Here is a 57,671-nt window from a genome sequence, read left to right as displayed (position 1 = left end):
CTGTAGCCCAACGCGGACAGCTCGCCCAGGCAGGTCGCAGCGTCGTCGCCGATCTCCGCCAAGAATTTGGGCGAGAACTCCATCACGATCGCGGTCTCGGCGTGGGCGCGCAAGGTCGCGGCCGCGCCCGCGAGGATCTTGCACTCGGCGCCTTGCGTGTCGATCTTGATGAAGTCGACGGGGCCGGCGTGATCGACCAGGAAATCGTCGAGGCGGATCATCTGAATGTCCACGGACTCGCGCTTGCCGGAGGGATCGTAGATTCGGTGGTCGCCCCGGTTGGTGCGGTGCAGGTAGAGCTGAAGGGTGCCGTCTGTGGCCCCGAGCGCCTTGGGCACGAGCGTCACGTTTTCATAGCCGTTGAGCTTCACGTTGCGCTCGAGGATCGCAAACGCCTCGGGATCGGGCTCGAACGCGAACACGTGGCCGGCGTCGCCGACCGTGCGCGCCGCTAGCAGCGTGTAGTAGCCAATGTTGGCGCCGACATCGATGACGACGTCGCCCGGACCGATCGCCGCGCGAAACAACATGGTCTCGCGCGGCTCCCAGATGTGATCGCGGGCGATGATCTTGCTGATGATCGCGTCATCGGGGTTGAGGTACATGCGGCTGCCCTGGACCTCGACGGGCGTGTTTGGATCGACCTCGACCGTCGCCATGGGGCTGGGATCGGGCGCTGCGGCGGGGGTGGCCTCGGCCGATTTGGGCTTCGAGGTGTCGGGGCTGGAGCAGGCAGCCACGGTCCACGCAGCGATCAGCGCGAGGGCGCGCGCGTGTGTGGTCGGAGCAGGCACTGCGCCGAGTATAGGGACTGCGCCAGGCCGATGCACCTCAGGGCGCGGAGCATGGTTTTGGAAAATGCTAAGTTTTCGCCCGCCGTGAGCACCACCGACACCACCCCCACCAACCCCCACGACGTGGCCCGCTGCATCCTTCGCCGCGCCCAGATCGACGCGATGCCGGGCGTCGCCAAGGTCCACTTCCTCAACGACAACGCCCGCCGCACCAACAAGTCGCTGGGTGACGCGACCGGGCTGACCGGCCTGGGCGTTCACCACGTCGAGATCCCCGTGGGCGCCGAGTCAACGGAGTACCACCTGCATCACCACGAAGATGAGTGCGTCTACGTGCTCAGCGGTCGCGCGCTGCTGACCCTCGACGAGCAGACCTTCGAGCTCGAGTCGGGTGACTTCGTTGGGATGCCTGCGGGCGGGCCGGCCCACGTGCTGCACAACCCCGGCCCGGAGCCGCTGCGCTGCTTGGTCATTGGTCAACGTCTGACCCACGATGTCGGCGACTACCCGCGACTTGGCAAGCGGCTGTATCGCAACGCTGGGCAGTGGAACCTCGTCGACCTCGTCCATGTTGTTGATCCGAAGGCGACGCCCGGCTCCACAGTGGGCAACAAGTGAGCGCGCGAGAGCGATACGCCACCGTCGCGGCCGTTGCGCTTGGCGATCTTCCGCTCCCGTCGTTTCGCCCTGTTCGCTCGAACCTCGGCAGGTAGGATGGGCCGATGCAGCGCAAATCTGTGTGCCTTGTCCACGCCGCGGTGTTCCTTCACATGCTCACCGGTTGTGGCGACGACGGCCGCTCGACGACGACGACGGCGGACAACGGGTCGACGGGCTCCGAGACGGCGACCGATGGCGCGACCATGGGCGACGGGGACGGGGACGGCGACGGCGACGGGGACGGAGACGGAGACGGGGACGGGGACGGGGACGGGGACGGGGACGGGGACGGCGACGGCGACGGCGACGGAGACGGAGACGGGGACGGGGACGGCGACGAGCTGTGTGGCAACAGCGTGATCGACCCGGGCGAGGCCTGCGACGACGGAAACGGCGAGCCCTCCGATGGCTGCGCCTCGAATTGCGTGATCGAGTGCGGCTTCCTATGCCTCGAGGCGGGCGAAGCTTGCATCTCCGGGTTCAACGCGGTCCAGTGCGCGTCCCCGGGTGCGCCCTTCGGCCAGCCCAGCCCGGTCGCCAACGTCTGCCGGCTCGCGACTTTGTCGGTTGACGGAACCCACATCGCGCTCAGCCCCGAGACGACAATGAACGGCGAGCCGCGTCACCTCGACGCCATGTACACCGATCCAAACAACGCCCTGCTCGGGTTCGCGGGCAACACCGAGGATCTGGGCGCGGGCAGCCAGCTCGTGTCGGTGAACGCCACCACGGGCGAGCTCTCGCCAGTGGGACCCAGCCTCGGCGTCTGGGTCATGGGCGCGGCCATGAACGACGGCGGAGATCTGTGGGTCACCGTGTTCGACACCTACGAGCTGAACGCGACCACCCAGGTCAGCATTGCGCAGATCAACCCCATGTCGGGTGAGATCATCGATGGACCCACGGTGCTCACCGAGAACGGCGAGCCGGTCATGGTGTGGTCGATCCACGTCAGCGACGTGGCGTTCCGCTTCGATGGGGCCATGTTCATCTCGGCCAACGAGCCCGGTCCGCCGCCGCCGGAGCCGCTCAGCCGCTACCTCGAGGTGAACCCCGCCACGGCAACCGTCATCTCCTCGGTCGAGGGCCCCGACAACATCTACGCGGCTGGCATCGTGTTCGTGGGTGAGGCGAGTCAGATCGTGGCAATGGACATTCGCGGCGAGGACGACATCTTCATGCTCGATCTCGCGGCGCCGCCGCTGCTCGACGAGACCCTGCTGTACGCCGACCCGATCCCGACCAACAGCGGCACCGCCGACCTCGCTGGCTGCGCCAAGCTCGAGCCCCAGTAGCGCTACTTCGCTGCTTGCAGCTCCTGACCGCAGTAGTAGCACCGCCCCGGTCGCGGCGGCCCCGGCCGCCCACAGCCAGCGCAGCTCCACTTGCGCCCCCCGCTGTCCGTGACCTGCTCGAGCTCGTTGCCGAACGACACCCCGATCAGCGCGCGCAGCCGCTCGACATAGTTGCGCGAGAGCTGCTCTTGAGCGCCCTCGAAGTCGGCCGAGAAGCTGAAGTAGCGAGAGCTGCCCTCACCCCGGAAGCTAAATAATGGAACATGCTCTTCATGCACATGTGCGTGGGTAGCCGGGACGTCCTCGCGCGCACAGATCACGAGCCCCACATCAAATCGCTCGATCTCGTCGCCGACCAAGGTCCCTTGCATGGTGCGATGTGCAGATGTCACCGTGCTGTCATAGTCATAGGTGATTCGCTTGATCATACGAAATGGAATGACCCGCCGACGCCGAAATAGCCACAGCACGCGCTGGCTGATGATCACATAGCGCGAGCGACGATCCACGATGACCTCACGGACGGCCGCGCCCAGCGTCAGCAACTGAAGCAGGAGCGAGGTCCGAGCGCGCAGCACTCCGTCCCGCTCTGACACGAGCGGCGCCACGGTCAGGATCCGAAGCCCGGGCATGGCGGGATCATAGCCAATCGCGGGGCCGGCTGTCAGCGTGGCCGCGTGTGGCGTCGCAGGCACCGCTGCGGCGACAAATTCCCATACCTGGCGTCGGGTCGGGACGCCCGCCTGCCCGCCAGCGCGCGAGCAAGCTCGCCAACCGCGAGGGGAGGGCGAACTCGTGGTCATCGCCAAATGCCCAATCGCTAGTCGAGTGTGCCGAGTGACATTGCAATAAACATTTGCGAGTCCAGAGGTTGGCGTGGCAAAAAAGTCATGAGGTTTCGCGGAGATGGCGGTTCGTGCCACGTGCAATTGACCGAGTCAAAGCGTAGTCTCAATCGTCTAATATTGATTCACGCGTTGGCTTGGTGCGTTGGTGAACAGCACCTGTCAGCGGCGGGCGAGGTTTGGTCGAGACCAGACCGCACAAACGGTAATCGGAGGTCGCGCATGAGTGGCAAGACAATTGGCGAGGCATGGCGAGAGATCGCGGGTGAGCGTGCTTGGCAGCTGCGCCCAGCGTGGCCGCCTGATGTGTTCGCGTTTACCTCTGTTGTGCTGGCGGACAGCGGCGCGTACCGGCTGGTGATCTCTCCGCACAGCGAAGCCAGCGAGCACCAGTGGCCGCCCGACTTGGGCCCCCAGCAGCTCGATGGCGCCTATGACGACGTCCCGCGGCGCCGACGTCGGGGCGCCAGCACCCACGATCACGCGGAGCTCCGTCGCGCCCGCTGGCAAGCCCACCTCGAGTACACCTCGCGAGCTTGGCGAGGCTTCGCCGAGACCCAAGAGAGGCGCCGAACCCCGAGCGGCGGGCGGCCCTCCCCGGGTATTGAGGCCGACCGCGAGAATGGCCCACCCAGCGGACCGGGGAGCACAATCGAGGCGCTGTGTCGGTTGCTCGAAGCCAACTTTGACGCGCCGGTCGCGGGCCTGGCCGAACCTGAAGCGTGGCCGCTGTGTCAAGCCATGCTCGAACTCCACGCCCACGCGGACGTGGCCAGCGCCGGGTTTGGTGTGCCGGGCTCGTGCGCCGAGCCCGGCATTGGTATGCGGGCGCGGCAGGCGTTGCTGTATCGTGGGACGGTCAGCGACTTTGGCACGGACCGCATTCGGGTATTACCCAAGCTCCGCACGCCACAGACGGGCCTGACGATTCGCTCGCTCTCGCACAACCTCGCAATTGATCGGTCGGAGGTGAAGGTCAATTGGCAGACCAGCACGATGTTGCTACCGGGCGAGCGCGCGCATGAACTCAACCTGCTGATCATCCCGTGGCCGTACACCGTCGAGGCCGAAGACTTTCGTGCCTCGAGCATCGCCGACACGGTCGTGGATCCGCGCGCGTTCGGGTTCTTCGAGTATGAGCCCACGCAGCGCTTCGACCCAGCCCGCAACCTGCTGGCGGTCGTCTCCGCGGCGGAGCGACAGGTCGGCCGGATGAGCGCGGTGGTCCTGCCCGAGAGCTCGATCAACGAAGAGGAGGTCGACGCGGCCGAGGCCGCGCTTGGTGATCGGGTTGGCTTCTTCCTGGCTGGCGTGCGTGCGCACCGGCGCAACTATGCATATTTGGGCGTGCGTCACCCGTCACACCTCGCGCGCTATGATCAAGACAAACACCATCGCTGGCGCCTCGACGCGGCCCAGATCGCCCAATATGGTCTAGGCCAGAGCCTGGACGCGGGCCGACTGTGGTGGGAGCCGATGCGGGTCCGCCCCCGCGAGATCAACTTTGTCTGCGCGAACCCTTGGCTGTGCATGGCTCCGCTGATCTGCGAGGACCTCGCCCGGCCGGATCCGGTCGCCGACGTGATTCGTGCGGTCGGGCCGAACCTGGTGATCGCGCTGCTGATGGACGGACCCCAGCTGAGCGCGCGCTGGCCGGGGCGATATGCCAGCGTGCTGGCCGATGATCCAGGCAGCTCGATCTTGACGGTGACCTCGCTGGGTATGGCGCTGCGCTCGGTACCGCCCGGGATGACGCCCCGTCGCACGGTCGCGCTGTGGAAGGATCCAGCCGAAGGGGCGCGCGAGATCGACCTAGAGCCTGGCGCCGACGCGGTGGTGGTCACGATCGCGGCAGAGTTTGTAGAGGAGTTCACGGCCGATGGGCGCTCGGATCACGGGGCCGCCGTGCGCTTGGTGCTGACCGGTGTGCAGCAAGTTGTGGTCCCTGAGTCGGAGCAAGCATCGGAGCAGGCAAACCTCGCGATGGGCAGTTGAGCTAATATATTGATTGGGTCTGAACCAGTCACAGCTTTACACGTGTCAAAGCGTACAATCATCGCGTGGACATTGGTCTGGTGCGCCCGGGTGAAGCCTGCCATAGTGCGGCCATGGTACTCGACGAGACGGGATTGAGCGCGCTGGCGAATTTCGCCGACGCTGCGGTGAGCGCTCCAGGTGAGTTCGAGACGCTCGCCGCCGCGGCGATCGATGATGCGCGCCGGTTCGACTCTGCGGGTAACTCCAACGCGCTCGCGGTGGCGCTGGATGTGATGGGGTCCGCGCTGGGTTCGGTCGAGCCGCAGGCGGAGGCGCGGACGGTGCAGACCATGATGCAGGCCGCTCGGATCCTGCGTGAGCACCAAGATCAGCTGGCGCGCGAGGCGGGTCGCGCGTTGCTGTGGGCGGTGGAGAATCAGCTGTTGATCGCCGCCCGCCGCGACGCGCTGCCGCTGCCGTCGGGCCTGCATCCGCTAGATACTGATGACCGTGAGCGGAGCAGGCCAATCTCAATTCGCGGGTTCGAGGGCGGATTCAAGTCGTGACGTCAGCCACGCCGCGCGATTTGGGCATGGCCGGCTGGCGACAATGATGGTGTCACTTCACAACGCCGCGCCCGTGATGAGCAGGTAATGTTTTCCGGTCACGTAGACCCGCCGCCGATGTTGTTGCAGATAGCGCTTGTATCCGGCCACGCTCTTGATCATCAATGAGAGCTCGGGCTGGCTGAAGTTCTTGGTGCGGGCGCCGTGGAGCAGCTCGCCATCGACATAGCGGCAATTGGGCACGCCAATGATGACCGCGCCGCTGGGCTCGAGCAGATCTTTGACGATGTGGCGCAGGACCGCGCGGTCGTCGACCCCGGGGCTGTGCAGGGTGCTCAGCGCGAGCACGAGATCAAACCGGCCCAACCCAGGCTCGAGCTGGGCGAGGTTGTTGACGTTGGCCTCGACGAGGCGGTGCGCGGGGTCGGGCAGCCGCTCGCGGGCGCGGGCGATCGCCGAGCGACTGTGATCGACACCGACCATGCGTGTCGGCTTGGGTCGCAGCAGTCGCGCGATCAGGGTGAGCACGTCTGCGTCGTTGCAGCCAATGTCGAGGATCCGGGGCGTTGGGCCCAGCTTGGCCCGGGCCAGGGCATCGGCGAGGTCGAGCACGAACCCAGGATCCTCGAGCTTCGAGACCCGGCTGAACCCAGAGCCCACGCCGTACTTCTCGGTTTTCTGGTCACGGGGATGGTCGGCGTTGTGCCAGCTCGCGGCGGGATCCAGCCGTTCGAAGCGCAGCTCGAGGTGGCCATCCGCGGTCGGCCGGGGCGTCATCAAGCGCAGGTTCAGCCGGTCGGCCAGGTCGATCCACACACGCAGCGGCCTGTGGACGTAGCGCTGGCCCTGGAACTCGACCTGCTCACCCGGAAACCGGCCGCGGCCGTGATCGGGATCGAGCACCCGCAAGCTGACGCGCGCGGCCCCAGCGGCGAGCTGTGCTTGCAGGTCCTCGATGATGTCGAGCAGAGAGTCCGGCATGATCAGGCTACTGCTTGCGGTAGTCCCACTTGGTGCGCGTGGGCGTGTGCAAGAACGCCGCCTCATCAGACACGATCGCGGACTGCTGGTGCTCGATCGCGTCGATGAAGTACACGAAGTCCAATTGTGCGTCGGGCTGGCCGTGCTCGGCCACGAATTGCTTGGCGAGCTCGTTGGCGGGCAGGGTTGGCCGCCCGGCGAGCTCGACGAGGTGCAGATCGAGACCGTCTTTGCCCGCCGCCGGCCGATACGCGCGCCAGACCAGCTCGGTGCAGACCAGCGCGTTGTCGGTCGCAAAGTCAAAGTCGAAGTCGTAGGGGCGATCGAGCATCGAGAACGCGTCGACGATCGCCTGCGCCTTGGCCTTCTTGCTCAAGCGCGGGCGCAGGGCGACGAGGTAGTCGCCGCTGGCGTGGGCCATGGTGTTGAACACGACGCCTTCACTGATCGCTTCGATCACGCGATAGGGCTGGCCGTGGTCCTCGAACCCAAACCGGAGCCAGCGCGAAGGCCAGCGCTGACTCAAGTAGGTGGGCAGGTCGATGTCCTCGCCGCTTAGCTCGCGGACCCACGCGCGCACGGCCGGGTCGTTGAAGTACGTGGCGAACTGCGCGGGATCACCGGTGTACAAGATTGCGTGGGGCCAAAACCCCGGCAGCCCGACGTTGCTGACGTACCAGTTCTTGCGCGACAGCAAGATGTCGCCGGGCTCGAGGTGCTCGACCAATTCGGCCTGCATTTGCTCGTTGATCAAGTACCAATTGACCCGGCGCACGCGGGTGTCACCCATCCACTCGGCGACACCCTTTTGCGCGGGGTACCAGACCCGGCGAAACCCACGCTTGAGCAGCTCGGCGTCGCTGCCGATCGTCTTGACCCCAGCCGAGAGCACGCCAAACCCCTCGATCAGGATCAGGTGCCGCTCAACGCGATCCCACAGCCACGCGTAGCCGATCGCCCGGGCCTCGGCGCGGCCCTTCATGGCTTGCTCGAGCCAGCGCAGGTACTGCTTGCCCGCGATCACGCGGGTGGCGTCGCGGGCTCCCTGCAGCTCTTGGCGAAAGCTGGAGAACGAGTTGTCGCCCAGGCTGCGATCGGCGTGGGGGGCGTCGAGGTATTTGACGACGTTGCGGTTGTTGCCCAGCAGCGTGACGGCGCGGGTGGCCTTTTCGTAGAGCGCCAGCTCGGAGGCGAAGGTCAGCAAGAAGCTGCGCAGGTGTTGGCTGCGTTCGGCGCGGGAGGGATCGAAGCGGTACCAGTCCTCGTAGAAGATGCGGATCTGGTCGAGCGCAAACGAGTAGGCGTAGATCGCCTCCCAGGCGTCGAGCACCAGGCGCTCGTCGTCGGGGCCCAGCAGGGCGTCGGACGCGAACAGCTCGGGCCGGGCTTCGAGCAACACCAGATAGTGCTCGAGGCCCGCGTCGAGCTCGCTGTAGCTCTTGCTGTCGAGGATGAAGGTTTCGTCGAAGTCGTCGTGCGAGAGGTCGGTCAGCGGGCTGGGTTGTTGAACCCAGATCAAGACCAGGCGGCCGAACCCGGCTGCGAACGCCAGGCCGGTCGCCATCAACACCCGGCGCCGGACCACGCGGCCCTCGGGCGTGCGGCGAAACGCCTTGCCTTGCAGCGCGCGACCGCCAGAGATCGCCAGCAAGCACAGCGCGCCCAAGATCAGCAGCAACGCGAGCATTGAAGGCAGCCACGGCGTGCCGCGGTCGGCCATGTAAAAGCCGAACGCGGCGCCGACACACGCCGGCAGGCCCCAGACGCCAAGCCGGTGGAACACGAGGCCGATCTTCGCGTGGCGGGGATCGACGCCGTCTGCTTCGAGGTTTGGCACTGGCGGTCATCATCGCCAAAGCGATCCCACCGGGCAAGCGCGCGGCGTGGGGACGTGAATTGCTTGCGGTCTGAACCCTCGCGAGCAGCGACGACTGCGCTCGTTGCCGTGCTTGGCCTCCATTACGTTTCCACGCATGACGACGTCGAACCAAGACACCCAAGCCACGAGCGGTAAGCGGGCGCACGAGCTCGATCTCGCTTCGATGTATCTGTCGTCGGCGGTCGCGGGAGCACACAGCATTGGCGTGCAGCTGACCGCCGAGCGCGAGGGCCATCGCGAGGGCGCGCTGTCTCTGGATCCGAACCACTGCGGGCTCAACCCCTGGGGTGACCGGACGTGGTGCTCGCAGCTGGCCGTGCGGGCGCTGCAGGTGACCGCGACGCGGATGCGGACCCTGGATCCGAGCGGGCATGGGCGCGTGCACTACCGCCTGACCAGCGAGGAGTTCGTGTACGAGTCATTCAACCTGATCGAGCATCCACGCGCTTCGCTCTGGTACTTGGTCTACACCCGCGAGCCGGGTGGGGCGTGGGTCGTGCCGCTGTTCGAAGGCAAGCTGCTCGAGGTCGACACGACCCCGCTCGCGCTGCCGTGACCGCCCGGCGAGCACGCTCACTGCTGAAAGCAGTAGATCGGCATCGGAATGTCGCAGGTGGCGACCCGGCACTAGGTCGAACGCCAACGGCTCGATCGTAGCGAGCAGCGGCTCGGGGGCGTTTGGCGAGGCAGGCGGGGGCGAAGAGCCAGCGCCGGTGGCGTTGGGGTACCCTCTGCTACCCATGCCGCGAGAGACGACCATCGAGCTGTGCAAAGAGGACATGAAGTTCTCCGCCGGCCACTTCACGATCTACGACGCATCGCATCGGGAGCGTCTGCACGGCCACAATTTCCGGGTGTCGGTGGCGTTCACGAGCGTGGTCGCCGAAGACGGGCTGGCGTTCGACTATGGCGTCTACAAGTCCAAGATCCGCGAGCTGTGCCAGGCTTGGAACGAGTACATGCTGATCCCAACCCAGAGTCCTCACCTGCGCATCGAGTCCGATGAGCGTCACGTATTTTGTCTGTTCGCGGACGAGCGCATCCCGTTCCTGGCCAAAGACGTGTTGCTGCTGCCGGTCTCGAACGTGACCCTAGAAGAGCTGTCGCGGCTGATGCTCGAGCGGGTGAAGGGGATCATGGCGCCGTCCGATCTCGCGCAGGTGCGGCAGGTGGTGGTGAAGGTGTTCTCGGGGCCGGGACAGAGCGCGTCGGCGACGTGGCGCGAAGGGCAGGTGCAAGCGTGAGTGAGGCTCCGGTCGCAATCGTCACGGGCGCGAGCTCGGGCATCGGTCGGCAGGCGGCGGTGCAGCTGGCGGCGCGCGGGTATCGGGTCGCGCTGGTCGGGCGCAGGCAGCACGAGCTCGAGGCGACGGCGCAGCTGGCAGCAGGGGTGGCCAAGGGCGCGGAGCATCGGATCTACGTGGCCGATCTTGGCCACAGCGAGCGCACGGCCGCGCTGACCACCGCGATCATGGCGGACATGGGAAGGGTCGACGTGCTGGTGAACAACGCCGGCATGGCTCAGCTTGGCCCGCTCGCGGACGGAATCGACGAGCAGGCCCTGCGCGCCCACGTTCAGCTGAACACCCTGAGTCCGGCGATCATGATCGCCACCGCGTGGCCGCAGCTGGTCCAGCGGCCGGGGGCGTGCATCGTCAACATCACGACGATGTCCACCGTGGATCCGTTCCCGGGCTTGTTCTCCTACGCGCTGTCCAAGGCGCCGCTCAACGTGATGACGAAGTCCTGTGCAACCGAGGGCGCGCCGAACGTGCGCGCGTTTGGGGTCGCCCCGGGATGCGTCGAGACCCCGATGCTGCGCGGCTTGTTCGATGCCCAAACGGTGGGCACCGAGCTGACCGTGTCGGCCACGGATGTCGCAACGCTGGTGGTCGAGTGCGTGGCCGGGCAGTGGGACGCGCACAACGGCGGGGTCGTTGCGATCGAGAAGCAAGACGGCCAGGTGGTGCGCTGGTGGGTCGGGGCTCCAGCCGAGTGACGCCGCAGCCCAGCGCCGCGGCCTACTGGCGGACAGCCCGCTCGAACACGTAGAGCATCTCGGTTGCGATGAGCCGGACGCTGGCGTCGTAGCTGCTTGCTTCGCGTGGGCTGCCGTCGTCGGCCTTGGGGTCGCGGTAGGGCAGCGAAATCCTGGCGCGCGAGCCGAGCACGAGCGGACACGCGGCGTCGGCTGAGTCGCAGGTCATGATCGCGGCGAAGCCCGTCTGTGGGTTGGCGGCGTGGGTCCAGATCTTGGAGAAGGCCGAGATCTTGGGGCCGCCAGGGCTGAAGCTGACGGTGTAGCGCGGGTTGTCGCCGCCGGGATCATCGATCTCGAACCCGGCCCTGCGCATGGCCGCGACCGCGCGCGGGTTGAAGGCGGTCGCCTCCGTCCCGCCGGAGTAGGTTGCGACCTCGAGCCCGTACCAGGCGGCCGCGGCCGCGGCCCACAGCTGCGAGATGTGACTACGCCGCGAGTTGTGGGTGCAGATGAAGATCAGGCGAACGGGCTCGCCCGCGGCTTGCTCGGTGGCGATGAACTGCGCGAGCGTATCGAGCGACTGGCGGCGCGCGGCCGTGATCGCGGCGAGCTCGGGGACCCGCGCCTCGACGTAGGCCCGCAGCTGGGGGTGCAACAGTAGGTCGCTCCGGTCGGTCGTCATGTTGCGTGGCATGCGTGGCGACGGGGATCGTACATCCGATCGGGCCGCGTTTGACGGGGTGCCGCACGCGGTCGAGCTCGCTCGTCAATTTGACGCTTGACGCTTGCGAGCGACGGCGCGATCGGGGCCACAGGGCGCGGCGGTCGCTGGCATGCGGGTTGCTAAAGGACACGCAGATGACCCTCCCCGAGTCCGATGATCACGCGGACGCTGTGCTCGGTGTGCTGCTTGGCACCGCGATCGGTGATTCGATCGGCCTGCCCTTCGAGGGCTTGTCGCCCCAGCGAGTCGAGCGTCGGTTGGCTCGGCGCCCGCTCGGGCACTCGCTGGTGTTGGGTCGCGGCATGATCAGCGACGACACCGAGCACACGAGCATGGTCGCGCGCGCGCTGCTGCGATCCAACGGTGACCCGCGTCAGTTCGCGCGGGCCTTCGCGCGGAGCCTGCGTTGGTGGGTGCTGGCGCTGCCGCCTGGGGTGGGCTTGGCGACGCTGCGAGGGGGTCTGCGCTCGTGGGTGGGGTTCTCGCCCGAGCGCAGCGGCGTGCACTCGGCTGGCAACGGTCCCGCGATGCGGGCGGCGCTGCTGGGGTTGCGGGCGCGAGACGACGCGCACCTCGTCGAGCTGGTCCGGGCGTCGACCCGGGTGACACACACGGATCCCCGAGCCGAGGCTGGTGCGCTGCTCGTCAGTCGTTGGGCACGCGAGGGGGGAGCCCCGACTGAGCGACTCGTCGAGCTCGCGGCACAGATCGAGGATCCCGAGCTCCGGGCGCAAGTGTTGAGGGCGATCGAGGCGGCCAACCGCGGCGACACGCCAGCCGCCCTTGCCGCAGAGCTGGGCTGGACCCGCGGGGTCTCGGGCTTTGTGGTGCACACCCTGCCCGCTGTCGCGTATTGCTGGCTACGCCACCGCGGCGACCCACGCTCGGCGATCGAGGCGGCGATACGACTGGGCGGCGACACCGACACGGTCGCGGCGATCGTTGGCGCGCTGGCGGGGGCCGAGGTCGGTGCGCGCGGGCTGCCAGCGGAGTGGATCGAGGGGATCCGCGACTGGCCGATCGGGGTGGCGCATCTGCGGGCGTTGGCGGCCGCGCTCACCAACCGGGAGCTGGCGGCGCCGCGGATCTCATGGGCGGGGCTGCTTGGGCGCAACCTACTGGTGCTGGGGATCGTGGTCACCCACGTCTTGGCCCGATTGCTTGGGCGCTGACGGGCGGCGCATCGGGTTCCACCCCGCAGGTGCGATGCAGTTGCGGCGCGCTGTCCAAGTCCCGCGCCCGACGGCCGTGCGATCAAAACCGTAGTTGGATGCCACCCGCGCCCACACCCACGCTCACGCGAGCGCTGCTGGGCTTGGTTTGGCGCTGGCCTTGGTGCCGGTGGACGAGGAGGCCGACCCCGGTGGCGATTGCAGCAACCCCGACGCCAAGGGTGATGACGCCCGCGGCGGCGGTTGCGTAGACGTTGGGACAATCACCGCTGGGATCGCGCAGGTTGGTCGCACAAGTTGGCGCGTGGTCCCGGCCATTGAGGGAGATCAGCGTGATCCCGGTGGTCGTTCCGACACCGCCCAGCGCGACGGCGGCCCACCCAGCGATCTTTAGACCGCGGTTGGCCGGCTGGCGCGTGAGCGAGAACTCGATCTGCTGCTCGACGCCTTCGACGGCGGCCCAGCGATGCAGCTGCGTCGCGTAGCCAACGGCTGCGATCTCGAGCTGGTGCTTGCCGGGCTCGACCTCAACCGAGATCGGGCCGGGACCGATGTCCTCGCCGTCGAGCGACAGGCTTGCGTGCGAGGGAGTGCCCGCGACCATGAGCCGGGGCGGCCAAGTCTGCGCCGCGAGGGCCTGCGCAAGTTTGGCGTCGAGCTCGGTGAGCTTCGCAGGTATTGCATCGAGCAGCTCTTGCTGGCCGCAAATACTGCATTCCACGGTGGCCTGCGCCAGCACGCGTCCATCTTCGACCGCGTGGGCGATGAACTCTACTTGATAGTCACGATTATCGCGTATGAGGCGAGACATGATGATCACCCCCACGCCAGCTTTCAGGGCCGCCCGCTGCACGCAGTCGAACTGCGTACAGGCCTTCCCTTGCATGGGTACAGGGGCTCCGCTGGCTCTCTCGAGCGAGCTGATGATTGTTTGTTCGAGTTCGCTCTGGAAGTAGTCTGGGAATTGGCCGCTATACTCGACTGGGCCTACGCCGGTTCGGATGTCCCCTTGGGGGACCGGGGGGACGGGGGGGGCCGCGTTGGCCTGAAGTGGATACAGCCACCCACTCGCAACCAATGTCCAGGCCGTGACCTTCGCTAATAGGCGCTCGCGCATGATGTGCATTCTACACTCAGTTTTTCCCAGTTACACTTTTCAACGAACTGTTTTCAGCTAGGGTCAGACACCTCCCCACCTGAGTTCGCCGTGCAGAGCCAAGCGACACTAACCCCGTTTGAAAGTATGGTCGAGGTCGACACGACGATGAGCCGGGTGGAGGCCAGCACCAGCGCGGGTTGGGAGCCGATCGAGACCAACAGTCGCCTGTTGGTGGGTGAGCTGGTGCCCGGAACCCGCCTGCAGATCATCGAGTGGATTGGCGAGGGCAGCATGGGGCAGGTGTTCGAAGCGCTGCACACCGACATTCAGCGTCGCGTCGCGCTGAAGGTGTTGCGGGCGACCTTCGAGCTCTCATCGGATCTATTCGCGATGTTCACCAACGAAGCCAGGGCCTGCGCGCGCGTGGAGTCCCGCTTTGTCGTGGAGGTCATGGACTTTGGCGAGCTCCCGGACCATCGGCCCTTCTTTGTGATGGAGCTGCTTGGGCGCGAGGATCTGCATGGCGCGCTGAAGCAGGGCAAGATGTCGCTGACGCGCGCGCTGCCAATTTTGCGTCAATGCTGCAAGGCGTTGGCGGCGATCCACGAAGCCGGCCTGGTGCATCGCGACATCAAGCCCAAGAACGTCGTGTTGCAGCGGGAGGATGGGCGGGCGGACTCGGTTCGCGTGGTGGATCTGGGCTTGGCCGCAGAGCCTGGGAGCACGCCGAAGATCTCGGGGACAGGGCCGTACATGGCCCCGGAGCAGATCCTGGGCGAGGCATTTGACGGGCGGGTCGATGTCTACGCGTTGGGGTGCATGGCCTACGTGATGTTGGCCGGGCGGCCACCCTTCGAGGGCGGGCTCGAGCAGATCCTAGTTGCGCACGAGCTCGCAACCCCAGAGCCGATCACATCGCTATGCCCGGACTTGCCGGCCGCGCTAGATCCGATCTTGTTGCGGTGCCTGGAGAAGTCGCCCGAGCAGCGCTGGCCAAACGCCCACGAGCTCGAGGCCGCGCTGATCGAGCTGCAGATCGCGCTGGGCATCGTCACGCCCTGGGATGACCTGCCGCTGCCCAACGTCGACGATGCACGCCGCGCTCGCTTGGGCGAAGCCCTGGCCCGTCGCAACCACCGCATGGGATGGGCTGGCTGGGCGTGGTCGGCGGTCGGGGTTGGGGCAACGTTGATCCTTGGCGCGTTTGGGGGGCTGGTGATCGGCTCGCGCGGGGATGAGTCCGCGACCCAGGCGGCGGTCGCCTCGGCCCCGGCGTACGACGACTCGCGGCTCGAACACTTGACCAATCAGACCCGTCTGGCCGCGTCAAAGGCCTATTGGGTCTACCCCCCACCGTCGGGGCAAGCGACGGCGCTGCGCTGGATCGAGGTGCTCGAGGCCGAAGAGGGCGTGCTGGCTGCGGCCGCCCACGCGCGGGCAAACGTGCTGCGCGAGGAGATCGCCGAGACCCTCAGTCGCTTTGGTGATCGCTATTGGAAGGAGCCGCACGGGCGGTCCTTTGCCCTGGAATTCTACGGGCTCGCGCTCGTGTTCGTGCCTGATCATCCCCACGCAGGCTCGCGCAGTCCGTTGACCCCGACGCAGCTGGCGGATCTGATCGCCCGGGCCGAGCGGGGCGACTTCAGCCAGGCCGAGCTGCGCACCGGGAAGTTGATGGAGGCGCTCGCCAACCCCGACGACGGTGCCCGACGCGACCAGGTCGTGGCGCTGGTGAAGCCGGGGGAGGATCGACCTCCGTGGCACGCCAGCGAAGAGCTGCTGCAGCTCGTTGATACCGACGCCGCCACGCCGCCACCCCGCGACGGGGGCTGGCTCGAGGCGGCGCCGATCCTTCAGGCGCCTGCAGAAGCGGCCGTTGAAGCGGTCGCCGCGTCGCTCGCTGAGCCCGTTGATGAGCCCATGCGCAGCGACCCACCCAAGGCCGCGGCGCTGGTCTCGAAGGCCGAGCGGGCGACCGGTGGGGGCCGTCGCGCCGACGCGCGCCGGCTCTTCAACGAGGCCCTCGCGCTGGACAGCACCAGCGTCGCCGCGCTCACGGGGCTCGCGGAGCTCCACTTCGAGGCTGGCGAATACAGCAAGGCGCTGGGGTATGCACGCCGGGCCGCGCAGCTGCGTCCTGGCGAGGGTGAGCTGCACGTGCTGCTTGGTGACTGCTACCTCAAGTCGATGCGCTACGCCGAAGCTAGCGATGCCTACAAGCGCGCCGCGAGCCTCCACCACCACTTGGCAGCGGGCCGGTTGACGAAGCTGGCCCAGCTGTTGGAGTGAGGCGGATCAGCCGCGCGGCCACCAGGGGATCAGCTTTGAAGTTGTGCGCTGGTAGTCGGCGTAGCTCGGGTACTTGCGCAGCGACAGGGCCTCGGTGAAGCCTGTGGAGCCGTAGAATAGGGCGACGAGGACGATCGGCCCGGTGAAGATCGCCGCCCACTCGCGCGAGCCCGCCGCGAGGGCGAAGGCCGCGACAACCCACCACAGCGCTTGCTCGGCGAAGAAATTGGGGTGTCGCGAGTAGCGGAACAGCCCCGTGGTCAGGAACGGCGGGGGGTTCTCACCACGCTCGAGCGCCGCCCGCTTGGTGGTTTGAAACCGCCACTGTTGCTGGTCGGCCAGGGTCTCGAGCCCGAGCAGCCCCAAGAACGCCAGCGCCAGCGCGCCGTCGATCCAGTCGAGCGGCGCGGACTGCTTTGCAGCCGCCCAAGCCGGGAGGCTGAGCAGCAGCAACAGCGCGTTTTGAAAGCCGGCGATGAACACCAGGTTGAACAGCTGAAACGCCCTGGGGCTCATGCCCTTTTGCAGCGCCGCCCACCGGTAGTCTTCGCCGCCCGGCGCGTAGCCGCCCTTGCGCGCGAAGTTGAAGGTGAGCCGCGCACCCCAGCACAGCACCAGCGCGGCGAGCAGGACCAATCGCGGGGTCCAGCCGCTCGCCCACGCAAAGTACGTGACGTAGGCGACCGGCGTGATCGACCAGATCCGGTCGACCCACGAGTACTCGCGGGTGACGATCGAGAGCAGCCAGCAGCTCGCGGCGACGGCCGTGCAGCCGAGCACCGCGTTGGAGAGGACGGGGTCGAGCATCGCGCGCAGCATGCCAGGACCTGGGCTGATGTCACGGGCCCCCGACCCACGGCCCGGCCCACGGCTGCTTCGACTCGATCAAATCATGCCGTGGGGTGGACATGACGTGGGATCGGACCCGATCATGACGGATGCTCACTTGCAGCGTTCGCACCGTCCACACCGTCCACGCCCCGATCCTCGCCCTGGGGTTGATCCTGTCTTGTACGAGTGACGACGGCGAGCCCATGGCCGACGCGACCACGCAAGAGACCGGCGAGGGTGATGGCGACGGCGACGGCGATGGCGACGGCGACGGCGATGGGGACGGCGACGGCGACGGCGACGGCGATGGCGACGGCGACGGGTGCCCAGATCCGCAGAGCAGCGTCGAGCTTCAGCGCGTGCTCGGGGCGTCCGGCCCATTCCCGGATCCGATCCCCGAGATGGACAGCCTCGAGCTCACGGTGATGCAGTCGGGGATCGGCGGCGACGAGCGCATCTACCTCTACGCCGACTACGACATGGTCGGCGGGAGCTTCACGACCAACTTCATGTATCTCACGATCGCGCTCAACGACATGGGCTGCGCGCTCAATACCGCCGTTGACGTCGGGTCGCTCGAGCTCGTCACGCTCCCGATCATCGACGCCAGCGCCGGCGGGGCGGATCCGATCGAGCAGGCCCCACCCGGCGGCGGCGCCGAGCCCATGTCGGTCAATGTCTGGGACATCACCGATATCGCGCTGCAAGATGACGACTGCGGCAATTCGCCGCTGCACTCGATCTCGTATAGCCCAATGGGCGGACCGTATGTGGTGCTGTGGTCTTACAAGGGCGCCGATGCGGTGATTCGAGATCTGAAGCTGTTCGCGGGCGCGGTCACGCAGACCTGCCCGTGAGAGCTGCGCTGCGCCGCGTGGGCCCGGAGCGGCAATCGTTCGGCAGCCTAGAGCGCCAATCAGTTTGAATTCACGACGCCAGGCACATCTGGGGCCGCTCCTGCCGTTGTCGGTCGGCGCTCGCAGTATGCCGGATACAGCTTCGGCCTCCCTCCTAGGCAGGAACGGCCCCAGACGCACCTGACGACGCGACTCCAAACTGATCGGCGCTCTAGGGGTACGGCAAACTTCGCCGGAATCTTGGCCTCGACCGGCTCGGGGAGCTCGAGCGGCATTGGCCGGTTCGTCTATCACCCTTTGCTGCGACACGTCGCGCGATCTTTGCGTCAGCCGCAGAGATTGCAGCTCGAGGAGGTTCGATCCCGCCCCGCTGTCGACCAACATGTTCGATCGGTGCGTGCGTGTTGGATTGCGAGAAGGGACGGGGGTTGAGTCCGTTTGCTATGATGCATCCCGATGCAGCTCGCGGATCTCAATTTGGCAACCGCGCTCGAGTTCGCACCGCAAGATGGCAAGCTCCTGCTCGGTCAGGAGCGCATGCTGTTGTTTCGGCAAGAGGCGTTCTCGCTGCTGCACCAGGTGCTCGACGCCAAGCTCGGCACCACGCTGGCACGCGCAGCGTTGATGCAGTTCGGCTATCAATGCGGCTACGGCGACTACGACGCGCTCAGCACGATGTACACGTGGGACAAAGAGGTCGACCGCCTCGGCGCTGGACCGCGGATGCATGAATGGGAAGGCCTCGTGAAAGTCGAGCCGCTCGAGATGAGCTATGACCGCGCGAGCGGCCACTTCCTGTTTCGGGGTCTCTGGAAAAACTCCTACGAGGCCGAGGTCCACCTGCGGAGCCTTGGCTCCGCTCGCGAGCCCGTGTGCTACTCGCTGCTCGGATACGCGAGCGGCTGGGGCACCGCGTTCTTTGGCGCGCCGCTGCTGGCGATCGAGCGTGAGTGCATCGCGTGCGGCGATCCACATTGTTCGTGGGAGCTGCGTCCGGTCAACTCCTGGGGCGCCGAAGCGGCCCCGTGGCGCGAGGCCTTGAATTCGACCGAGACCATTCGGGACAAGCTCGAGCTCATCACATCGCAACAACGAGAGATCCAGGAGCTGTCAACCCCGATCATCCAGGTCTGGGACCAGGTCCTGGCGTTGCCCGTCGTTGGCCGCATCAGCCACACGCAGGCCACGAGCATGACCGCGCGCATGCTCGACGCCGTCACCCAGAAGCGGGCTCGCTATGCGCTGATCGATCTCACCGGGGTCGACACCATCGACGCGAGCTCTGCGGGTCACTTGATGGCGCTGATCCGTGCGCTGGGGCTGCTGGGTTGTACTTGCTTTGTCTGCGGCATCTCGCCGGGCGTCGCCACCACGCTGGTCGCTGTTGGGGGCGATGTTCCAAGCGGTCGGGGGTTTCGGACCTTCGCTACGCTTCACACGGCTCTCGCGGCGGCGCTCGAACAGCTCGGCGTGCAGGTGCAACTGCGCGCGGCGGCGGGCCTCCGCAGCGCGCCTGCTCGATCACGCTGACGAAGCTGGTCACTGCCCTCGACGAAGAATCCGGCGCGAGGCGACGAGATAGCCTCACGCGTAGGCCACCCAGCCACGGAACGTGAATCCAACATAGAAGAGCTGAACCTCGCCAAACCCTGCCTCGTAGAGGATGGCCTCGTCCTGCGCTGGCGTCAGGATCGGCAACTCCCGCGCTACCTTTTCCCGTGCCGCAGCCGCCCTGTGCGGCTCGACACCCGACGCGACCAGGAAAGCTGCATACCGCGACATCCCGAGGTCGCGCGCACCTTCGCTGTTCTCGATGCTCAGGTGCGCAGCCACAAAGGGAGCACCGGGCTTCAGGCGGCGACGGATCTCTGTCGCCATGGGCACGCGCTGCTCGAGCGGCACGAAGTGGAAGGTCAGCAGGCATGTTGCTGCGTCGAACGGCCCCACCGGCGCGTCTTGAACGTATCCCTCGTGCAGCGTCACCCTCGACGACAACGGGCCCAGGTGACGCGTTGCGAGGTCCAGCATCGGCGCGCTCGGGTCGACGCCGTCGAACTGCCAACCTGGGTTGGCTTGCGCGAAGTCCTGCAACTCCAGGCCTCCACCCGCACCAACGACCAGCACCCGGCCGTCCGCCGGCACTCGCTCTTGCAGCAGAATCCGCGTCATCGGCACGAGACTGGCGTAGCCGGGGACGTTGCGTCGCGGGCCCTCGGCGTACTTGGCAACCGCGTCAGCGCTGCCGAATGCGGACTGGGATGTGTCGGTCATTCACCGAATATTGGCACACGTAGCCGTGCGACCGCACCCGACGACGCGACCCCGGGTCGGACGTGATCTTGCGGTCAGCGGGTGGGGGCGTTAGCCGCCCAGCTTCACGAGCTGCCCGTCACCGTTGACGAGCCACCGCGAGGCGTACCCTCGATGGTTCGTTCGCGCTCGTCAACGCGCCCTTCGACGTGGGGCGTACGCGGCAGTTCTCAACGCGGAGCCAAGTACCCTCGCGCCGATCCAGTAGCGCGCTTCGAGTGGGCCGGAGCGACGCCGCTGGCGACGCTCGGGGCCTCGCTCGCTTGCGGACGTCTTCGTGGACGGGCTCACCGTGGGCAGCGGGCTGTTGGCTTCAATCCCGCGCACCACGAAACACCGCCAGCAATTCCGCCGCCGCATGATCCGGCGCCACGCGGCCGTCGCGTACATCCAATTCCACCGCACCCACGCGCTGGCCGACCTCACCGTGCTCGCGGAAGACCTGCATGACACCCCACTCAATCGCCCGCCACATCGCCTGAACCCGCTGCTGCGCCCGGGTCTGCTCCCACTCCCCGCTGGCGGTGAGCGCCGCCCGAAATCGTTCGATCTCTGCCCACAGCACGTCCACGCCATCGCCGCTGATCCCCGAACAGGTCAACACCGGCACATCCCAATGCGCGCTCTTGCGCGGCATCAAGTGCAGCGCCCGCGCATACTCCATGCGGGCACGCCGGGCGTTCTGCATGTTGTCACCATCCGCTTTGTTGATGGTCACCAAGTCGGCCAATTCCAGGATCCCGCGCTTGATCCCCTGTAGCTCGTCCCCGGCCCCGGCGAGCATCAAGACCAAGAAGCAATCGACCATTCCCGCGACCATGGTCTCGCTCTGGCCAACGCCCACGGTCTCGACCAGCACCACCTCATAGCCGGCCGCCTCGCACAGCAAGATCGCCTCGCGGGTGCGCCGGGCCACGCCGCCGAGGGAGCCACGGCTGGGTGAGGGCCGCACGAACGCGAGCGGATCGCGGGCCAGCTCTTGCATTCGGGTCTTGTCGCCCAGGATCGAGCCGCCGCTGCGGGTGCTCGAGGGATCGACGGCGAGCACGGCGACCTTGGTGCCGTTGCTGGTGAGCTGGCGGCCAAGGGTCTCGATGAAGGTGCTCTTGCCAACGCCCGGCACGCCGGTGATCCCCACGCGGATCCCCGCGCCCGTGTGCGGCAAGATCCGCTCGAGCAGGGATCGGGCGTGGACTTGATCGCGCTCGAGGCCGCTCTCGATCAGCGTGATCGCTCGCCCGAGCGCGCTGCGATCCCCGGCGCGTACACCCGCCTCGAGCTCTGCAACATCGATGCTGCGCCGTGGCGTCAAAGCGTCAGCTCCAGCTGCGTGGCCAGCTGCTCGAGCACGGTTGCGGCCGCCTGCGCGAGCACGGTGCCGGGCCCGAAGATCGCAGCCACTCCCAGCTCGCGCAGCGCGGCATGGTCGGCCGGCGGGACCACGCCGCCCACCACGATCATGATGTCTGCCCGCCCAAGCTGGGCCAGCGCGGCCATCAGCGCGGGCACCAAGGTCAGGTGACCCGCCGCGAGCGAGCTGACGCCGATCACGTGCACGTCGTTCTCGACGGCCTGCCGCGCGGTCTCGTCGGGGGTCTGAAACAGCGGGCCAACATCGACATCGAAGCCCATGTCTGCGAACCCAGTCGCGATCACCTTGGCGCCGCGGTCGTGGCCATCTTGGCCCATCTTGGCGACCAGCAGGCGCGGCCTCCGGCCCTCTTGCTGCTCGAACGCCGCGGTCTGCTGCAGGACCCGGTCGATCTCGCTGTCACCAGAGGCGCCGCCCTTGCCCCCATCACGAAGCTCGCTGGAGTACACCCCCGCGATTGTACGTGTCTGCGCGACGTGGCGCCCCCACACCTGCTCGAGCGCCAGGCTGATCTCACCGACGGTGGCCTTGGCTCGGGCGGCGTCGATCGCCGCCGCCAGCAGGTTGCCCTGACCCGTCTCGGCGCAGCTTCGCAGGGCCGCGAGCGTGCGCTCGAGCGCCGCTTCGTCCCGCTCGGATCGCAGCTGCTCGAGCCGCGCGAGCTGGGCCGCTCGCACGGCGCTGTTGTCGACCTGGCGGACCTCGATCTCGGGCTCGTGCGCGAGCACGTTGCGGTTGACGCCGATCACCGCCTGCTGCCCGCTGTCGATCCGCGCTTGGGTACGCGCGGCCGCCTCTTCGATGCGCAGCTTGGGCACGCCGGCCTCGATCGCCTTGGCCATGCCGCCGATCTGCTCGATCTCTTCGATCAACACGCGGGCCTTGGCGGCCAGGTCGTGGGTCAGGCGCTCGACGTAGTAGCTGCCGCCCCAGGGATCGACGACCTCACAGATCCCGGTTTCTTCTTGCAGCTGAATTTGCGTGTTGCGAGCCAGCCGCGCCGAGAGCTCGCTGGGCAGCGCCAGGGCCTCGTCGAACGCGTTGGTGTGCAGCGACTGCGTGTGCCCGAGCGTGGCCGCGAGCGCCTCGACGCAGGTTCGCGCGACGTTGTTGTAGGGGTCGCGGGCCGTCAGCGACCAGCCCGAGGTCTGCGAGTGAGTTCGCAGCGCCAGCGACTTTGGATCTTTGGGGTTGAAGCGCGCGACGATCTCGGCCCACAGCAATCGCGCGGCCCGGAGCTTGGCGACCTCCATGAAGAAGTTCATGCCGATCGCCCAAAAGAACGAGATCCGCGGCACGAATGCGTCGACCTCGAGGCCCGCGGCCACGCCCGTGCGAATGTACTCGAGCCCGTCGGCCAGGGTGTACGCGAGCTCGAGATCCGCCGTCGCGCCGGCCTCTTGCATGTGGTAACCCGACACCGAGATCGAGTTGAATTTGGGCATGTGCGCGGCCGTGTGCGCAAAGATGTCACCAATGATCCGCATTGAGGGCGCCGGCGGATAAATATAGGTGTTGCGGACCATGAACTCTTTGAGCACATCGTTTTGGATGGTCCCAGTCAGCGCGGCTTGGGCCACACCCTGCTCCTCGGCGGCGACAATGTAGAGCGCGAGGATCGGCAGCACCGCGCCGTTCATGGTCATCGACACGCTCATGCGATCGAGCGGAATCCGGTCGAACAAGATCCGCATGTCGAGGATCGAGTCGATCGCGACGCCGGCCATGCCCACGTCCCCGACCACGCGGGGATGATCGCTGTCGTAGCCGCGGTGGGTGGCAAGGTCGAACGCGATCGACAGCCCCTTCTGCCCAGCTGCGAGGTTGCGGCGATAAAACGCGTTGCTGGCCTCGGCGGTGGAGAAGCCCGCGTACTGCCGGATCGTCCACGGCCGGACCGCGTACAGGGTCGCGTAGGGCCCGCGCAGATACGGCGGCACGCCCGGCGCGGTGTCGAGCACGCCAGCGTCCTCGAGCTCGCGCAGATCCGCTGCGGTATAGATCGGCGCGACCTCGATGCCCTCGGGGGTGGTCCACGGTTGCGTGGCCTGGGTTGGATCTGGGGGCGTCTGCGCGATCTCGATCGCGTCGAACTCGAGCGTGGCCCACTTGGGAAGTGATGGCTCGGACATGTCAGGCCTGCTCCTGGTCGCTGGTTGTGAGCACGCCGAGCTTGGTCAGCGCGTGCTCGAGCTCCGCGAGCAAGTCACCGCCCGCGAACAAGTAGCGGGGGGGGAGCTCGGGATCGAGGCCCCAGTCGTGGTCCTGGGGCGGGCGGCCGGCGATCCACACGGTCTGGGCACCCGCAGCGCGCAGCGAGACCAGCAGCGGCGCGACGAGCTGGGCGTAGTCACGATCTTGCCCGCAGATCAGCGCGAGCGAGCAGCCGCTGGCGCGCAGACCCGCGGCGGCCTCGGCGGACAGGCGCGCGGGGTCGTCGGTCGCAAAGCTCTCGCTGGCGACGGTCTGGATCCCGCCCGCGAGGAAGCTGTTGGCGGCGAAGTCGGCCCGCGCTTGCAGCCCCGCGATCGGGCCCAAGTTGCACGCGTAGATCCGCGGCGGGGCGCCGTGCGCTGTCGCCCAGATCGCGCTGGCGTCACGCAGCCGCTCGAACGGCGCCGCGAGGCGCAGGCGCGTGAACTTGGGGATCTCTGCGGGATCCAAGACCGGGGTCAGCCGGGCCTGATCGCCACCGTCGGTCGTCACGTCGTTGCTGGGCTGCGGCGGCGTGGGTTGTTCGTCCAGCGTGGGGTAGCTGCTGACCCCGGTGATCGGCTGCTTGCGGGTGGCGACCTGGACGCGCAGCCGCTCGGCCGAAGCGGCGATGCTGCGGTGGATCGCCCCCGCGCACAGGTTGGCGACCAAGCCACCGCTGCGCTCGAGCTCGCGGAACCGGTTCCAAGCCGTGCGCGCGAGCGCGTCGGTCAGCGACTCGACGTACCAGCTGCCACCCGCCGGATCGATCACGCGGTCGAGGTGGGCCTCCTCGCGCAGGATCAGCTGGGTGTTGAGCGCGAGCCGCCGCCCGAGCTCGCTGCCGCGACCAAGCCCGAACACCTCGTCGCGCTCGGGCCCGCACAGGCCGTCGAACGCCGCGGTTGCGATCGCACTGGCGCCGCCGGTTGCGGCCGCGAAGCTGCCCACGGTCCCGCGCAGCAGGTTGACCCACGACCCGTGTCGCGTCCACGTGCGCGCCGAGCTGGTCGCGTGGATCCACAGGTCTGCGCGTGGGTGACCAGCCGCGGTCGTGAACTTGGCCCACACCACTCGGGCCGCGCGGAGCTTGGCGATCGCCTCGAACGGGCGACCCGCGATCGGCAAGGTCCACAGCATCGCGCTGGCGAGGTCCGCGATCTCGAGCCCAAGCCCCGCGCCGCGGCGGAGCAGCTCGGCGCAGGTCGAGAGCGCGAGCGCGAGCTCTTCGGCGTCGCTGGCCCCGGCGGCGTGATAGCCACAGGTCGAGACGCCGAGCAGCCCCGTGCGCATGCCCAAGATCGCGTCGCTCAGGCGGGTGAGCGCGCCCTCGAAATTCTGCTCGAGGCTGCCCGTGTGGACGAGCGCGCTGATCGGGTCGTAGATCACGCCGCCGCAGCTGGGCCCGCGGCCAAGCTCGACGGTCATCGCCCGGCCTTCGTCTTCGCTGTGGGTGTCGAGCCACTCCTCGAGCGCGTCGGCCCACACGGGCGCGAGCAGTCCGGCGTCGAAGAACACCGGGGTCGCCGTGGGGTCGATGCCGTCGAGCAGAAGGTCGAGCTGCTCGAAGGCGTCACACACGAGCCCGTCTGGCTTCGCGCCTGGCTGCCGACCCGCCTGCAGCTCGCTGTCGAGGATGAACCGCGCTCCGCCAGCGCCAAGCTCGAGGTCGCGGCGGGCAGCGGCGTTGGCCGCCTTGGGATCGGCGTGGCGATACTCCTGCACGCTCAGCCACGGATTTTTTGGGAGCTGCCGGGGCGCGCGGGCGTCGTTGTCACGCAGGTACAGGGGCGGCACCGCGATGCCGTCTGCGGTCGCGCGGGTCAGGCTCGCAAGCGGCCGACCCCTGAGCTCGCTGGTGGCCTTGGCCTCCCACTGGGCGCGCGCGCTGGCGGCCTCGCGGGCGGGAGCTGGCGCGGGGGAACTCGAAGTCTCAGTTTCCTGTGGCATGGGGAGGCCTCCGCTCGCGTGTCGGGCGCTGTGAACTGGCGGGTTCGCGTGCGGAAGGGATGGCGCACTCTAGCGGCGGTGAAGATCGGATCCAATGTCGCTGGTGAAACCGCTGCAACGGTTGCCGCGCCGGAAGCACCTTGGACGGGCTCGGGGGCCCTCGACCGCCTACGGAGCTGCACGGATTTGCAGGTGGAAGTCCGCGGAATGACGATTCCGAGCGGATCCCCCTTCTCGCCGGCGCGCACGCCCCCACATGAGAAACTCTCGCGCAGGCGTCGTCACTTTGTTCGGTGGCGACACTCCTCGATTGGAGTTTCTGATGGCGCGCGAACCCGAAATGGACGCTGAGGCGAGCACTCGAGCTCCGCACGCGGCCAGCATCGAGGGCGCGCGCCTCTACCACAGCATCAAGGCCCGGCTGTTCGAGACCGAGGCTCCGGTCGTGCAGATCGGGCCGCATCGGCTGATCCGGCGGCTCGGCAGCGGTGGCATGGGCGAGGTGTTCCTGGCCCACGACGACCAGCTCGACCGGCCGCTGGCCGTCAAGCTCGTCCACGCCAAGCTCAGCCACGACGATCGCTTCGCCGAGCGAATGCGACGCGAGGGGCGGGCGCTCGCCAAGCTGACGCACCCCAACGTCGTGCACGTGTATGAAGTTGGCGAGCACGAAGGTCGCCTGTTCTTGGCGATGGAGTACATCGAGGGCGGCACCCTTGGCGCGTGGATCCGCGAGCGCTCGCCCGACTGGAAGCAGGTGCTCGAGGCTTACCTGCGCGCAGGCGAGGGCCTGGTCGCCGCGCACGCGGCCGGCCTGACCCATCGCGACTTCAAGCCCGACAACGTGCTGCGCGGTGACGACGGCCGCATCTGCGTGGCTGACTTTGGGTTGGCCCGCGTGAGCGCAAACCCAAGTGATCCGGCGCTGCAACGCAGCCTCGAGATCTCGGTCGAGAGCGGCGAGGCTCCGGCGACGCTCGACGATCGGCTGAGTGTGAGCGGGGCGGTGATGGGCACGCCGATCTACATGCCGCTCGAGCAGCTGCGCGGCGAGCCTGTCGACGCGCGCAGCGATCAGTTCTCGTTTTGTGTCGCGCTCTACGAAGGTCTGTGGGGGGCGCGGCCGCACGTCGCCAACAACCTGCGCGCGCGCGAGCTCGCGTTGGTCGAGGATCGGCCCGCGGTTCCGCGACGCGGCGTGGCGCCGAGCTGGGTGTGGCCGATCGTGCGGCGTGGGTTGGCGCGGGATCCGGCCCAGCGCTGGCCCGACATGCGGAGCCTGCTCGATCAGCTGCAGCGTGCGCCGCTGCGTCGCCGCGCGCGACGGCGCGCGGTCGTGGCGGTCACGGTCGCGCTTGGGGGCGCTTGGATCGGCGCTGGCGGCCTGAGCGAGCGAGCGCCCGAGCTGTGCACGATCGACGACGCCCACCTCGCTGGCGTGTGGGACGAGGCCAGCCGGCTCGCCCTGCGTCGGGCGCTCGAGGGCAGCCCGTCGAGCGCACGCGTCGTGAACAGCCTCGATGTGTGGACCTCGAGCTGGCTGGCGGAGCAAGCCGCCAGCTGTCAGGCGACGCGCATCGAGGGCACGCAGTCCGAGCAGATGTTGGATCGGCGAACGGTCTGCTTCGCGCGCCAGCTCGGGCAGGTGAGGGCGCTCGTCGAGGTGCTCTCGGCCGCCGACGCGCAGGTGGTCGCGCGAGCTGGTCAGGCGCTGGCGGAGCTGCCGGACCTGGGCGCGTGCAGCATCGCGGCGCTCGACGTTGGGTCCGAGCCGGTCGTTGACGCGGCCCACCGGGCCGAGCTCGAAGCCGGCTACGAGTCGCTCGCGCGCGCTCGCGTCGATCTCGACGTTGGGCGGCCCGATCACGCGACTGCGCTCGCGCGGACGGCCAAGACCGCTGGCGAGGCGCTTGGCCACGCCCCGCTGGCGCTGGAGGCCAAGGCGTTGCTGGCCAGGATCACGATCGAGCGCGGCCAGCTCGCCGAAGGTCTCGAGCAGCTGCGCGCGGTCGTGCTGGCCGCCGAGCGAGCCGAGCTGTTCGAGCTCGATGCGAGCTTGCGCGTGCAGCTTGCCCGCGCGGCCGCGGGCGACGCTGCCGATCCGCGGCTCGAGCGTTGGATCATTGACGAGGCTCAGGTCGCGCTCGACCGCGTTGACCGACCGCTCGATCCACGAGAAGTGTATTTGCAGTCCGCGCGGGCGCGCATCGCCGAACAGGCCGGTGACTACGCGGCGGCGATCACCGCTCATGCGCGCGCCCATGCGCTGGCGGAGGGTCGACTCGACGCGGGACAGCGCGCCCTGCTGCGCGTGGGCATTGGCACGACGCTGTATCGCCAGGGTGACCACGAAGCGGCGCGCGACGAGCTCGAGGGCTGCCTGGGCGCCGTCACGGCAGCCTGGGGACAAGGCGCGCCCGAGGCCGCGCGGATCGAATTCAACCTTGGCATGATCGCCACCGATCTTGGCGAGTTCGACCTGGCCAAGCAGCGCCTGCGCTCGGCGATCACAATTGATGAAGCGACCTGGGGCCGCGAGTCGATCGAGGTCGCGCGGGACCGCTTTGCGCTGGCGTATCTCGCGTTTGGGCTTGGCGAGATCGAGCAGGGCTGCGCCACGATCGAGGAGCTGCTCCCGATCTACGAGACCAAGCTTGGGCTGATCCATGACGAGACGGCCTCGGCGCTCAACGCCGCCGCCGTGTGCCGATATCACGCCGCGGACTACGAAGGGGCGATCGTCGGATTCCAGCGATCACTGGAGATTCAGCGGCAAGTGCTCGGTGAGTCACATCAGGAGATCGGGTCGCTGCACACCAACATTGGCGAGGCACAATTGGCCCTCGGTCAGCTCGACGCAGCGATGATCTCGTACCAGCGCGCGCTCGAGCTGCTGTCGGCCGCGCTGCCCGAGGATCACTTCGAGCTCGTGGGCCCGCTGCGCGGGCAGGGGCTCGTGTGGCTCGAGATGGGCGATGCGGCTCTGGCGATCGAGGCGTTCGAGCGCGCGCTCGAGCTCGTTGATGGCTCACAAGACACGGACGCCGCGGAGCTTCGGTTTGGACTCGCGCGGGCGCTGGTGGCGGTCAATGGTGATCCGCGGCGCGCGAACGAGCTGGCCAGTCTCGCGCTGGAGGGCTTCGAGGCCACCGGGCTCGAGCGCGAGGCTGAGGCGGCGCGAGCGTGGCTCGCTGAACATTCACGCTGATATATTGGAGAACTGAATCACCCATTACCCGGCCACAATGTGGCTGTGCTGCGACACGGAGAACATCATGTCAAATCAAACGAGCGAAATCTCCCCTACTATTGTTCCCAAATTCAAGGTCAAGATCAAGGACACGGCAAAGTTCATCGGCGTCGATGATGCTGGTTGGTGCTGTCTGGTGGCCGAGGGCCAAGCTCTCACATTCACTAAGACGGAGGACCCCGGCTGGCAAGTGTGGCAAGCTGGGGCTAAATACGTTGGTGTCGACCAGGGGGGGCGCGTTGGACTCTACACAAACAAGAACTCGGGTGTGAAGTGGACCTTGTTGACTGACGGCAAGCTCAAATACGAGTGGGGAACCTACACGCCAGAGAACATGTCAACAGAAGCCAGCGGTGCGGTCACCGTTGGAGCCGCGAGGGAGCGGACGGAGGTCAGTGTCGAGAAGATCCCGGTCGAGGTAGAGTGACGATCATCGAGCCGCTGCTCCTGTGAGCTGTCCGCGGACCTCCTGGGCCCAGGCATCGAGCCCGTTGAGCGTGCTCTGCAGCAGCCCAGGATTGTCCGCCAGCTCGGCGATCATTCGCTCGAGCAGCTCCCGCGCCCGCCCCAGCCGCGAGCGCATCGTTGAATGTGGCACTTCCATGATCTCGGCGATCTCGGCCGCGTTCAGCCCCTCCCAGTAGTGCAGCTCGAGCGCGATCTGGTGCTCGATCGGCAACCTCCGCAGCGCGTGGAGCAGCAGTCGTTGCTCCGCGCGCTCGCCAATCAGCGCGCTCGGGCTGGGGGCCAGCTCGGCGAAGGAGCTCTCGAGCGGATCGATCGCCCGCCCGCGCCCAAGCGTTCGCAGCTGGGCGCGCAGCAGGTTGTGGGCGATGCCAAACAGGTACGAGCGAAAGCTGGCGCTCGTGCGCATGCGGTCGCGGCCCTCGAGCAGGGCGGCGAAGGTCTGCTGGATCAGGTCCTCGGCCTGGTCCGGCAGCTTGTTGCGGAAGAACCGGCTGACCGGCACGAAGTAGCGATCGAACAGCTGGGCACCGGCCGGCTTGTCGCCAAGTCGCCACGCGTCTACCAGAGCCTCGTCGGGCGTAGCGTCCATGCGGCCGATGCTATCAGCTTGGCTGCGCGGCGGGGCGAGAGGGCGGGGCGAGAGGGCGGGGCGAGAGGGCGGGGCGAGAGGCCGCGCGACCCGGCGGGCGTGCCTCACAGCCCGTCGTGAAGCTCGATCAGCTTGGCGACCGTGGCGTCGTCGAGCTCGCCGGTCTCGGCCAGGGCTTCGGCCGCCTGAAACGCCCGCAGGTCGTCGGCGAATTCATCGGCCTCGCCGCAGGCGTGACCAAGGCTCGCAAGCCGCTGACGGGCGCCGCGTTCGGTGTCTGCCGGGTCGAGCTCGCCAAGCGCGAAGGCGAACTCGATCGCGTCGTCGCCCTCGCCAAGCGTGACCACGGCCTCGCGCGCGCCGGGCCAGATCGTCTCGCACACCCGGCCCTCGCCGTCGGTGATCCCGCGCGTTTGGAGGCCGTCGACGCGCAGCAGGTAGGGCTCGTTGGCCAGGGGCTCGTCGTCGATCTCGAGCTTGACCCGAAACACCGCCGGGACGCCCTTGCGGCGAAACTTGTGCTGTGCGTCGATCGCCACGCTGTGCTCGCGGCGAGACAGGTCGGGGATCGTCAAGACGTCGCCGGCCACGAGCGCGTGGGCGTTGCCGGCCCGGGCCTCGCGCAGCTCGGCGTTGGCCTCGTGGTCCCAGATCGACTCGGGGAAGAAGCCCGCGTCCAGGGCGATGCTGGACAGGCACTCTCCGGGCTTGACGACGTGCTGGTTGGGCATGGCGGACGCGACGAGACGATACGCATCCACGTATGCCACATACGCTCGCGCGGACCAACACCCGTCCTCGGGTTCGGGTCGCGCGCGCACGCGGGAGGCATTACCATGTCGGGACAAACGGTGAAGTATCCCTCGCGTATCCGATCGGGCGACTACGTCGACGATCGCATCAAACGACAGCGTCGGCGGAAGCTCGTGGCGGCAGCGCAGCGCAGCGCGAGCGATGCCAACGCGTCGAACACCGCCAAGCTGCGCACCTGCTCGATCGAGTCGTTGCAGCTCGAGGTCGGAGGCGCACGGTCGCGCAGCTACGCCGGGTCCAAGGCGCACGATCTCGCTCACGACGACGACGGTCGGGTGAACTTTTTGCCAGCGAACCCGGCTGACAAGTCAGGCGGCGACGCGGTCACGATTCACTGGACCCTGCGCCGGCCTCAAAACATCCGCAAGGCCGAGCTGCTGCTGTTCATCACTGGCAAGGCCAAGCCGATCTGGCGCCAGACCCTGCGCTGGAAGGACGACGAGCTGCGCCCGGTCGCGCGCGACGAAGCCGATCGCCGCGGGCCCAAGGCGGATCGTCACCAGGGCTCGATGAGCTGGGACGGCTGCTTTGACGTCGCCCCGCAGGGTTGGGAGCAGCCCTGCGTCAGCGCCGGGTTCTCCCCCTACAAGCTCAAGCTCCGCGTGTTCGGTCGCGGCGCCGCCCAGACCCTCACGGCCGAGGCCTGGACCTACTTCGACGTGCTCATTGGCGAGGTCGTGCTCGACTGGGAGCAGGCCGTGGCCAAAGACACGATCGTCGAGCAGCGCAACGACGTGACCGCCCCGGTGGCGGAGGTCCTCGCCCGCGAGAAGGCGATCTGTGACGACCTTCACCGAAACGGTGTCGACGACGATCACGAGATCCTGCTGTCGAGCAACCTGTTCACCACCGACCTGCTCGCCGAGGGCAAGAATGACACGCTCTACCGCAGCCACGCCGGCCTGTGGGGTGATGGTCCGCTGATCCCCCTGTTCGCTCGGATCCGCCTGGTCAAGGCCAGCGGCGTGCTAACTGACGCGCCCTGGGCCCTGAGCGGCGCCCGGTTCTTGTGGGACTGGCGCGATCGCAGCGACTCCAAGCACAGCGCCTGGCTCGACAAGGAGAAGCGCCCGACCAAAGAATTCGTGCGCGACAGCCTCGACTACTACAAGGCCCTGCACGCCGAGAGCGGCGACGCGCCGCGGGGCTCGGACAACTGCCACGTCGAGCACGGGGGCAAGCGCGGGCCCGGGGCCAAGCTCGTGTTCCCCGAGCAAGATCCGGTCGCCGCCGGCTACGACACGGCCACCGCCGCGGTCATCCCCAAGCAGTTCCCCTTTCACGTGCAGCGCTGCAACCAGCGCCGCTGGGCTTCCACCAGCTTGCCGCGGACCAGCGGGGTTCTGGCTGGGCGCACGGGGGTGCAGTTTCAGCCCTCGCGCATGGCCGGTGACTGCTACCGGGTCTCGGTCTACTTCGTACCCCACGGCGACTTTCCGTTTGCCGCCGACGCTTCGGATCTCGCGGACGCCGTGGCCGACGAGCTGCAGGCGCACACGGGGTTGTTCGAGGTCTGGCGTCAGGTCGACGTCGCGCTGCTGCGCAAGCACGCCAACGTCGCCCAGCCATCCAGGTCGCGACTCGAGCGGATCTACGCCGCCGCCGGGGTCCGCCTTGCGATTAACGCTGGGATCGTCGACGGGCCGACCTGGCAACAGGCCTTCGACGACACGATCCAGGACGTGTTCGGGGTCCCCGGCAACGCCGGGGCGATGGAGAAGTACCGCGATCTTCTGGCCCCAGCGGTTGCGGCCCACACCGTGTTCGAGGCCGTCCAGACCGGCGAGCACGCGATCAACTACCGCGCGGTCCCGGTCGCGGGCGCGCCCAACCCCGACGACCAGACCGCGTTCTACACCATGGCCTGGAACGGCATGCCGGTCGCGTCTGCGTCCAACCAGCTGATGCCCAAGATCCAGCGTCGCTACATTGACGCGGCCTACCCCGGGGCTGGCGACGCTGGGGCCTTCACCTTCCTCTACAAACACGTGGCCTCGGTCAACGACGAGCAGCTCGCCGGGGCCGCCCACTCGCCCACCTCCACGCGGTCCCGCGCCGCCGTCTACGTGGCCTACGACGCGAACGCGCCGGGGCCTGCGGACGAAAAGTACGGACCCGGTCAGGACCAGCTCAAGGGCTTCACCTACGTCGTCGCCCACGAGATCGGCCACGCGATGTTCCTGGCTCACGCGGCGCCCGAGAACGGGGCCGAGAGCAGCGCCCACCTGCCAAGCGACGGGCTCGAGTTCGAGGACAACGACGTCTGCTTGATGAACTACCACCCCAAGGCCACGCGCCTGTGCGGGCTGTGCATCCTGCGACTGCGCGGGTGGGCCTGCTGGGGCCCCGACGACGCCGCCAACGCGCCCGGGCTGGTGCGCCTGCACAACCAGGGCGCGCGCAACAAGGTCAGCTTCGAGATCACCCGCGTCGACCTCAGCCTCCCGGCCACGCCGCCCAAGACCCGTCGGCTTCTGCATGGCTCCGACGTCAACGAGAACCTGCCGCAGCGCCAGGACCATCACTCGACCAGCAACGACACCACCCTCGCTGGCAACCCGCCGCTGACCTTGCTGGCGGGCACGGTCGTCAACGCCGGCCTGCCCGCGGACCCCGCCTGCCGGGCCCTGGCTGAGCCGATCCTGCTGCGGGCCACCGTCAACATGCCCGCGGCCGCCAGCGTGGTCTGGCGCGTCGAACGTCTTACCGATCACGACGAGGTGATTCGGGCCTCGCCCCGCGCCCTGCCCACGCTGCAACGCCGGGCGGGCACCCACGAGGCCACGCTGTTGACCGACGCAATCGGAAGCTTTCGGGTCCTCGCCTCCGTCGATCCCGCGGGCGGCGACGCGTTCGACCCCGAGGCCCCCTGCATCTGCTTTCACGTGGTCATGGTCGGCGTTGAGGTGCTCGAGCGCGGCCACAAGTTCAGCTCCAAGCGCGTGCGCTTCGAGCTCGACGAGGACGGCGATCCCACCGTGTTCACCCACGCGGGCAACCACCTGCCCATGCGCGTCCGCACCCGCGTGCGCTTGCTCGGCGGCGGCGCCGACGGCCAGCTTGGGCTCGACAAGATCCACGGCGGCTGGATCAACAACTTGACCGGCGAGGACTCCGAGGCCACCTACCACGGCCCCGACGGGGTCATGCGCGCGAAGTTCTTGCACCTGCACCGCCGCGGCGACGCGACCTGGGAGCTCCTGAACCCGCCGCTGAGCGCCGCGGCGCCGGTCGTTGACGGAAGCGGCGGGGCGACCATGGCCAACTGGAGTCTGGCCAGGGCCGTGCTGTCCTCGGCCGAGCCCAAGCCCCACCTCCCGCTGCTGGGCGCGGCCAAGACCCTCGCGTGTGGGGTCAAGATCTGGGTTGAGAACGCCGATGGCCCGGCGCAGAGCTGGCACGCCCAGCCGCCCCAGCACCCCGACCTCGACGTGAGCCTGTTCGAGTTCAATTTCGACGTCGATTTCTCGGCCTACCTGTGCTTTTGGACCGCCGATGTGCCGCTGCTGGCCGGTGTGCTCGAGGAGGTCGAGTGGGTGTTGCGCAGCGAGGTCGAGCAGCACAAGCGCAAGTACAAGCTGCGCAAGGGCGCCCGCGTCGAGCAGGTTGGCGGGTGCGTTCACGACGGGCTGCAGGCTGCCCACTCGCGGCCGATCGAGATTCAGCCGCCGGCGGGCAAGTCGATCTCGCACCCGCGCGAGCTGGACCCGCACGCGCCCGAGGGGCGCAGGTGGATGTGAGGGCCACGCCTTCGCCGACCGCAGCGTCGCGCCGATTTTCGAGGACATGGCTGGATTACAAGGCACCGCAACGGCTAAGCTGCCGTGACCATGCGTCTGAGAGAGCTGTTGCTGAGCGGAGCTTGCGCAGCTTTCGGCGTGATGGGGTGCTTGGGCCCGAACCCGCTGATCGACGCGGGCGGTCCCGGCGACGGTGATGCCGGCGATGGCGATTCCGGCGACGGTGATCCGGGCGACGGCGATCCCGGCGACGGCGATCTAGACCACGGTGACCCGAGCGACAGCGACGGCGATCCGGGCGACTGCGACAACGGCATCCTCGACGGTGACGAGACCGACGTCGATTGCGGCGGCAGCTGCAGCGGGTGCGAGCCGGGCGGCGCGTGCCTCGTTGGCGGTGACTGTGACAGCTCGGTGTGCGACGCCGAGGTCTGCGCGGCAGCGACCTGCACCGACGGGGTCAAGAATGGTGACGAGCGCAACCCGGACTGTGGCGGCAGCTGCCGGTTCTGCGCGCACTCGGAGTTCGTCGCTCAACTCGACGACTTCGAGGGCGGCCACGCGGCCGCGCCCAATGTCGCCATGTTTCAAGATGGGGTATTCGCGGTCCTCTATTCGTCGTTCGGCGATGGGTTCCGGCTGCGATGGTTTGACGAATTCGCCGCGCCGATCAGCACGGGCATACCGGTGACGGACCAGGTCACCCAGTCAGACCCGTATTCTGCGCGAGGCGTGATCGCAACCCAGGATCTCGACAGCCACGACGTCTTCGCGGTGATCAACGGGCTCAACGCGATGAGCACCAGCACCGACGTGTTCTCGATCCGACGCGGCCCCAACACCTCAGCCTCGCACCTGTCGATCTACCAAGGCCCGGACACCGTCTTCCGTGCCGACGGCGTGCTCGACGGCAACATCGCCACCTTTGTGTTTGAGAAAGACGGCGAGGTGTGGTTGCGGCGCCACAACTACTCGCTCAATATCCCGCTCGGGACGGCGATTCGGGCCAACCCGGACTTTGCCCTGCGGCCGGCCAAGCACGCCACCATCACCCAGCGCAACGGCGTCGCGGTGGTCGCCTGGTTCGCGTGCGACCCCATGGATCCCAACGATTGCGACCTCGAGCTGCGCAGCAGCGATTTCGGGTGGATCGAGGATGCGCCAGTGAAGCTCAACCTCGCCCCGCAGGGCTATGGCTACCCGGAGGTGGCGGTCGGCGAGGATGGGCGCGTCGCGCTGGCCTGGGGCGGGGGCGTGACCCACAACCGCCAGGCCTGGGCCGCGCTGCTCGAGCCCGGGCTGGTGCTCGATGGTGCGCCGTGGCTGCTGCAGGACTCGATCCCAACCTTCAGCCTGCCAACTCCCGACGTCATCGCCCTCGAAGACGGCAACTTCGCGTTCGCGTGGGGCGACTCGCCAGCCCAGCGTGTGCACATTCGACGGTTCAGCGGGCCCGATCTGCCGCTGGTCACGGACGTCGGCGACGAGGCCGCTTGGCCGGCAAGCGACTCAGTCGCGCATGTGCGGATGGCGACGGCCGCCAGGCTCGTGAGCGTCGTGTGGTCGGGCAGCGTCGACAGCGTGCTCGAGATCCAGGGCCAGGTGCTGAGCTACTGACACGCCGCGTGTTGGGGGCACAGCTTCGCGTGTTGGTGGTCGTGGCGTCTCGGGTCAGATCCCGCGGGCGCTGGCAAAGGTGACGCCGTTCGCAATCGGTACACGCCGACGCGCCTGGGCGGTCGACGGCGGCCTCACCTTGCGGCGTTGACTCGCGGTCCGGGGGGCGCGATGGGTCTTCGATCTCCTCGACAGAGATGTCTGTCGCTGATCGAAGGCGTACGATACTCCCCGTACGGATGTCAGCGCCGCTCCCAACAACCTCCGACGCGGCACGCCCGCGCGGCCTGTTCGCCATGGCGGGGCTGAGCGGAGGCCTGGTCCTGCTGGTGGGGGTGATCGCCTGGGCGCTGGGCGCCCCATGTCTCGCGCCTCCTTTGGGGGTGACGGCATACCTTCTCGCCAAGGATCCCAAGGCGGCCGTCAACTCTCCGCGCAACATCGTGATCGGCCATGTCATCGGCGTCGCTGCTGGACTCGGCAGCGCCGGTGCGTTCGGCGTGCTCGGTGAACCAAGCGCCCTCACCGGCACCTTTGTCCTGGGCCACGCCCTCGGATCGGCGCTGGCGATCGTGCTGACCGTGAGTCTGACGGAGGGCCTGCGCTGTCCCCATCCGCCCGCCGCAGCCACGACCCTCGTCGCCAGCCTTGGCCTGCTCTCACTGCAGGGCGGCGTGCTGGCTTTCATGGCGGGAGTTGCCGTGCTCGCTGGCTGCTCGTTTGCGCTGCGCCGGAGCCGGCCAAGCGCCTCGCCACCGAAGAAGTAGCGGTAAGACAGCACTACAGAGGCCGTGAACGAATTCACGGCCTCTGTAATCCTGCGACGTCGTGACGCGGATCAGGGGCTCTCGATCGCGGTCCAAGTCATGCGCAGGTTCGCGCGATGCTGATTGGTCGCGTTGTTGCCTGGGTCGCCCTCGTCGGCGAGCTCTTTGAAGCAGATCTCGGCCGAGTCGCTGTCGAGATCTTCGACCCAGACGGTGGTCGCGTCGTGGCCCCCGGAGCTGAGATGATCCACGGTCAAGAACAGATCCGGCGTCTCGCTGAAGCCCGAGAAGGACACGGTCTCGCACAGCTTGATGTTGGTCCAGTCGTCGAGCGCGACCGCGGGGTCGTCGGACGCGCTGAAGCTGCCGGACTTGGCTGCGTAGCCGTCGATCAGGTTGGCGCCCTGGCGGTTGGCCCCGAGCTGGAACGCGTACCAGTCGATCGCGTAGGTGTAGGTCGCCCCGCCCGGATCGTCGACGGCGGTCGTGCGCGCGCAGGCCTTGAAACGATCGAGCTCGATCTCCTCGAGCCACACCGTGGCGCCAACATCACCAAGGCCCTGGGGATTGTAGAGCGAGGCGTGAACGACCGGGATGTGATCGACAAAGGCGGCGTCGTTGTTGTCGGTGTCCTCGTCGAAGGGGATCCAGGTGCAGTCGATGGTGTCGCCGCTCATCTGCAGGCCACTGGTCCGACCGCTGCGACGCGCGCTCGCGACCGCTGCGCCGTCGTAGACCATGTAGCTCACGCTCAGGCCGTCTTGGTGGAGGCCGCCGTTGCCAAACGAGTAGCTGAGCTCGCGTACGCAGACCTTGATCTTGGTGGTGCTGACCCACTGCACCCACGCGGTCGTGGCGTCGCGGTTGGCCTGGGTCGAGTCCCGGTGATCGATCGCAACCTGCGCTCGCAAGGGTCCGGCGGCCTCGGAGAACTCGCTCGACAGGTCCACCGTCTTGCAGTTGACCGGCGGGTTGTTGGGGTTGTCGAGATCGTCGAACACGATCACGCCGCGTCGGCTGGCGTCGCCAGCGGCACGAAGGACATCGTCGCCGTCGGCCACGAGATAGAGGACGTCATCGTAGCCCTCGGTCTCGCACCCAGGCGCGAAGCCCAGGACGAGACCCAGGAGGGTGCAGGACAGCAGGGGAGTGGTGAGCGAGGAGGTGTTGGGAGCGTGCATGCAGGACTGGTCGAGCTCGCGTCCAGAACGATCAACGAAACTTCACCGATTTGTGTACCCCCCCAGACTATGCCCAGCCGCCAGCGTGGGTGGGCAGACGCGCCGCTCACATGCGGACCCGCAGCTCGAGCGTGACAGAGACCTCCGCCCCCGGCAGCCCGCCCCACCTGGCCGCGACCAGCACGGCGGTCATGCACGCCTGGAGATCCGTAGCCAGGCTGCCGTCCAGCGTCACGAACCCGATCAGCTCACCACTCGCGTCGAAGTCGAGTCGAACCAGCGCCCGCGTCGTACCCGGCGCGCCACCGCGTTGCTCGTAGCAGGCCTCGAGCTTGAACGCGTTGGCCTCGAGGATCCGCTTGATCGCGCGCTCGTCGACGCCCCGGCCCACGCTCAGCCGTTTGATGCGCAGGGTCGCGTGGGGGTCCCAGTGGGCGCGACCGTCGATCGGGTTGGGCAGCGACGCATCCGTGGACGTCTGCACAAACTCCTGAACGATCGAGGCGCCGACGGTCCCGTAGGTGGGATTGCTGACGTTCGCCCCGTCGACGGTGTAGTGCGACTCGGCCCCGGTCGAGCCCGAGAGCGAGATGCCGGCGGCGTCTCGTGACGCGGACGGGGCCATCTCGACGACCGCGGTGAAGTCCCGGGAGTTCGAGCTCCCAACCGGGAGGCTCCGGGCGCCTGCCATCTCCGCGTCTACGTCCTCGGGCACCTCGACCGGCTGGATCACACGGGCGGGCCGGCCATCGCCAACGACCCGGCTGCGATCGACGGCGACGAAGCTGGTGTAGGCGGTGACAAGCCGGTAGTCGAGGCCGACGCGGGTGATCGCGTCGCGGGCTTGTTCGTGATCGAGGTCGCCATCCCATGTCGCTGCGCCCAGCTCTGCGAGCTTGGCCCGGGCCCAGAGCGTGGCCAGCACGCGATCGGCGTGGTCGCTGTTGGCGAGGGTGACGGGGATCTCGATCCGCCCGGACCCGCCGGGGCGCGTCGCGGTCAGCCGCGTGCCCGTGCGTCGCTCGCCCCGGTAGCGGCCAAGCATGACGACGCTGCGGCTAGCGAACAGGCTCACGTGCCGGGCCGGGAACACCTCTTCGACGGCCAATCCACCCCAGTCGGCGACGAGGTCATCGAGGATCAGGTGATCGACGAAGCGAAAGTAGCCGTCGACCGCGGCGGCCGGATGTTCGCGGTTGCCCACGTACAACGCGGCCCCATCGCCGGCCTTGGACAACCCGGCGATCAGCTCGCGATTGGGCGCCGAGCCGATCCCAACCCCAAACACCCGCGCCCGTCCGCCGGCCTTGCGGGCGCGCACGACCAGCTCCGCGGCGGCCGTGAAGATCTGCTGCTCGTTGCCGATGAAGCCGTCGGTCAAGAACATCACGTAGCGGTCGACGCCGGGGCTGAGCTTGGGTGCGAGCGCGGCCTCGACCGCGCCGGCCATCATGGTCCCACCGCCTGCCTCCATCGAGTCGATGAAGCGCTCGGCGAGCACGAGGTTGTGCTCGTTGGCGGGGCGCGGGCTGCCGAACAGCCGCTCGGTCCCGCTCTCGAACCCGATCACGTCGAAGGTGTCGACCGGTCGCAGCCGGCTCAGCGACTCACGCAGGGTCTGCTTGGCGAGCGCGAGCGGGAGCCCGCTCATGGAACCCGAGCGATCGACCACGAACAGCAGCTCGCGCCGGCCCACGACCCGATCGAGGTCGAGCGCGGGCGGTTGGACCACCAGCGCGAAGTGGCCGGCGCCGCGCGAGTCGGGCTGGCTGAGGAACATCGTCGCGGTGCTCGTGGGCGCGGCGGCGTCCCAGCGAAGCACGAAGTCGCGGTTGGGGATCGTCTGCGCGTCGCGGAGCCGAGCGTCGAAGCCCGAGGCGGTCGAGGACGCGACGATCGAGTGGGTCGGCGCGACGAAGCTCGAGATCGGAGCGCCGGTCTCGACCCGGATCTCGAGCGAGACGTCGTGGCCGGTCCGGTCACCGTCGCCAAGGATCGGTGGCGTGATCCGGGCGGCGTCGGACACGACATCACCAGGCGGGATGAACCGCGGTCCGACCACCATCGGGAACACGAATTCGTAGCTGCCCCCATCTTCGGTGAGGGTCTGCAGGTACGAGATCTCGACCTCGATGGTCTCGCCCGGCGCGACGTTGGTGACCGACTGCGTGAAGATGTTGGGCCGCTCCTGCTCGAGCAGCGCGGCGGTGTGGCCCGAGCGGCGGGCCTCCTCGTAGGTCTGGCGGGCGCGCTCGCGGGTCTGGACCTCGCTCTCGATCGTGCGCTCGCCAATGACCATCCGCATGTCGTCGACCGCGGAGTTCTCGGGCAGCGGGAACGTGTAGGTGACCTCGATCGGGTGCTTGCGGTCGTTGTGGAACCGCTGGTGGACGCGGACCTGGGCGACGAAGCCGATCACGTGGGCGTTGACCGTGGTGTGCTCGAGCGGCAGCGTCGACTCGTGTTCGCGGCCGTCGGCGACGACCAAGCGCGGCAGCTGGCCGGGATCGGTGTAGGCGAACATGCCATCGGAGGGCTCGCTCGCGCGTACGGGTGGCCCGAAGTCGGGCGCCGCGGCCGGTGTTGTCGTTGCGGTGTCGGGCTCTGGCGTCGCCAGCTCGCCGCCAGGGGTTCGGCAGCCGAACAGGAGAAACAAGGCCAAGAGCGAGAGCAGGACAGGCCTGGGAAAGCGGACCACGCTCAGCAATGCAGCGTCGGGCCGGGGCTTTCAGGTGCCACGGTCGTGTTGCCGTCACCGAGCCCGGTCGCTGCTGGAACTGAACTGGACTGGACTGGACTAGAAGATGATGTTCTCGAGCGCGACGGCATGACGCTCGACGCGTACTTCAACCCAATAGATGGCTCTTCCAAAGTCGATCTCGCACGGACCACTGGGGCTTCTTTGCCACTGGCCCGTGTTCGTCGAGTGGACTTCACAGATCGAACTGTTGAGCGCTCCATTGGACCGCGCAAAGCTCAGCAGTCGAGCGCTCACCGAGAACGCATTGCCGGGGCCGTCGGGGTCTTGGTAGTAGAGCGCGAGCGGACGTTGCAGCGGCCGCGCGGATCGAAGCTTGCTCGGTCAGCGGTAGGGGCGCAGGCCGACCTCCACCACTTCGAGCGGGATGGGGACGGCCCCACCGCGAGCCGCCCGACCCAGGCAGCGTGGCGCCACGCCGACTGCAGCCGCTGGCGCGCCTGCTCATCTCTCGCGGGGCCGGACGGCGCGGGCGTGATCATTTGCAGGGTTGGACGATCGAAAGCTTGCCAGAACGGTGTTTAGGCGGCAGAAAGCCCGGATCTGGCGCCGGGTCGCGGTTGACGGTGTGCGGGACGTCGGCTAGGTAGCGGGCATGGCCATCGTCATCCATGGCGCCAGCGAGATCGCGAAGATGCGCGTCGCTGGCGAGATCGCGGCGGGCACCCTGGCTTATGTCGCGAGCAAGCTCCGCGCGGGGGTGACCACCAAAGACATCGACAATTGGGTGCGCGAGGACACGGCGCGGCGCGGCGCCCTCCCGAGCCAGCTTGGCTACAAGGGTTTTCCGGCTGCGGTGTGCACCAGTCGCAACGAGATCATCTGCCACGGGATCCCCAATCCCGATCACGTGCTGGTCCCGGGCGACATCGTCAACGTCGACGTCACCTCGAACATTGACGGCTTCCACGGCGACACGTCGGCGACCTTCCAGATCGGCGAAGTCAGCGACGATGCACGCAAGGTGGCCGACGTGTGCTTCCGCTGCCTCAACGCAGGGATCTCCGTCGTGCGTCACGGCGCGCGGCTGGGTGATGTCGGGGCGGCGATCGTCGAGATCGCCAGCAAAGAGGGCTGCGGCGTCGTCGAGGAATTCGGCGGGCACGGGATCGGTCGCAAGATGCACATGGCCCCGCACGTGCCCCACAACGGCACGGCCGGACGCGGGGTCCGGCTGCGCGCGGGCATGACCTTCACGATCGAGCCGATGATCACGATCGGCCACCCGCGGGTGGTGCAGCTCGAGGACGGCTGGACCGTGGTCACGCACGACGGCTCGCCAACGGCCCAGTTCGAGCACACGATCCTGGTCACCAAGGACGGCTACGAAGTGCTCACGGCCCAGCCCACGCCGCTGCCCTTGGTCCGGCCGGCGGGCGAGCCAGCCGTGGCCGAGCTGGCCTGAGCTACCAACTGAGGTGCACCACCGCCGTGTCCAGCTCTTCCGCGCGTGGAGGTTGGATCGCGTTGGTGTTCGCTGTGCTCGCGGTGGTGGGCGCGTGCCGGCCCGACGCGCCCACGCCGGAGCTGGTCCGCGAGCAAGTCCAGCGCGACTACCCACCGCTCGAGCCCCCGCCCGCGCCAGACCTGGCCAAGCTGTGGTCGCGGACTGGCTGCACCGCGAACGGTTGCCACAACGGGATCGAGCCGATTCGCCAGCCCGACACGGGGATGATGCAGAAGATCCTCGCGCGGGGGCGCGAGTTTGGCGATCGGGACGGCTGCACGGTCTGTCACGGCGGTGACGCCAGCGCGACCTCGCCCGGGCTCGCGCACACGGGCACCAACCAAGAGCTGGCCGCGGCTGGCGGGCCTGATCAGTTCTTCGCGGACCCAGCCTCGCCGTGGGTCAACGAGCGCAGCTGCGGGCAGTGTCACGCCGAGCTGGTCGCCGCCCAGTGGAACAGCCTGATGATGACCGAGGCTGGCAAGATTCAGGGCACCACGTGGTCGTTTGGGATCCCCGGGGACTACGAGCATCGCTGGGCCAACTACGACGCGAAGAACCCCGAAGATCCGCACGCGCGGCTGGGCACCGATGCCTACCGCGTGTACATGCAGTCCAAGACCGAGGCGCACCCAAACGTGTTCGTGGACAGCCACGAGCAATTGCCCGCGGCCCCGGCTCCGGGGGTGGGCGACCAAGGTTGGGAACAGCTGCGCACGGATCCCTCGCGGGCTGCGTATACGTACATTCGCAGCGAGTGCCAGCGCTGCCACCTGGGCGTGAAGGGCCGGCAAAAACGCGGTGACTACCGCGGGATGGGCTGCGGCGCGTGCCACCTGCCGTACGGCAATGAGGGCTTGTACGAGGGCGGCGACGCGATGATCCCCCGCGACGAACCGGGCCGGCCGCTGGTCCACTCGATCCAGGCCACGCGCGACAGCTGGGTCCATGCAAATGGGCAGGCGTATACGGGCGTGCCGGTCGAGACCTGCACGACTTGCCACAATCGCGGCAAGCGGATTGGGGTGAGCTACCAGGGCTTGATGGAGTCGGCTTGGGCCTCGCCCTATACAGAAGGCGGCGGTGGGGCGATCGAGCAGCCGGGGCTGCATACCAAGCACTACATCGCGATGCAGCAGGACATCCACTATCAAAAGGGGATGCTCTGTCAGGACTGCCACACCAGCGGTGACGTGCACGGCGACGGGTTCTTGGCCGCGGCCAACCTCGGGCCGATCGAGATCGAGTGCACGGACTGCCACGGGACCCCTTCGGCGATGCCGTGGGAGCTGCCGCTTGGGTGGGGCGACGAGAACGCGCGGGCGGACCTGGGCACGCTCGGGGACCAAGAGCGCGGCGTTGCGACGCAGCTGCCCGAGCACCTGCGGGCCGGGGCGGCGGCGGAGCCCGAGGACGGCTGGATCCTGACCGCGCGCGGCAACCCCATGCCCGAGGTCGTGCGCCGCGGTGACTCCGTGCTGATCCATACGGCCGGCGGCAAGACCTTGGTGCTCGATCCGCTGGCGGCCAAGTCGAGGCGCGGCGGCCTGTCTGTGGAGGCGGAGGTCGCCATGGTCCACAGCGATCACCTCGAGACCATGGAGTGCTACGCGTGTCACGCCAGCTGGGCGCCGCAGTGCTATGGCTGCCACGTCGAGGTTGACTATCGTGACTCGGTTGCGAGCTATGACTGGGTCGCGGCCGGGAACCGCCACAAATTGACCGCGGCCGGGCGCGTGAAGCCCGACGAGCTGGGCTGGGATGATCTGAAGCTGCCCGGCAAGGTCACCGAGATGCGCTCGTACATGCGCTGGGAGGACCCGCCGCTGGGCATGAACGGGGAAGGGCGGGTGACGCCGCTGATCCCCGGCTGTCAGACCAGCGCGACCGTGATTGGGCCCGACGGGGAAGTGCTCGCGCTCAATCAGATCTTTCGCACGCCGCCCAACACCGAAGGCGGCGGCGAGCAGGGCCAGCTTGGCATCGACATGAGCCCGGTCCAGCCGCACACGATCGGGAAGTCGCGCAGCTGCGAGTCTTGCCATGGATCGGACAAGGCGCTGGGGTATGGGATCGGCGGCGGGCGGATGACCGCGCCATGGGACGACGACAAGGTCGTGGATCTGACGACCGCGGATGGGCGGGTGATCTCTCGCAACGCGAAGACCCAGATCGCCGGAATTGACGGGCTCGCGGACTGGTCGGCGATCGTCGATCGTGATGGCAATCAGCTGCAGACGGTCGGGCACCACTTCGCTGGATCGGGGCCGCTGCCCGATGACATGCGCGCGCGGATGGATCGCAACAATGTGTGCATTGGCTGCCATCAAGAGATCCCCGAGGCGAGCCTGGCGGTGTCGGTGCTCTCGCACGTGTCGACGGCGCTGGACTTGCAGCCAACAGAACACGACGCGCATGAAGACTTGATCGACAAGATCCTGCTCAGCGCGGCGTGGCTGCAAGTGTTGGGCGTGGGGCTGGGTGGCGTGTTGTTTCTTGGTGGCGTGTGGTTGGGCTGGCGGCGGCTGCGTCGGCGCGAGTGAGCCGCCGCAGGGCTGCGGCTACAGCAAATCGGTAATGAGCGCCGGCAGCTCCGCGTAGCGCGGGAACTGGCGGGTCGCCAACTTGCTGTAGATCAGGACCCCATCGAGCTCGACCTCGAAGGCGCCACGATCACCCTCGACCAGCTCGATGTCGAACTCCCCCGGAAACTTCCCCTCTAGCTCTGCCACCAGACCGGTGGCTTGCGGCAGGTAGTTTCAGCGCACGCAGTAGTTGATGCGGATCTTCTTCATCACGCACACTATAGCAGCGTGGTGAGGGGAGGAGGTAGCGCATGGCTCCCCGTTGCTGCCTACCCAGAGCCCGGACCCTCCCCACAGGCAACGGGTTCACGGTTTGCGACTGCGTTGCGCAAACAACACGGCGTCAAGTATGCTGTCGCCGAATGTCGGTCCCCTGGTCAGCACAGGAGCGCACGGAAGTGGAAGCAGGCGTGCGCCTCCACCCGGTCGAAAGCGGTCGCTGCGCCGCCCTGGCTCGAGTCGTGCTGGAGGTTGGCCAGCGTCGCGACAAAACCGCGTCTGGCAAACAGATCCGCCCGCGGGGGGCCGCGCGCTACGTCGTGCCAAACCATCCGAGCAAGCCGATTTGGGCTAGTCATACCTACGTGGAGGCACATCGACACGCGATCGATGCGATGACCGGCGCCGATGGCTGCGAGACCGAGCACTATCTATCCCGTCACTGGCAACACTCAGACTGGCTCGAGACCATCAACGTCGATGTCTCGACGGTCGATCCTGGGATACAGGAGGATCTGTGACGAACCTTCGCTCCACCGCGCTCACCTGGGTGGAAGATCGTATTCGTGCGATGCTCAGCGCGCCGCGTATGTGGGGGTCGCTCGAGGCCGTGGAGATGCAAGCGCTCCAGCTATTCGAGCTCCGCGCCCTCATGCTCAGGCCGGAGCTCATACACGATCCCCGCCGGGTCTTGGACACCTACCTCGCTTTTCTGCGTCAGCACTTTCCCGGGCAACCTTCGCTGCCGCTGTTTGGTCTGGTTGAGGGGCAAGAACAGAGCGAGTCGTCATTTGTCCAGACACTCGAACAATTCAATCAACTCATCAGCAAGAGTATCCGCGCCAAGAACCCTTTCGAACACAGCGAGCTAGCGATCAAGCTGACCTTCGAAGCCGGTCGCGAACCCGCCACATCCGCGTTCACTGGCTACTATGAAGAGTTCCGCAGGGCCGCGCGGGCGATGACGCGGACGGACAAGTCGACGGGTCGGGTCACCAAAGAGATCGAAGCGGCCACGGACTTCTCGTTGGTTGACGCCGTCGTGACCCAGCTCAACGGCGTCAACGCCAGCGTTCTGTTGCGCCTGGGCATGGCTCGAGGCCAGGCCAATTGGGAGGCCGAGCAGCGCGTTCGCGACGGCCTCTCGGACATCCTGGCGCTGTCCGAGTGGGCAGGCGAGGGCGCAGGGCTCGCAGAGGTCCCGGTGGACGACCCCGAGCAGCGCACAAAGGCCGCGCTGCAGGCTCGTCGTTTGCTCCCGCGGCGGGGAATTGAGTCGGTCGAGATCGGCGGCAAGCTCGTCGCGCGGTCCAAGCCGATCCAGCTGCGCGCTGCGTTCGAGGCCCGCTTCATGGAGATCGTAGGCGCGGAAACGGAGGCCGAGGACTTTGACGAGCGAGATCAAGTGCATACGATCGATCTCGATCGAAGCGTGATCCTGCTGGGCGAGCGCCGCCGGCTGCCGTGCTTCATGCGGCCGGAGCAGCTCGGCGACATCACCGAGGTTGGCGTACAGGCGCGCGTGCGAGGCTGGCAATATCGGCCGCTGATGACCAACGCGTTCGTGCTGGTCGATAGCGTGGAGCTCGAAGACAGGGTTGGGTAGGCGCGCGCGGGCCTGTTGGCCTTGCGTGTCGTGGCCTAGAGAGGCGAACCGCTAAATCCCACGCACCAGTGCACGCCTGAGGCCGTCCCTGCCGTTGTCGACTCGGCGCTCGCAGTATCCCGCGCCGGGTCCGGGAGCCGCTCGACCCGCCTCGCTCGCGGCGATACTCTGCGTCCGTGGCCACTCCCGAGCGCCTGATCCTGATCGACGCCAGCGCCCTGATCTACCGGGCCTACTACGCGATCCCCAGTAACTTCACGACCGCGGATGGGCTCCACACCAACGCGATCTACGGGTTCGCCACGATGTTCCGCAAGATCCTCTCGGGCCGCCAACCCGAGCGCGGCGCGGTCGTGTTCGATGCCCCGGGCCAGACCTTCCGCGAGAAAAAGTACCCCGAGTACAAGGCCCAGCGCCCGCGCATGGACCCCGAGCTGCGCGAGCAGCTCGAGTGGGTCGACAAGCTGGTCGAGGCCCACCACTTTCCGCGGCTGCGCGCCCCTGGCTTCGAGGCCGACGATGTGATCGGCACGCTCACGCGCCAGGCGACCGAGGCCGGCATGGAGGTCTACATCATCTCGGGCGACAAGGACTTCGCCCAGCTGATCTCGGACAGCGTGCGCATGGTCGACACGATCCGCGACATCACCTTTGATCCGGAGCTGGTCCGCAAGAAGTGGGGCGTGCTCCCGGATAAGTTCGTCGATCTGCTGGCGATGACCGGTGACAAGGTTGACAACATTCCGGGGATCCCGGGGATCGGCGCCAAGACGGCGGCCAAGCTGCTCGACAAATACGGGGATCTGACCGGGATCCTCGCCAACATCGACGAGATGAAGGGCAAGCAAAAGGAGCGGTTTGAAGATCACCGCGAGCAAGCGGTGCTCTCGCGCGAGCTCGCAACAATCGACACCAACGTTCCGCTCGAGCTCGGCCTCGATGATCTGAAGCTCGAGCCCGTCGAGCCCGCCGCGCTCAACGAGCTCTACAAGCGCCTCGAGTTCTACTCGCTGCTGTCCGAGAAAGAAGCGGCCAAGGACCAAGCCGCCAGCGCCAACGCCGACTTTAGCGCCGTCACCACGCTCGCCCAGCTCGACGCGCTGCTTGCCAGTTTTCCGCCCAAGGGCGAGGGCGCGGTCGCGGTCTACCCCATCTACGATCACCCCTCGCCGGTCCGCGGCGACCTGGCTGGCTTCGCGTTCTCGTTCGCCCCCGACAGCGCGCGCTTGGTCCCGATCGCCTGTGTCGAAGGCCTTGGCGACGCCGCGCTCGCCAAGCTCAAACCCTGGTTCGAAGCAGAGGACTGCTACAAGATCACGCACGCGTGCAAGTCGCTGTGGGTCGCGCTGCGGCGGGTCGGCATCACGCTGCGCGGGGTCGTGGGCGACACGATGCTCGAGTCGTTCTTGGTCGATCCCTTCAAGCTGATCCCCCACGAGCTCAGCCAGATCGCCAAAGAGTACCTGCAGCGGACAATCCCCCCAGCCAAGCGGGTGCTGGGTGCTGGCAAGAGCGTCAAGCTGTTCACCGAGCTCACGCCCGACGAGCTGTGTGAGTGGAGCTGCCAGCAGGTCGAGGTGATCGCGGCCGCGTTCCCCAGCATGCGCGAGCGGCTCGACGCCGAGGGCCACCGCGAGTACCTCGAGACCGTGGAGCTGCCGCTCTCGTGGGTGCTGGGCCAGATGGAGCTGAACGGGATCGCGGTCGACAGCGAGGATCTGGCCAGCATGGGCGCCGAATTTGGCGAGCGCCTCGCGACTCACGAAAAGCAGATCTACGAGCTGGCCGGCCGCGAGTTCAACATTGCGTCGCCCAAGCAGCTCGGCGAGGTGTTGTTCGACGAGATGAAGCTGCCGGTCATCAAGCGGACCAAGTCCGGGTATTCGACCAAGGCCGAGGTGCTCGAGCGGCTCGCCGCCAAGACCAACCTGCCGGGTCACGAGATCGCCGAGCACCTGCTCGAGCATCGCAAGCTCGCCAAGCTGATCAATACCTATACAGAGGTGCTACAGAACGCGGTCAACCCCGCGACCGGTCGGATTCACACGACCTTTCAGCAGACGGTGGGCGTCAGCGGGCGGCTGATCACCACCGAGCCGGATCTGCAGCGGACACCGGTCAAGACGCCCGAGGGCCGCCGGATTCGCCAGACCTTCGTGGCCGCGCCGGGCTGCAAGCTGATCTCGGCGGATTGGAGCCAGATCGAGCTGCGTCTGCTCGCGCACTTCACGGGGGACGAGCGCCTGGTCGATTCGTTCACGCGGGGGCTGGATGTCCATGCTCGCACGGCGGGGCAGCTGTTCGAGGTGCCGCCGGATCAGGTCACCCCCAAGCAGCGTGGGGTTGGCAAGCTTGTCAATTTTGCGACGATCTACGGCCAGGGCGCGACCGCGCTGGGGCAGATTCTTGGGGTCCCGCGCAAGCAGGCTGAGGCCTATATCAACGGGTACTTCGAGTACTACGCGGGCGTGCGAACGTGGCTCGACGCGACGATCGCCCAGGCCCACATTGATGGATTTGTGGAGACCGTGCTTGGTCGGCGTCGCTATATTCCCGAGCTGTCCAGTAATAATTGGCAGGATAAGCAGTATGGCGAGCGGATCTCTGCGAATACGCCGATTCAGGGCTCGGCCGCGGATATCTGCAAGCTGGCAATGTTGCGTATCGACAAGGAGCTGAAGGCCGCGAGGCTGGAGACCAAGATGCTGCTGCAGATCCACGACGAGTTGGTGTTCGAGGCGCCCGAGGCCGAGGTCGAGCAGGTGGTTGCGATCGCCCGCACCCAGATGGAGCAGGTCTATCCCCTGAAGGTGCCGCTGGTCGCAGACGTCGGCGTGGGCGCCAACTGGGCCCAAGCGCACTGACATTTACCCCCACGGAGGGGTCGTCTTTTGGGGTGGCCACGGAGGGTTTCGCCTTTTGGGGGCTCAGTCGCCGCAGGTGGGCTCGAAGGGGCCGCAGGCGTAGCGTACGTGAATGTGGCCTTCGTGGCCGGGGGAGTGGCGGACCAGGCCTCGATTGGCGTGGCGTCCTGCTGGGAATTGGAACAGCTCGCGCAATTGGGGCTCGCTGACTCCGTTGCGTCTGGCCCGGTGGACCAACTCGCGTTGGACGGCGTAGTCCAAGAAGATGACCTGTACGGCTCCCGAGCGTGCGAATGCCAGGATTAGCTTCCAGGTCGCGTCCCAGTCCAAGTGCTTGTGAGTCGCGGGCTGCGAGGCGGGGAAGCCAGCGCGGACCGGCAGGCGAATGTCGATGTCGCGGCCGGCCTGGTGCGAGACGTGGGGGCCGATCCGCCCGCCGCGGCGAAAGCTCATCGAGCCGAGCATCAGTGTGCCCAGGTAGCCGCTGGTCTGGCGAAATTCGTCTAGGGTCAGGACCAGGTGGCGAACCGCGAAGGTCGTGCCCCAGGTCGAGTTGGGATAGCGGCGCTCGTAGCCCTCGCCTGGAGGGACCTGCACGCCGGCGACCAGGCGTCCAGATTGCGGGGTGCCGAGACTGTGGGCGCCCGCGGGGATCAGGGCGGCGCGGCCGGCAGCGGGTCCTTCGTTGCGGGCGGCGTCGTGGATCATCGGCTCGATCCACACGCTCACGCGCTCGCCAGGCTCGAGCGTCCAGCCGATCTGGTCCTTGTTCCAGGCCTGCAGGTGACGGTCGAACACGCCGTAGCGACGGCCAAGCAGGTCCCAGGTGTCGCCCTCGCGTGCGATGTGGATCAGGCGCTCGCGCGGTGGTGGGAGGCGTCTGGCTCGGACGCGGAGCGGCTCTGGCCGGCTCGGGTGCAGGCGACCTCTGGGCGACATGCCGTTCCAGCGGCGAAGGTCTCGGGCCGACACGCCGTACCGGAGCGCGACAGCCTCGATCGTGTCGCGGGGCAGGCTGTGATGCTCAATCCAGCGCGGCAGTGGCCCGGGGTCCCACGTGGGATCGCGGCGCTCGTCGACGTCGAACCAGGTCGCGCTTGCGGCAGTTTGTCTGCGGTCACGAGTTGGTGTCGGAACGCCGTCAGCAGCCGTGCCAGGGGGCTGGCTTACGCCCGGATCACCCACGCGCCGACCCTCGGCGGCCGCCGAAGCGGCCAGCGTCACCCCGACGAGCAGCAACCACCACCACGAACGCACATGCTGAGCCTAGCCAGCTCTGGTCCCACGTCCACCGTGGTAACCAGTGCATCCATGTCCGGCTCTAGAGCGCCAATCAGTTTGAATTCACGACGCCAGGCACATCTGGGGCCGCTCCTGCCGTTGTCGGTCGGCGCTCGCAGTATGCCGGATACAGCTTCGGCCTCCCTCCTAGGCAGGAACGGCCCCAGACGCACCTGACGACGCGACTCCAAACTGATCGGCGCTCTAGAGTTGTCCCGCTGCAGCTCAGGTGTGACGAGTCGCCCGGCGAGGCCCAACCCGGCGGTCCCGTTCTGGAGTGCGGGTAGCTTGCGATGTGACGAACTGGTCGCTATCTTCGCGCCCGATGGACTTTGTTCGACGCCTACAGATTCGTACCCAGGAACTAGAACAAGCTCAGACCCTCACCAAGCACGCATATGGTGGTGACGTACTCTTCGAACCCCTGTCGCCGAATCGCAGGTTCGATTGGGATGCCAAATTACTGGATCTGGGCCCCATCCAGATCACGTCCAGCAAGATCGACAGCAGCGTGCGACTTCGTGGACGTGCCACCAACACAACGATCACGTTGAGCCAGACCGGGAGCCCCCGGGTCACCAACGGTGACGATATGGCCATCGTCGTACGCGACCGCTCAGCCGCGATCTTCTCCCCCAATCATTGGTCAGATTGGATGTGCGATGATGGATGCACCAACACCGATGTCGTCATCGCACGCGGCTATCTTCAGCACCAACTCGAGCTGATCACGGGCATACGAGTCGACCGACCGATCGAATTCGAGTTTGCCATGTCAACCGAAGAAGGTCTAGGGGTGGGCTTCGAGCGGCTCTGCCAGTTCCTCGCCGAGCGCTCCGAGAGCGTCGTGTCGCTCGAGCACCCAATGGTCGCCGCGAGCATGTGTGAAACCCTCGCGCGGATGCTTCTGCTCGGGCAACCCCACGACCATGGATACCTGCTCGAGCAGCGCCACGCGAACATCGGAGCGCAAGAGCAGCGATTGTTGGAAGAGTATATTGTCGCCAACGCTGACCGGCGGATCGGACTGGCCGAGCTCGCGCGCCTGACCGGCGCGACCGGTCAGGTGATCGACGCGTCGTTTCGTGACCGGCGAGGGCTCCCGCTGCAGGCCTTCATCGAGCGTACGCGGCTCGAGCACGTCCACGAGCTGCTCGAGACCACGCCCGAGCTCACCCCAGCGCGTGCGCTTCGTCGGGCGAATGTCATCTTTTCCGAACACTTCAACGCCGAGTATTTACGCGTGTTTGGTGAGCTCCCCGAGGCGACCTGGATCCGGGCCCAGACCGAGAAGGTGTCGGCGACCACCAGGCCCGCGACCGTGTTTCTGATCGTGGGTAATGTGCAGCTCGCTCAGTCCCTACAATTGGCTGTCTGCGACGGCGGGTATCTGCTCGAGACCTTCGACTCGGTCGATGCCTTCATCAACGCGAAGCGCTCGGGCCGGCTCGGCTGCGTCATCATCGAGCTCGCGCTGGCCGGGCATCGCCGGCTCGCCGAGGCGTGCCCGCGGCTCCCCTGGATCGGGCTGAGCGCTGAAGACACCGCACGAGTCGCGGTCGAGAGCATGAAGGAGGGCGCGCTCGATGTCCTGTTCACCCCGGTCGAGCCGACTGCGCTGTGGCAGGGGATCGAGCTCGCGTTTGCACACGGCGCAGAGCAGCGGCGCCTTCACGTGACCCAAGCGCAGCAGGCTGCCAGGTTGGCCTCGCTCACGCCCCGCGAGCGGGAGGTCTGCGAACGGGTCGCGCGCGGCGCTCTGAACAAGCAGATTGCAGACGAGCTGCGGATCAGCAGGGCCACGGTCAAAGTTCACCGCGCGCGCGGGCTCCAAAAACTTGGCGCGAGCTCGGCAGCCGAGCTCGCGCGCATGTTGATGGCGGACTAGTTGTTTTTGCCGGCTACCGGTCCAAGACTACTTTCCGTTGTCGAAGCAAACGACGTTGGCGCCGTTGGTCCAGGCCAGGAGATCCGCCTTGCAGGCCGTGAACTCGGCTTCGTTGATGACGAGCTTGTCCTCAGCGACGTGAGGGAAGACCTCGAAACCGCAGGCGAAACCATCATAGTCGCTGGCGTAGAGCCCCCCAGTGCCGTAGCCGCCGTTCTCGTCGGGGATGTTGACCTCCAGCGTCGCCTCACCCATCGATTCATAGGTGGCGCAGTAATTCGGAGTGACCGACCAGGCGTCGATCCAGTACTGCATGTCGGCGCACGGACACGTGGCGGGCACCACTTCGGGCTGGTCGCACTCGGTGCCGGTCCAGCCTGGATCGCACACGCACTCGTACGCGTCCAGCCCGTCGACACAGATCCCGTATGCGCACGGGTAGTTCTCGCAATTGTCGACGTCGATCTCGCAGTTGTCCCCGGTCCAGCCTGGAGCGCACAGGCACTCGTAGTCGTTGACCTGGTCCTGACACACGCCACCGTTGAGGCAGGGGTCGCCAGCGCACTCATCGATGTCGACGTCGCAGAACTCACCCGCGAACCCGGGGATACACGCGCACTCGTAGCCGTTGACCTGATCGATACAATCGCCGTTGACGCAGGAGTTGGTGATGCACTCGTCGATGTCGATCTCGCAGTTGTCCCCCTCAAAGCCGGGATCACACGCGCAGGTGTAGTCGTTGCTGCCGTCGGTGCATGCGCCACCGTTTTGGCAGGGGTCACCGGCGCACTCGTCGATGTCGATCTCGCAGTTGGTCCCGGCGAAGCCAGCGTCACAGGTGCAGCTGTACGCGTTGACCAGATCGGTGCAGATGCCACCGTTGACACACGGCGCGGCGTCACACTCGTTGATGTCAACGTCGCAGTTGTCGCCGCCCCAGCCGGGATTGCAGAGACACAAATAGTTGCCGACCTGATCTTGGCAGACCCCATTCGCGCACGGATCAGCCGCGCACTCGTCGATCTCGTTCTCGCAGTTGACCCCGTCGAATCCGGCCGGGCACGCGCAGGTGTAGTCGTCCTCGCCGTTCGCACAGACGCCGCTGTTCTGGCAGGGGTCGGGATCGCAGTAGTCCTCGGGCGGGAGCGTGTAGCAGACCTCCAGCGCGGGGCGCAGGTTGGCGCCAGCGCCCTGGTTGCTGCTGAAGATGTTCTTCTTGTTGCCCTCGGTCTCGAGCAGCACGCCGTAGTTCGGCTGCGCGCCGGTCACCCACGCGCTCACCAGCGCGGTGATGTTGGCCGAGCGCTGCGCGTTGGAGCTTCCGGGCGCGATGATCCCGGCGATGCCGGCCGCGAACTGCTGGTTGAAGCTTTGATACGTGACGGTGTCCTCGGCCCAGTCCGCGGTCGCCCGGTGAATGTTGATCGGGTTGTCTCCGACCGCCCCATTTGCGTAGAGCTTCAGCGTCGCGCTGTCGATCGACGCCTCGGCCGGGATGTCATCGAGGCTGAAGCGAATCAGGGACTCGTCCTTGCCGCCCACCCGCAGGAGGGGGTGCGCACCATAGTTGTTGTGCTTGGGTGGGTTCGAGATCATCGCGTCGTCGACATCGTCGCCGCTGATCGTGATGCACTCCGAGACCGGGGCGCTGCGCAGCTGCGTCGCCCCGGCCTCGGGGGCGGCGTCGTTGGCCTGCACGCCGCAGCCGGACATGGCGAGGGCCGTGAGCGGCAACGTCAGGCCGAGCAAGAGGGCGCGAGTCGATGAAGGGGGGATCTGGTGGCTGGTCGTCATGGTGAGGTTCCGTGCGGCCGACAGGACGTTGGGTGTCACCGAGCGTGCGCAGCGGTGGCGTTGGGTGTCAGCGCGGGTCGTCTACTAGCAGCCCCGATTCAGAAATACAGTTAGACCTTTGGCTAACTTGACGTGGTCATGACCATGTGATGCTGCCGAGAGCAGATCTATGTGTTGACCTGTCCCGGCGAGCGGTTGCGCGGCGCCTCAGTGTCGCGTTCGAGGTTGACCGCTGGCGTTGTCACGCTGACGCGACTGACCCTGGGTGCACGATGTCGCCGTTCCTATCGTGTGGGGGAGTGGGCGTTGGACCGTGTAGGGTGGAGGGCCGAGTCCGCAAGCGAGTTCGCGCATGTCATCGATGCAACCACCACCTCCGTCCGAGTTCCTGCAACTCGTGCTCGACAACATGGACGATCCGATCTTCGTCAAGGATCGCCAGCACCGATGGACAGCCTTCAATGACGCGTTCTGCACGCTCCTCGGGCGTGAGCGCGCGGAGATCATTGGCAAGGGCGACCCCGACTTCTTCCCGCCAGATCAAGTCGAGGTGTTCTGGGCCCACGACGATCAGCTGTTCGCTTCGGGGGAGTCCAATGAGAGCGAGGAGACCCTGACCGACGAGCACGGCGTGGTCCACACGCTCTGGACCCGCAAGTATCCCGTGCGCGATCAGACAGGCGAGATCGTGGGGCTCGTGGGCATCATCTCGGACATCACCTCGTTGCGAGAGCGCCTGGACCGGATTCACATGCTCGAGCAGACCGCGGCCCAGCGCCAGATTCATATCGACGCGCAGCAGCAGCTCATCGACACGATGGAGGTGCCCGTCATCGCGGTCTGGGAGGGCATCTTGCTGGTGCCGCTCGTTGGTGAGTTGAGCCCGCGTCGGGCCAACCTCGTGCTCGAGCGCCTGCTCGACGCGATCACCAGCGCGGCGGCGCGGGTCGTGTTCCTGGACGTGTCGGGGGTCCCACGCGTGGACGAGACGAGCGCGTCGGTGCTCGTGCGGGCGGTGACGGCAGCGCGGCTGCTCGGGGTGCAGACGGAGATCGTCGGCGTGGGGCCCATGATCGCCCATACGCTGGTCCAGCACGGCATCGACCTTGGCGGCGTCAACACCCACGGGACCTTGCGCGATGGCCTGCGCGTGGCGTTGGCCCGGCTCGGGGTCATGGCGCGCTGATGTGGCCCGGTTGGCCCGGCATCGGGCCGGCCCGGTTCCGGGCCAGTGGCCCGACGGCGGGCCACTTCGATGTCGGTGCTCGCGGCAAGTATTGGAGATCGTGACGGTTTGGGTCTGGATCCGCCCATGCAATCGGGTGGGACATGCACCCAATCACACAACCCAGCTCTCGTGACACTCCCGCTCGGACCTCGCGTTCGCGCCTGGCCGCGCGGCCGCTGCCAACTTTCTTCGTGCGTGTCCCTGCCCAGATCGAGGTGCCCCCGCGCGAGCGAGTCGAGCTGTCGGTTCGCCGCTGGATCATGCGCGAGCTCAGCGGTTGGCTGCAGTTGGTCGTGGCTGAGCTGCTCGAGGACGGCAGCGTCGAGTGGACGCAGGACGCCGTGTTCGAGCCGCGAACCGAGCCGCGGCCTGGACGGGAGCGTGTGATCGCGGTCCGCTGTCCAGATCGCAAAGGTCCGCGGCGGCCGGGCCTGTGGGCCGCGCTGTCGGTCGCCCACGCGCTCGCGGAGCTGTTGGGGGGCGTGGTCGTGGACCCTCGTCGCAGCGCGGCCACGTTCGGGGTGTGTGCGCGCGTGCGGGCGCCCGCCGATGGTCGCGTCCACGCCGTCAACCATCTGTGCATCCCCAGCTCGCGCACCCAGCGGGACCAGCGATGGTTGAGCACGGTCGGCATGGCGCACTTTGGGCTGCCGGATCTCGAGCTGGTCGCGGTCCCCAACGCGCAGGCCCAGCTCGGGGCCCGGCTGTTGCTTGGTGTGGCCCAACATGTGATCGACGCCTCGTGGTCTCCGCCTCGCGCTGGCGCTCATCCGCGCGAGGCCTTGGTGACCGTGGACGAGCTGCACTGGGCCCTGGGTGGCGAGCCGGGCACGGTGCCGATCACCACGGGTCGCGGGTGGACGCGCGTGGCCGTGGAGCTCGACACGAGTCGAGCGTGGCCAGGGACGCTGCGGCTTGGACCGCCGCTTGGGTCGCGACACTGGCGGGACACGGGGGCTTGGATCCGCGGCGCGTGGACGGATCTGTTTGGGGCGCCGGCCGGTGCTTGCTGGGCCGGTGCTTGCTGGGCCGGTGCGGCGGGGTGATCTGGTGCGTAGCTTGGCCGGGCGCTGGGTCCGCCTTCCCCGCTCATCACTGATCAAACAGCTCGTTGTCGCGCCCGCGGTTTGTAAACGCGGGCACGTTCAGACCCGTGGAGATCGCAGCTGCCGATAACGTGCCAGACCTCGCAGAACCCGATCTCCCGGCCCTTGGTGCCCATTTCGGCTCGAAGCGGCGCAGGCCCTCGGGGCCGGGGCCAGACCTGAAGTGATCATTCTCCGCAGAATTCGCTTGCAAGCGGGTCGTTTGCTGGGGACCCTCGCCGTCCCAAGGAGAGCGCACGAGTTCGACGGATCGCCAGATCCCGGAACGTGACCTCCTACCCGATCCAACCCGACAGGTTCCCACCATGAAGACGTTCCACAAGTTCCTGGCGCTCGCCGCCCTCACTCCCTTCCTTGCCGCCTGCACCCCGTCCAACGAGGACGTGTGCAACCACGTCATGGACATCATGAAAAAAGAGATGGGCGACGCCGAAGGCGCCAAGGCCCCCACGGACGAAGAGGTGAAGAAGTACACCGAGAAGTGCGTGGCCGATCTCGACAAGGAAAAAGAGAAGAAGGGCGCCGACGCGTACAACAAGCAGATCAAGTGCGTCATGGCTGCGTCCGACATGGAAGGCATGATGAAGTGCGAGGAGAAGGAAGAAGAGGAGAAGAAGGCCGAATAGGGCCTGCTTCTTAGCCCCAGTCGGCCCGACTCGACACGTGCTCGGCTGCGCCTGCGCGCGCGTCGACAC

General features: G+C 67.4%; 43 protein-coding genes (1 of these 43 running past the window's edge). 25 read left to right on the top strand and 18 right to left on the bottom strand.

Annotated features, from left to right (window positions below; translation table 11 throughout):
* A protein-coding gene (locus DB30_RS16195) for an FkbM family methyltransferase (RefSeq protein WP_146659179.1) crosses the window boundary here: on the bottom strand, positions 1-794 show its 5' portion. 169 nt of this gene lie to the left of the window's left edge; only the first 794 of its 963 coding nucleotides appear in the window; it begins with the start codon at positions 792-794; its stop codon lies beyond the left edge, outside the window.
* Between the two features lie 123 nt (positions 795-917).
* Between DB30_RS16195 and DB30_RS16190 the strand changes: the two genes are divergently transcribed.
* Both DB30_RS16190 and DB30_RS16185 read left to right on the top strand, forming a co-directional pair.
* A complete protein-coding gene (locus tag DB30_RS16190) occupies positions 918-1,412 on the top strand; it encodes a cupin domain-containing protein (RefSeq protein WP_052549889.1) in 495 nt (164 codons plus the stop codon).
* A 104-nt stretch (positions 1,413-1,516) separates the two neighbouring features.
* Entirely contained in the window at positions 1,517-2,749 is a 1,233-nt protein-coding gene (locus tag DB30_RS16185) for a hypothetical protein (RefSeq protein ID WP_052549840.1), read from the top strand.
* A gap of 2 nt (positions 2,750-2,751) precedes the next feature.
* Here DB30_RS16185 and DB30_RS16180 read toward each other — a convergent pair whose 3' ends face one another.
* A complete protein-coding gene (locus tag DB30_RS16180; protein ID WP_146659177.1) occupies positions 2,752-3,381 on the bottom strand; it encodes a hypothetical protein in 630 nt (209 codons plus the stop codon).
* A gap of 435 nt (positions 3,382-3,816) precedes the next feature.
* Here DB30_RS16180 and DB30_RS16175 point away from each other — a divergent pair, with 435 nt between their 5' ends.
* Both DB30_RS16175 and DB30_RS16170 read left to right on the top strand, forming a co-directional pair.
* Positions 3,817-5,589 (top strand): hypothetical protein, encoded by a 1,773-nt coding sequence (locus DB30_RS16175; RefSeq protein WP_052549835.1) that lies wholly within the window; start codon positions 3,817-3,819, stop codon positions 5,587-5,589.
* 65 nt (positions 5,590-5,654) lie between these two features.
* Positions 5,655-6,137 (top strand): hypothetical protein, encoded by a 483-nt coding sequence (locus DB30_RS16170; RefSeq protein ID WP_146659175.1) that lies wholly within the window; start codon positions 5,655-5,657, stop codon positions 6,135-6,137.
* Between the two features lie 57 nt (positions 6,138-6,194).
* On the opposite strand, the gene DB30_RS16165 is transcribed toward DB30_RS16170, so the two are convergent.
* Both DB30_RS16165 and DB30_RS16160 read right to left on the bottom strand, forming a co-directional pair.
* On the bottom strand, positions 6,195-7,118 hold the full coding sequence (locus DB30_RS16165) for a class I SAM-dependent methyltransferase (RefSeq protein ID WP_052549831.1): 924 nt from the start codon (positions 7,116-7,118) through the stop codon (positions 6,195-6,197).
* Positions 7,119-7,125: 7 nt separating this feature from the next.
* On the bottom strand, positions 7,126-8,955 hold the full coding sequence (locus DB30_RS16160; RefSeq protein ID WP_052549829.1) for a YiiX/YebB-like N1pC/P60 family cysteine hydrolase: 1,830 nt from the start codon (positions 8,953-8,955) through the stop codon (positions 7,126-7,128).
* A gap of 136 nt (positions 8,956-9,091) precedes the next feature.
* On the opposite strand from DB30_RS16160, the gene DB30_RS16155 reads away from it, so the two are divergent.
* The 3 genes from DB30_RS16155 to DB30_RS16145 all read left to right on the top strand — a co-directional run bounded on the left by DB30_RS16155 (position 9,092) and on the right by DB30_RS16145 (position 10,996).
* Positions 9,092-9,553 (top strand): hypothetical protein, encoded by a 462-nt coding sequence (locus tag DB30_RS16155; protein ID WP_052549828.1) that lies wholly within the window; start codon positions 9,092-9,094, stop codon positions 9,551-9,553.
* A gap of 184 nt (positions 9,554-9,737) precedes the next feature.
* Positions 9,738-10,241, top strand: a complete 504-nt coding sequence (locus DB30_RS16150; protein WP_052549825.1) for a 6-pyruvoyl trahydropterin synthase family protein — start codon at positions 9,738-9,740, stop codon at positions 10,239-10,241.
* Positions 10,238-10,996, top strand: coding sequence for an SDR family NAD(P)-dependent oxidoreductase (locus tag DB30_RS16145; protein ID WP_052549823.1), 759 nt, complete (start codon positions 10,238-10,240; stop codon positions 10,994-10,996). Before DB30_RS16150 ends, DB30_RS16145 begins: the two co-directional genes overlap by 4 nt.
* Before the next feature lie 22 nt (positions 10,997-11,018).
* Here the strand turns inward: DB30_RS16145 and DB30_RS16140 are convergent, their stop codons facing one another.
* Positions 11,019-11,660 (bottom strand): low molecular weight phosphatase family protein, encoded by a 642-nt coding sequence (locus tag DB30_RS16140; RefSeq protein WP_205632996.1) that lies wholly within the window; start codon positions 11,658-11,660, stop codon positions 11,019-11,021.
* A gap of 176 nt (positions 11,661-11,836) precedes the next feature.
* Here DB30_RS16140 and DB30_RS16135 point away from each other — a divergent pair, with 176 nt between their 5' ends.
* Positions 11,837-12,874: an ADP-ribosylglycohydrolase family protein gene (locus DB30_RS16135; protein WP_052549821.1), complete on the top strand. Its 1,038-nt coding sequence runs from the start codon at positions 11,837-11,839 to the stop codon at positions 12,872-12,874.
* An 82-nt stretch (positions 12,875-12,956) separates the two neighbouring features.
* Here the strand turns inward: DB30_RS16135 and DB30_RS16130 are convergent, their stop codons facing one another.
* Entirely contained in the window at positions 12,957-13,760 is an 804-nt protein-coding gene (locus DB30_RS16130) for a PEGA domain-containing protein (protein WP_052549819.1), read from the bottom strand.
* Positions 13,761-14,138: 378 nt separating this feature from the next.
* Between DB30_RS16130 and DB30_RS16125 the strand changes: the two genes are divergently transcribed.
* Positions 14,139-16,262 (top strand): serine/threonine-protein kinase, encoded by a 2,124-nt coding sequence (locus DB30_RS16125; protein WP_205632995.1) that lies wholly within the window; start codon positions 14,139-14,141, stop codon positions 16,260-16,262.
* A 6-nt stretch (positions 16,263-16,268) separates the two neighbouring features.
* Here the strand turns inward: DB30_RS16125 and DB30_RS16120 are convergent, their stop codons facing one another.
* Positions 16,269-17,069, bottom strand: coding sequence for a DUF1295 domain-containing protein (locus DB30_RS16120; protein WP_052549885.1), 801 nt, complete (start codon positions 17,067-17,069; stop codon positions 16,269-16,271).
* 131 nt (positions 17,070-17,200) lie between these two features.
* Here DB30_RS16120 and DB30_RS41475 point away from each other — a divergent pair, with 131 nt between their 5' ends.
* On the top strand, positions 17,201-17,950 hold the full coding sequence (locus DB30_RS41475) for a hypothetical protein (RefSeq protein ID WP_052549816.1): 750 nt from the start codon (positions 17,201-17,203) through the stop codon (positions 17,948-17,950).
* A 456-nt stretch (positions 17,951-18,406) separates the two neighbouring features.
* On the top strand, positions 18,407-19,480 hold the full coding sequence (locus DB30_RS16110; RefSeq protein WP_052549814.1) for a XylR N-terminal domain-containing protein: 1,074 nt from the start codon (positions 18,407-18,409) through the stop codon (positions 19,478-19,480).
* A 54-nt stretch (positions 19,481-19,534) separates the two neighbouring features.
* Here the strand turns inward: DB30_RS16110 and DB30_RS16105 are convergent, their stop codons facing one another.
* From DB30_RS16105 to DB30_RS16090, 4 genes are all read right to left on the bottom strand, one after another.
* Entirely contained in the window at positions 19,535-20,221 is a 687-nt protein-coding gene (locus DB30_RS16105; protein WP_052549812.1) for a class I SAM-dependent methyltransferase, read from the bottom strand.
* Positions 20,222-20,573: 352 nt separating this feature from the next.
* On the bottom strand, positions 20,574-21,572 hold the full coding sequence (gene meaB / locus DB30_RS16100; RefSeq protein ID WP_052549810.1) for a methylmalonyl Co-A mutase-associated GTPase MeaB: 999 nt from the start codon (positions 21,570-21,572) through the stop codon (positions 20,574-20,576).
* A complete protein-coding gene (gene scpA / locus DB30_RS16095) occupies positions 21,569-23,764 on the bottom strand; it encodes a methylmalonyl-CoA mutase (protein WP_052549809.1) in 2,196 nt (731 codons plus the stop codon). The genes meaB and scpA overlap by 4 nt, the downstream gene beginning before the upstream one ends.
* A gap of 1 nt (position 23,765) precedes the next feature.
* Entirely contained in the window at positions 23,766-25,775 is a 2,010-nt protein-coding gene (locus DB30_RS16090; RefSeq protein WP_052549807.1) for a methylmalonyl-CoA mutase family protein, read from the bottom strand.
* A gap of 322 nt (positions 25,776-26,097) precedes the next feature.
* On the opposite strand from DB30_RS16090, the gene DB30_RS16085 reads away from it, so the two are divergent.
* Both DB30_RS16085 and DB30_RS16080 read left to right on the top strand, forming a co-directional pair.
* A complete protein-coding gene (locus DB30_RS16085) occupies positions 26,098-28,983 on the top strand; it encodes a serine/threonine-protein kinase (protein WP_165703797.1) in 2,886 nt (961 codons plus the stop codon).
* A 67-nt stretch (positions 28,984-29,050) separates the two neighbouring features.
* Positions 29,051-29,452 (top strand): hypothetical protein, encoded by a 402-nt coding sequence (locus tag DB30_RS16080; protein ID WP_146659163.1) that lies wholly within the window; start codon positions 29,051-29,053, stop codon positions 29,450-29,452.
* A 3-nt stretch (positions 29,453-29,455) separates the two neighbouring features.
* Here DB30_RS16080 and DB30_RS16075 read toward each other — a convergent pair whose 3' ends face one another.
* Together DB30_RS16075 and DB30_RS16070 are read right to left on the bottom strand one after the other, a co-directional pair.
* Complete coding sequence (locus tag DB30_RS16075; RefSeq protein WP_052549802.1) at positions 29,456-30,082, bottom strand: RNA polymerase sigma factor; 627 nt, start codon at positions 30,080-30,082, stop codon at positions 29,456-29,458.
* Positions 30,083-30,186: 104 nt separating this feature from the next.
* A complete protein-coding gene (locus DB30_RS16070; protein WP_052549799.1) occupies positions 30,187-30,813 on the bottom strand; it encodes a peptidoglycan-binding domain-containing protein in 627 nt (208 codons plus the stop codon).
* A gap of 105 nt (positions 30,814-30,918) precedes the next feature.
* On the opposite strand from DB30_RS16070, the gene DB30_RS16065 reads away from it, so the two are divergent.
* The 3 genes from DB30_RS16065 to DB30_RS16055 all read left to right on the top strand — a co-directional run bounded on the left by DB30_RS16065 (position 30,919) and on the right by DB30_RS16055 (position 37,019).
* On the top strand, positions 30,919-34,635 hold the full coding sequence (locus DB30_RS16065) for a hypothetical protein (protein WP_052549797.1): 3,717 nt from the start codon (positions 30,919-30,921) through the stop codon (positions 34,633-34,635).
* A 90-nt stretch (positions 34,636-34,725) separates the two neighbouring features.
* A complete protein-coding gene (locus DB30_RS16060; RefSeq protein ID WP_146659161.1) occupies positions 34,726-36,252 on the top strand; it encodes a hypothetical protein in 1,527 nt (508 codons plus the stop codon).
* Between the two features lie 239 nt (positions 36,253-36,491).
* Positions 36,492-37,019, top strand: a complete 528-nt coding sequence (locus DB30_RS16055) for an HPP family protein (protein WP_052549793.1) — start codon at positions 36,492-36,494, stop codon at positions 37,017-37,019.
* Positions 37,020-37,090: 71 nt separating this feature from the next.
* On the opposite strand, the gene DB30_RS16050 is transcribed toward DB30_RS16055, so the two are convergent.
* Positions 37,091-38,200, bottom strand: a complete 1,110-nt coding sequence (locus tag DB30_RS16050; protein ID WP_052549790.1) for a hypothetical protein — start codon at positions 38,198-38,200, stop codon at positions 37,091-37,093.
* Positions 38,201-38,306: 106 nt separating this feature from the next.
* Complete coding sequence (locus DB30_RS16045; protein WP_052549787.1) at positions 38,307-40,862, bottom strand: VIT and vWA domain-containing protein; 2,556 nt, start codon at positions 40,860-40,862, stop codon at positions 38,307-38,309.
* A gap of 691 nt (positions 40,863-41,553) precedes the next feature.
* Here DB30_RS16045 and map point away from each other — a divergent pair.
* Both map and DB30_RS16035 read left to right on the top strand, forming a co-directional pair.
* Positions 41,554-42,363, top strand: a complete 810-nt coding sequence (gene map, locus DB30_RS16040) for a type I methionyl aminopeptidase (RefSeq protein ID WP_052549784.1) — start codon at positions 41,554-41,556, stop codon at positions 42,361-42,363.
* A gap of 26 nt (positions 42,364-42,389) precedes the next feature.
* A complete protein-coding gene (locus DB30_RS16035) occupies positions 42,390-44,948 on the top strand; it encodes a cytochrome C (protein ID WP_205632994.1) in 2,559 nt (852 codons plus the stop codon).
* A gap of 18 nt (positions 44,949-44,966) precedes the next feature.
* Here DB30_RS16035 and DB30_RS16030 read toward each other — a convergent pair whose 3' ends face one another.
* The gene (locus DB30_RS16030; RefSeq protein WP_146659157.1) at positions 44,967-45,158 is read right to left on the bottom strand and encodes an Rdx family protein; all 192 of its coding nucleotides are present in this window, start codon (positions 45,156-45,158) and stop codon (positions 44,967-44,969) included.
* Between the two features lie 194 nt (positions 45,159-45,352).
* Here DB30_RS16030 and DB30_RS16025 point away from each other — a divergent pair, with 194 nt between their 5' ends.
* The 3 genes from DB30_RS16025 (at position 45,353) to polA (ending at position 49,679) form a co-directional block, all read left to right on the top strand.
* A complete protein-coding gene (locus tag DB30_RS16025; RefSeq protein WP_146659155.1) occupies positions 45,353-45,730 on the top strand; it encodes a hypothetical protein in 378 nt (125 codons plus the stop codon).
* Positions 45,727-46,815 carry a hypothetical protein gene (locus DB30_RS16020; protein WP_052549779.1) on the top strand — a complete coding sequence of 363 codons (1,089 nt, stop codon included), beginning with the start codon at positions 45,727-45,729 and terminating at the stop codon, positions 46,813-46,815. The genes DB30_RS16025 and DB30_RS16020 overlap by 4 nt, the downstream gene beginning before the upstream one ends.
* A 176-nt stretch (positions 46,816-46,991) precedes the next feature.
* Positions 46,992-49,679 carry a DNA polymerase I gene (polA, locus tag DB30_RS16015; RefSeq protein ID WP_052549777.1) on the top strand — a complete coding sequence of 896 codons (2,688 nt, stop codon included), beginning with the start codon at positions 46,992-46,994 and terminating at the stop codon, positions 49,677-49,679.
* A 63-nt stretch (positions 49,680-49,742) separates the two neighbouring features.
* Here polA and DB30_RS16010 read toward each other — a convergent pair whose 3' ends face one another.
* Positions 49,743-50,618, bottom strand: a complete 876-nt coding sequence (locus DB30_RS16010; protein ID WP_240480251.1) for a penicillin-insensitive murein endopeptidase — start codon at positions 50,616-50,618, stop codon at positions 49,743-49,745.
* A gap of 934 nt (positions 50,619-51,552) precedes the next feature.
* Here DB30_RS16010 and DB30_RS42305 point away from each other — a divergent pair.
* The gene (locus DB30_RS42305; RefSeq protein ID WP_165703794.1) at positions 51,553-52,848 is read left to right on the top strand and encodes a LuxR C-terminal-related transcriptional regulator; all 1,296 of its coding nucleotides are present in this window, start codon (positions 51,553-51,555) and stop codon (positions 52,846-52,848) included.
* 27 nt (positions 52,849-52,875) lie between these two features.
* Here the strand turns inward: DB30_RS42305 and DB30_RS16000 are convergent, their stop codons facing one another.
* Positions 52,876-54,642: a DNRLRE domain-containing protein gene (locus DB30_RS16000; RefSeq protein ID WP_146659149.1), complete on the bottom strand. Its 1,767-nt coding sequence runs from the start codon at positions 54,640-54,642 to the stop codon at positions 52,876-52,878.
* Positions 54,643-54,994: 352 nt separating this feature from the next.
* On the opposite strand from DB30_RS16000, the gene DB30_RS15995 reads away from it, so the two are divergent.
* The 3 genes from DB30_RS15995 (at position 54,995) to DB30_RS15985 (ending at position 57,602) form a co-directional block, all read left to right on the top strand.
* Positions 54,995-55,828 (top strand): PAS domain-containing protein, encoded by an 834-nt coding sequence (locus tag DB30_RS15995; protein ID WP_052549767.1) that lies wholly within the window; start codon positions 54,995-54,997, stop codon positions 55,826-55,828.
* Between the two features lie 233 nt (positions 55,829-56,061).
* Complete coding sequence (locus DB30_RS15990; protein ID WP_052549766.1) at positions 56,062-56,916, top strand: hypothetical protein; 855 nt, start codon at positions 56,062-56,064, stop codon at positions 56,914-56,916.
* A 365-nt stretch (positions 56,917-57,281) separates the two neighbouring features.
* A complete protein-coding gene (locus tag DB30_RS15985; RefSeq protein ID WP_052549764.1) occupies positions 57,282-57,602 on the top strand; it encodes a hypothetical protein in 321 nt (106 codons plus the stop codon).
* The last annotated feature ends 69 nt before the right edge of the window (positions 57,603-57,671 follow it).

Origin of the sequence: Enhygromyxa salina (genome assembly GCF_000737335.2) — a bacterium.
Taxonomy (GTDB): domain Bacteria; phylum Myxococcota_A; class Polyangia; order Nannocystales; family Nannocystaceae; genus Plesiocystis; species Plesiocystis salina_C.
The sequence above is the reverse complement of the archived record's forward strand: the minus strand, read 5'-3'. Positions and strand labels throughout refer to the sequence as shown.

What these genes read in the sequence shown, in the direction of transcription:
- DB30_RS16105 (WP_052549812.1), bottom strand. Translation starts at nt 20,221, where the DNA reads ATGACCGACACATCCCAGTCCGCATTCGGCAGCGCTGACGCGGTTGCC.
- DB30_RS16060 (WP_146659161.1), top strand. Translation starts at nt 34,726, where the DNA reads ATGCGTCTGAGAGAGCTGTTGCTGAGCGGAGCTTGCGCAGCTTTCGGC.
- DB30_RS16080 (WP_146659163.1), top strand. Translation starts at nt 29,051, where the DNA reads ATGTCAAATCAAACGAGCGAAATCTCCCCTACTATTGTTCCCAAATTC.
- DB30_RS16165 (WP_052549831.1), bottom strand. Translation starts at nt 7,118, where the DNA reads ATGCCGGACTCTCTGCTCGACATCATCGAGGACCTGCAAGCACAGCTC.
- scpA (WP_052549809.1), bottom strand. Translation starts at nt 23,764, where the DNA reads ATGTCCGAGCCATCACTTCCCAAGTGGGCCACGCTCGAGTTCGACGCG.
- DB30_RS16025 (WP_146659155.1), top strand. Translation starts at nt 45,353, where the DNA reads ATGTCGGTCCCCTGGTCAGCACAGGAGCGCACGGAAGTGGAAGCAGGC.
- map (WP_052549784.1), top strand. Translation starts at nt 41,554, where the DNA reads ATGGCCATCGTCATCCATGGCGCCAGCGAGATCGCGAAGATGCGCGTC.
- DB30_RS16010 (WP_240480251.1), bottom strand. Translation starts at nt 50,618, where the DNA reads ATGTCGCCCAGAGGTCGCCTGCACCCGAGCCGGCCAGAGCCGCTCCGC.
- DB30_RS16070 (WP_052549799.1), bottom strand. Translation starts at nt 30,813, where the DNA reads ATGCCCAACCAGCACGTCGTCAAGCCCGGAGAGTGCCTGTCCAGCATC.
- DB30_RS16150 (WP_052549825.1), top strand. Translation starts at nt 9,738, where the DNA reads ATGCCGCGAGAGACGACCATCGAGCTGTGCAAAGAGGACATGAAGTTC.
- DB30_RS15985 (WP_052549764.1), top strand. Translation starts at nt 57,282, where the DNA reads ATGAAGACGTTCCACAAGTTCCTGGCGCTCGCCGCCCTCACTCCCTTC.
- DB30_RS16090 (WP_052549807.1), bottom strand. Translation starts at nt 25,775, where the DNA reads ATGCCACAGGAAACTGAGACTTCGAGTTCCCCCGCGCCAGCTCCCGCC.
- DB30_RS16140 (WP_205632996.1), bottom strand. Translation starts at nt 11,660, where the DNA reads ATGACGACCGACCGGAGCGACCTACTGTTGCACCCCCAGCTGCGGGCC.
- DB30_RS16075 (WP_052549802.1), bottom strand. Translation starts at nt 30,082, where the DNA reads ATGGACGCTACGCCCGACGAGGCTCTGGTAGACGCGTGGCGACTTGGC.
- DB30_RS16155 (WP_052549828.1), top strand. Translation starts at nt 9,092, where the DNA reads ATGACGACGTCGAACCAAGACACCCAAGCCACGAGCGGTAAGCGGGCG.
- DB30_RS16000 (WP_146659149.1), bottom strand. Translation starts at nt 54,642, where the DNA reads ATGACGACCAGCCACCAGATCCCCCCTTCATCGACTCGCGCCCTCTTG.
- DB30_RS42305 (WP_165703794.1), top strand. Translation starts at nt 51,553, where the DNA reads ATGGCCATCGTCGTACGCGACCGCTCAGCCGCGATCTTCTCCCCCAAT.
- DB30_RS16180 (WP_146659177.1), bottom strand. Translation starts at nt 3,381, where the DNA reads ATGCCCGGGCTTCGGATCCTGACCGTGGCGCCGCTCGTGTCAGAGCGG.
- DB30_RS16065 (WP_052549797.1), top strand. Translation starts at nt 30,919, where the DNA reads ATGTCGGGACAAACGGTGAAGTATCCCTCGCGTATCCGATCGGGCGAC.
- DB30_RS16085 (WP_165703797.1), top strand. Translation starts at nt 26,098, where the DNA reads ATGGCGCGCGAACCCGAAATGGACGCTGAGGCGAGCACTCGAGCTCCG.
- DB30_RS16050 (WP_052549790.1), bottom strand. Translation starts at nt 38,200, where the DNA reads ATGCACGCTCCCAACACCTCCTCGCTCACCACTCCCCTGCTGTCCTGC.
- DB30_RS41475 (WP_052549816.1), top strand. Translation starts at nt 17,201, where the DNA reads ATGCTCACTTGCAGCGTTCGCACCGTCCACACCGTCCACGCCCCGATC.
- DB30_RS16120 (WP_052549885.1), bottom strand. Translation starts at nt 17,069, where the DNA reads ATGCTCGACCCCGTCCTCTCCAACGCGGTGCTCGGCTGCACGGCCGTC.
- DB30_RS16125 (WP_205632995.1), top strand. Translation starts at nt 14,139, where the DNA reads ATGAGCCGGGTGGAGGCCAGCACCAGCGCGGGTTGGGAGCCGATCGAG.
- DB30_RS16175 (WP_052549835.1), top strand. Translation starts at nt 3,817, where the DNA reads ATGAGTGGCAAGACAATTGGCGAGGCATGGCGAGAGATCGCGGGTGAG.
- DB30_RS16185 (WP_052549840.1), top strand. Translation starts at nt 1,517, where the DNA reads ATGCAGCGCAAATCTGTGTGCCTTGTCCACGCCGCGGTGTTCCTTCAC.
- DB30_RS16055 (WP_052549793.1), top strand. Translation starts at nt 36,492, where the DNA reads ATGTCAGCGCCGCTCCCAACAACCTCCGACGCGGCACGCCCGCGCGGC.
- DB30_RS16135 (WP_052549821.1), top strand. Translation starts at nt 11,837, where the DNA reads ATGACCCTCCCCGAGTCCGATGATCACGCGGACGCTGTGCTCGGTGTG.
- DB30_RS16130 (WP_052549819.1), bottom strand. Translation starts at nt 13,760, where the DNA reads ATGCAAGGGAAGGCCTGTACGCAGTTCGACTGCGTGCAGCGGGCGGCC.
- DB30_RS15995 (WP_052549767.1), top strand. Translation starts at nt 54,995, where the DNA reads ATGTCATCGATGCAACCACCACCTCCGTCCGAGTTCCTGCAACTCGTG.
- DB30_RS16110 (WP_052549814.1), top strand. Translation starts at nt 18,407, where the DNA reads ATGCAGCTCGCGGATCTCAATTTGGCAACCGCGCTCGAGTTCGCACCG.